This is a genomic window from Enterococcus sp. AZ170 (genome assembly GCF_050545135.1).
GTDB lineage: Bacteria > Bacillota > Bacilli > Lactobacillales > Enterococcaceae > Enterococcus_L > Enterococcus_L ureilyticus.
Map to the genome: position 1 here is coordinate 2,245,256 of NZ_CP172947.1, position 57,671 is coordinate 2,302,926.

Sequence of the window (57,671 nt, forward strand, 5' to 3'; positions counted from 1 at the left end):
AACTTCCCAGACGTCAACAAGACCACTAAAATCGTCACTGGATGGATATCTAGCTGACTCCCTAAGACAAGAGGTGAAATCACTCGCCCTTCAATTGTCTGCTCAATCACAAAAACCACTAAGACTTTTACAAGTAAGATCGGACCTCCAACGATTCCTAGAAAGATAGCGGGTACCATCGCTAAGAATGAACCTAGATAAGGAATCAAATTCAGAAAACCTGCAGTGATTCCTAAAGTGATCGCATAATCCAACCCAATAAATGAAAATCCTATGATAAACATGACTGCTACAGCAAAAGCAACGGTCAGCTGACCTCGAATATAAGAAGAAACTTGAGAATTAACTTCTCCTAATACTTTCAATGTAGGTTGACGCATTTTATTAGGTAAAAACTTCATTAAATAGGGCGCTAATTGTTTTCCATCTTTTAAAAGATAAAATAGAATGAATGGCATTGTAATAATCGCCACAACAATTGTGGCAACTGCTCCAACAAAGCTACCCAAACCTTGAACAGTAAATGTAGAAATATTGCGGATAATATCTCCTAAAGAACTGATCAGCTTATCTCCCATATCTTCTAACTGCGTACGAAATTGTGCAAAGAAAGGATCACCTAAAATCTCTTGCATCTTTTGATCGATCGTATCGATATATTGAGGAAAATGATTGCCAAAGCTAATCGTCTGTTCCTGAATTTTAGGAACGATTACGACAAGCCCCCAAATGATCAACGCCACAACAATAATAAATAAACCAATAATACTCCAAATACGTGGAATTTTTTTCTTTTCCAAATAATCAACAACAGGATTCATTAAATAATATAATATTCCAGCCATGATCAGTGGCAGGCCAACAACACCAATAAACTGCCAGACTGGTTTAAATAAATACGAAACCTTTGTAAAAACTAATAAAATCAATAATATCAACAATACGATCAACAGTGCAGTGACGACCTGGTTATTTAAAAACCAGCGCCAAAACCATGAAAATCGCTTGTCTTTTTCTCTCTCTTGTCCCACTCAATCACACTCCAAGCGTTCTATACTCTATTATTGTTCCAACATTAATGGTTGGAAGCTTGCTTGGCGCAAGATATAAACCGTTAACAATTGCATCTTCTTTTGGCACCTCAGAAAAAACCAATGTTACATGGGCAATACTGTTTAAGTTTTTATTTGCAAAAGGTCCAACATATTGGATTGTATATTCTTGTTCATCGATCTTTAATAGATCGCCTGTTTTCATTTCTAAAGATTGTGACTCTTCAAATTTTTGAATCACCGAATACTCTTTTAAACTATCTGTGGCATTTTCACCAAAAAGTATGATGATCGGTTCTTTTTCATCCAGCGCTCGAACACCAATTTCAGTAACTACAGCTTTCATAATAACTATCGCTCCTCTTCCAATTAATCAATCTTTATTATAACATATAACCTTTTTTCTTATTCAATAAATTAAGCTCGATTGAACACAAAAAGGACAAACAAGGATTTAAATACCTCATTTGTCGTTTTCATGATCAATTTGTCGTTTAAACGCATTAAACAATTATGATATAATCGTTACTTCTACTTGTCTTCTGCCCCAATCAATGCATTGTGAAACATCAGAGAAATGAAGATCGATAATATTGCCTTTGATTGCCCCACCTGTATCACTAGCAATAGCCTCTCCGTAACCTTCAACATATAATTTTGTACCTAAGGGAATTACACTTGGATCAACAGCAATTGCCATTGGATCTATTCTTAAGTCTTGACCCATCGCTGTTAGATTCCCTCCACCAATAAAACCTTCGTTACAAGAGTATGCTGTAGCTTCCATCATCATTTTTGCTCCTGATGGTTCTTTATTTTCAGTTTTTTGCTTTTCTAATGCTACTTGGCTGTCCACCGCTTCTAATTTTTGTTTTTCAGCTATTTTCTTCTTTTCAGCTTCAATCCTAGCTTTTTTAACGCTCTCTTGTTCCATTTTTTCTTTATTCAAAATATCACTTTTCACAAGTTGAAATGCCTGTCCTTCTGTCAAAGAATGAATCATCGAACGAGATAGATTTTTTGCTGATTGTTCTGATACAACTGGGTAACTAGTTAAACTTTTTATTTCACTCTCTTTATTTTCAGTTGCATAGACAGGAATTACTGATCCTGTAATAAAACAACTCATAATAATTAAAATAGGTAACCATCTTTGCTTAATCAAAAAATTTCCTCCTCAAATACATACGAAAGCTATCATAGCATGTCCGGCAAAGGTGATGGTTACTATTTAATTAAGGCTAAGTTACAGGATAGTAAATAACGCTTTCAATGCGTTATATTAGAAATATTTTATTTATAGAAGCCCTCTATCCCAGGCTTTATTTCTTTATTATTAGAATGTTTAAAAAAATAAATCTTTTTAATTTGTTATTTTAAGGCAATTAAATACTATTATAAACGCTGAAATCTATGTATATTACGGAAACTTTACAAAAAATGATTGCTTTAATAAGAAACGGTTGTTATTTAACGATAAAAAAACAACTCTAACTATTTTCAGTTAGAGTTATCTATTAACTTCTATTTAAAAAAGTCTAGGATATGAGTCCAAATTTCTTCTTTGAACACATCTTTTGGATTTCCTCCACCAATCACTCCGTAACCGATCATCGTGCCGGCAACAAATAAAATGATCACTAAGGCTATCACTACTAAAACTTTCAACAAAGTCACTATAATATAGCGTGTCGAACTCATATCTATTTCCCCTTTTAATTAACAGTAGACATTTTCTTTTCTACAATTTTTTCGTCATTTACTCGTTCCACTTTGGCTCCTAATTTTTGAAGCTTTTCATGGAATTTATAGTAACCACGATCCAAATATTCTAAATGCGATACACGAGTGATGCCATTTGCTTTTAGACCTACTAAGATCAATGCAGCAGCAGCACGTAGATCTGTTGCTTCTACAGCAGCCCCTTGTAGTGATTGGCCGCCATTGATGATTGCAACATTTCCATCGATTTTCACGTCAGCATTCATCCGTTGCATTTCTTCTAAATGTTGGAAACGATTTTCAAAAACAGTCTCAGTTACGACGCTTGATCCATCTGCTACCATTTGCATCGCAGTCATTTGCGCTTGCATATCCGTTGGGAAGCCAGGATGAGGCAACGTCTTGATATCTGTTGGTTTGATCACTTTAGGACCAATAACGCGTAAACCGCCTCTTTCTTCACGAATAACCGCACCCATCTCAGTTAATTTGGAGATAAGCGGACGATTATGCTCTGGAATTGCTTCTTCAATTAAAACATCGCCTTCAGTCATTGCAGCTGCAACCATGAAGGTGCCTGCTTCGATACGGTCTTGGACAATTGAATGTTCGACAGCATGTAGTTGATCCACACCTTCGATACGCATCATTTCAGTTCCTGCACCAACGATTTTAGCACCCATCTTGTTCAATACATTCGCTAAGTCAACGATTTCAGGTTCTCTGGCTACATTCTCAATGATTGTCATGCCTTTGGCTTTAACAGCTGCCATCATGATATTTTGAGTTGCACCTACGCTTGGGAAATCCAAATAAATCGTATTACCGATCAACTCGTCGGCAATGGCTTCGATATAGCCATTTTTTTGGATGATCTTAGCACCTAACGCTTGAAATCCTTTTAAGTGTAAATCAATCGGTCGTTTACCAATTGCACACCCACCAGGCATCGCAACTTTCGCATGACCGTTACGCGCTAATAATGGCCCCATTACAACAATTGACGCTCTCATTTGACTCACATATTCGTAATTGGCTTCGATGCCTAGAGGTTTAGTAGCATCTATTATAACTTGATTTTCTTGTTCATTAAATTCAATATCTACATTTAAGTGTCTGATAACTTGGTTCATTGTAAACACATCCGAAAGAATTGGTACATTATTTAATGTTGTTGTTCCTTCTTCCGCTAATAAGGTCGCTGCTAAAATTGGCAATACTGCATTTTTAGCTCCTTCGATTTTCACAGTTCCTTTTAATTGGTTACCACCATGAACAATAATCTGTTCCATTTTGTTCCCCCCAAAAAAGTTAGAATTGGATGCTTTGATCCAAAATCTTTTCTATTATACCATTATTTACCAACAATTAGTATCTTTTCTTTTTATTTGTCCATTTTTATGGAAAAAACACAATAAATAAATTACGGCATAACGCGAGAAACTCTAAGAAAAATGAGCTGACAGTATAGCCGATAACGATTGAAAATAACACGATCAGTAAACGTACTTGAGAGGTTTGGTGCGCTCTAAAAAACTGTTCAATTCTGATAGACTGCATCGCCCAAAAACTCACATAAATAAACATCATATGGCAGATGATTCGAATCACTGCATCAAGACCAAAAAATTGCATAACTTTCTCCTTAATTTAAAAGCTGAATGAGCTCGTTTAATCTCAACTGAAAAAAGAAAATCAGTCGGTGATGCTTTTTATCTTACAGATTTTTTCTTTTTCGAGAGATTATCCCGTAAAGCTTCGGTACATGATATAGATTAGTTTAGCACAAATAAATTAAAAGCCAAAATAAAGATTCTTAATTCTTAACAAAAGAATAGATATATGTATTTTATTAGTAAAAAAACGAACTGAGACAACTAACTTGTCTCAGCCGCTCTTACTATGTTACGTATGTTTTGACACATTGATTCGATTGATCGCACGATGAAGGGCAACTGTTGCACGGCGTAATTCATCTGTATTTGCATGTTCTTTGGCTTTTTCGATCATCCGTTCAGCACGTTGTTTTGCACGTTCTGCGCGACTGACATCAATATCTCTTTCACGTTCAGCACTATCAGCAATAATTGAAACAACATTGTCTCGGACTTCCATAATACCACCATTGACAGCGATCCAATCCACGTGTGTATCTGAATCTGTTCTTTTTACGCGAACCTCATCGATCGCTAATGGAACGATAATCGGTGCATGTTTCGGTAAAATACCGATTTCGCCATCCGTTGTTTTTGCAACGACGATCATTGCGCGATGGTCATAAACCAAACCATTTGGAGTCACCACATTGACAGTTAAACAATCCATTTCTGTGTCGCCTCCTTTTAGTAGTTCAACGTTTTAGCTTTTTCAATAACGTCTTCGATTCTACCAACACTACGGAACGCTTCTTCCGGTAAGTCATCATATTTTCCGTCAAGAATTTCTCTAAAGCCTTTAACTGTATCGGCAACTGGAACGTACGAACCTGGTTGTCCTGTAAATTGTTCTGCTACATTAAAGTTTTGAGATAAGAAGAACTGAATACGACGGGCACGACCAACCAAGATTTTTTCTTGATCAGATAACTCATCCATTCCTAAAATTGCAATGATATCTTGTAACTCACGGTAACGTTGCAATACGTGTTGTACTTCTGTTGCTACAGCATAATGTTCATCTCCGACAACTTCAGGCGCTAAAGCACTAGAAGAGGAAGCTAATGGATCAACAGCTGGATAAATACCCATTTCAGTTAAACGACGTTCTAAGTTGGTCGTTGCATCTAAATGGGCGAATGCTGTTGCAGGCGCTGGGTCAGTATAGTCATCGGCCGGTACATAGATTGCTTGAATTGATGTAATCGAGCCTTTTTTAGTAGAAGTGATACGTTCTTGTAATTGACCCATTTCAGTGGCAAGAGTTGGTTGATAACCAACCGCTGAAGGCATCCGACCTAATAAGGCAGAAACTTCTGATCCAGCTTGTGTGAAGCGGAAAATATTATCAATAAATAATAACACATCTTGACCTTCAACATCACGAAAATACTCCGCAATTGTCAAACCAGTCAATGCTACACGCATTCGCGCACCTGGGGGTTCATTCATTTGGCCGAAAACCATAGCTGTTTTTTCGATAACGCCAGAGTCTTTCATTTCAAAATAAAGATCGTTCCCTTCACGCGTTCGTTCACCAACACCAGTAAATACAGAAATGCCGCCATGTTCTTGGGCAATATTATGAATCAATTCTTGGATTAAAACGGTTTTACCGACACCGGCACCACCGAATAGTCCAACTTTACCCCCTTTTAAATAAGGGGCTAATAAGTCAATCACTTTGATCCCTGTTTCTAAAATTTCATTACTTGTACTTAAATCGGCAAAATCAGGGGCTTTTTTATGAATACCGCTACGTATTGCATCTTCTGGGAAAGGTTCTTCCAAGTCGATGGTATCGCCCAAAACATTGAATACACGACCCAATGTTTCTTTCCCAACAGGAACAGAAATTGGTTTTCCAGTATCAATAACTTCCATTCCGCGTTGCAGGCCATCTGTAGATTCCATCGCGATCGAACGGATAACACCGTCTCCTAATTCTAATGCTACTTCTAAAACGACTTTTTGTTTTTTTTCGCCATTTTTATAAACGACTAATGCATTATTTATATCTGGTAAGGATTGATCTAGTGAAAATTCCACGTCAACAACGGGACCGATTACTTCAACAATCTTTCCTGAACTCATATTTCTTTCCTCCGTTTCGTTTGAAGAGGTCATAAAACTATCGAAGGCTCGATAGTTTTATACCCTAACGAGGTCGTGATAAAACCTGTCTTCTTTAGTACTTAGTAAAAATCTTGAGCATTCTCAGCCCGCTTCTTTGATGATTACTCTAGTGCAGCTGCACCAGCCACAATTTCAGTAATTTCTTGGGTAATGGCTCCCTGACGAGCGCGATTATATGAAATCGTCAAATCACTAATAATGTTTTGCGCATTGTCAGTGGCTGTTTTCATTGCTGTCATTCCTGCTGCATGTTCAGCCGTCTTGGCATCGATGATTGCCCCGTAAATCAAACTTTCAGCATATTGAGGTAATAAATTATCTAAGATTGCTTCTTCTGACGGTTCTAAGATATATTCTTGCTCATAAGTTGTTGCTTCATCAGGATCTAAATCCGAGATTGGCAACATTTTTTCGACACGAAATTGACTTGTTAACGAATTGATATGATGATTATAACAAACATATAACTCGTCAAAGACTTCGTTTTCATACATTGTCGTTGCAGTAGAAACAATTTTTCTTACTTCATCAAAGCTAGGTTGATCAGTCAGGCCACGCAACTCATACGCAACATTGATACCACGCGCTTTAAAGAAGTCAGCTCCAGTTCCGCCAATTGCGATCAACACATATTCCTCTTGAGATTCGTGATCATCTAACATCATTTTCATAGTTTGTTTTAAAATTGAACTGTTGTATCCGCCAACTAACCCTTTATCAGAGGTTATTACGATATACCCTGTTTTTTTTACTGGTCGTGATGTCAGCATCATATGATAATTACCAGTTTCTGATGCTTCTTGACTATCATAAGAATCTAGTTCTGCTAGATCGCTTAATTGAGCTGCAACAAGATGCGTAACGATAGAACGGATTTTTGATGCATATTCTTGAAAGCTTCTAGAAGCAGTTTCTGATTTTGTCAGTTTAGCACCCGAAACCATCTGCATAGCATTGGTGATTTGACTGGTTTTTTTCGTTGAAGCAATGCGTTGTTTGATTTCATTTAATGAAGCACCCAATTCTTGTCACCTCTCTTACGCATTTTGAATTGATTCAAATGTGTCTTTAGCTGTCAATCCTTCTGAATTAGCAGCATCAAAAATTTCTTTAAATTCTTTGATTGCAGCATCTAGATCTTCTGATTTTGGCAAGTCTTTCGTTGTCCGGATCGTTTCAAATAATTCTGGATGTTTGCCATCTAAAAAATCGAATAATTCTGATTCGAAATCTAGGATTTTTGCTACACTGATACTATCTAAAAATCCATGCGTCAATGCATATAAAATAACAACTTGTTTTTCAACAGCTAGTGGTGCATGTAATTTTTGTTTTAGAATTTCAACGGTACGACGGCCACGATTTAATTTTGCTTGTGTTGCCGCATCTAAATCAGAACCAAACTGAGTGAAGGCTTCTAATTCACGGTAACTTGCTAAATCTAAACGAAGGGTACCCGCAACTTTTTTCATTGCTTTGATTTGTGCTGAGCCACCAACACGTGATACAGAAAGACCGGCATCAACGGCTGGACGAGTGCCCGCATAGAACAAATCACTTTCTAAGAAGATTTGGCCATCTGTGATTGAAATAACGTTTGTTGGGATATAGGCAGAAATGTCTCCTGCTTGCGTTTCAACAAATGGTAAGGCAGTCATTGAACCGCCGCCTAATTCATCACTTAATTTTGCCGCACGTTCTAATAAGCGTGAGTGTAGATAGAACACATCACCTGGGTATGCTTCCCGACCTGGAGGACGGCGCAATAATAATGAAAGTTCACGATAAGCAACGGCTTGTTTTGATAAGTCATCAAAGATGATCAAAACGTGCTTGCCGTTATACATGAATTCTTCTCCCATCGCAGCTCCTGCATAAGGCGCAATATAAAGTAATGGCGCTGGTTGAGAGGCTCCTGCATTCACAATAATCGTATAATCAAGTGCACCATAGGCTCTCAATGTTTCAACTTGGTTACGAACAGTTGATTCTTTTTGACCGATCGCAACATAGATACAAATGACATCTTGCCCTTTTTGGTTGATGATCGTATCAATAGCAATTGATGTTTTACCTGTTTTACGGTCACCAATGACTAGTTCACGTTGGCCACGACCGATTGGTACAAGTGCATCAATTGCTTTAAGACCAGTCTGCATCGGTTGATCCACTGATTTTCTTTGCATAACACCTGGAGCTGCTGCTTCTACTGGACGTGTTTTATCTGTTTTGATTTCGCCTAAGCCATCAATTGGTTGACCTAATGGATTAACGACGCGTCCGATCAATGCTTCACCAACAGGAACTTCCATGATTTTACCAGTACGTTTTACTTTGTCGCCTTCTCGAATAGTTTCAAAATCCCCTAGAATGATAATACCGACATCATTGGTTTCTAAATTTTGCGCCATTCCATATGAGCCATTAGAAAATTCAAGTAATTCTCCGCTCATTGCGTTTTCTAATCCATGGGCACGAGCGATTCCATCCCCAACATATGTGACAGTCCCAATTTCTTCGACTGCTAATTCTTGTTGATAATTTTTGATTTGTTCCTTAATCAAGGCACTGATTTCTTCTGCTTTGATAGCCATTCAATTCACCTCTTTATTGTGCTGAACGTTATTTTAATAACAATTCCTGGATTCGTTCTAATTGCTTATGGATACTACCGTCGATCACTTTATAATTGGCCTCTATAATTACTCCACCAACAATATCCGGATCAATCAAATTGATCAAGTTTGCTTGTTCATAGCCTAAAAGTTTTGCTGCTTTTTCTTCCATTAATTGGTGTTGTTCTTTTGTCAAAGGAACGGCTGTTAATGCTGTTCCTAAAAGCAAGCTTTTGTGCTCATCATAACGTCTTTCGTATTCATCGATCATTAATAATAAATCAATCATACGTGAGTAGTTATAAACAACATATAAGAAGTTTTTTATCGTTCCATCAAAGCCAGTAACTAGTTGTTTCATGATTTCGTCTTTTTCGTAAGGTTCGAGACGTACATCACTTAAAATGTCTCCTAATTCTGGAACTTCGTGAAAAATCTCTCTAAGTTTTAACAAGTCTTGATAAACACTATCGGCTTCTTGCTTTTCAATCGCCAGCTCAAACAAAGCTTTACCGTAGCGTTTCCCTACCGTGTATTTATCTAACTTCATTTGACTTACCTAAACCTTCGATATAAGAATTGATTAATGAATCATGTGCATCTGGCGTCAATTCTTTGTTTAAAATTTTCTCTGCAATTTGTAAAGATAGACTTGCTACCTCATCTTTAACAGATGCCAACGCTTCTTCATGTTCTTGAGAAATATCTTGACGTGCTTTTTCTCGTAAACGTGAAACCTCATCATTGGTTTCTGATAAGATTTTTTGACGGTTTTGGTCTCCATTCTCTTTCGCATGTTTGATGATTTCTGCGGCTTCTGATTTAGAAGATAGTAACTTTTGTTGACGTTCTTCTTGTAGCTTAGCAGCTGCGATTCGAGATTGTTCTGCAGAATCTAAATCGTTGGCAATTTTATCTTCACGTTTTTTTAACATATCAGTGATTGCTTCCCAAGCAAATTTCTTGATTAGAAGCATTAAAATTAGAAAAGCGCCACTTACAACAATCATTGTGCCAATTGTTGTACTTGGTCCTGCTTCACCGATTACTAAATGATCTAGCATGAAGTTTCAACTTCCTTTCTCTGCAATTCTCTGTGGTGGTTGGTTACTATTTTTTGTATAGCATAGTTTAGTCCACCTTATTTTTAGTGAAAATTGGTATTTCTTTTAAAATAGGTTACTGTTCATCATCAGCTCTTCCTTTTGGTTAGAACTTTGAAGTAAGACTGATGTTTTTGGCGGTCTTCTTTGTTTCTGGAAAAACTTGGTGTTTCTTTTTTTATAGGTTACTTCTCTCACTTCGTTCGCCAAGTACTGCTCATCATCAGCTCTGCCGAAGTCAGTCGCTGTGATTCGCAGCAAAGAAAGCAGTAACGCGTGGCGTTTAAAAACTCAGCGTCCTGCCTTCTAAAGGGATTATTTAAGCACTAATAACAATGCAATAACTACACCTAGAATAGGAACCGCTTCAATCAAGGCAACCCCGATAAACATTGTTGTTCTTAGTTGTCCAGCCATTTCTGGTTGGCGTGTCATTGATTCGATTGTTTTTGAGATAACTTTTCCGTTACCGTATGCTGCCCCGATGGCTGCTCCGAAAACTGCGATTGCTGCTGCGATATAATTTAATCCGTCCATTATTGTTTTCCTCCTAAGAAATAATTGTTTTTATTTATTATTTATTCTTCGACTTCAACTTTATGAGCCATGTAAACCATTGATAATGTTACAAAAATAAATGCTTGGATTGCGCCGATAAATAATGAAAAGGCTAACCAGATCATTTCTAGCGGTATTGCGAGTGGAATCGTCCAAAGTCCGACACTTGATACCAGTCCTGCAATCAGTCCAAGTAATACTTCACCAGCAAAGATATTTCCGTATAAACGTAGTGCTAAAGTAAGCAAATTCGTAAATTCTTCCATCAACTTGATCGGCATTAGGAAAGATACTGGACTTAAAAAGCTATTTTTGAAATATCCTTTCAAGCCAAAACGACTAACACTAAAGAAATGTGTTAAAGCAATCATGATCAAGGCTAATGTCAAGGTAACCATTGGATCAGCTGTAGGGCTCTTCCAATACGTATAATCTCCGATCGCCACCTTGGTTACTAAACCAATAATGTTAGCAACTAAAACGAACATGAACATCGTGAATGCTAGCAGGTGAAAATTTGTTACTTCTTTACTCGGCATATTGTCGGTAATGATACTTCGAACAAAATCAATAAGATACTCAATAACATTTTGTTTGCCTTTAGGTTTCATTTGAATATTCCTTGTGCAGTAATATACTATCCCAAAGACAATGACACACGTTAACAGAACCATTAAGCAAATCGTTCCATCAAACCAAATTGGCCCAATCTTGAAGAGTAGTGTCTTCTCTTCCAAATTTTTTCACCTCTTTTCTAACAAACTTACGAGAAGCTTAAAAAGGCTTCTATATTCTTAACCACACGTATCATACCACCAACGATGAATAATTTCAAAAGAATTTCATGAAAATAAGACACTTCTTTTAATATGACAAAAATTTATCAGAACAAGGTCTTACTAGTATTCGGCAGTACAATAGTTGGTTACTGAAAAAATGATGAAAATCCATCAGTTTCTTTACACTCTACCAAATTTTTCACATAAGATAAAGCAAAGAAAACAAATATGCGAAAAAGAATAAAATAACCATTAAAAAACATTATTTTCATTAAAAAACACCTAACTTTTGACAAACTAGCGCAAATTATTTTTAAGTGTCCGGCTGATTTCACGATTGATTTCTTTTCGTTTCAAATCTTCTCGTTTATCATATTGTTTTTTTCCTTTAGCAAGTCCAATCAACACTTTTGCATAGCCATTTCGAATATAGACTTTTAATGGAATAATCGTGATCCCTGTATTTTTTGTTTCAGCGATCAATTTAGCGATTTGCTTTTTGTGTAGAAGTAATTTTCTCGTCCGTAAAGGATCGTGATTAAAAATATTCCCCTGCTCATAAGGACTAATATGCACATTGAGCAGGTAAGCTTCCCCATTTCTGATTCTAGCAAAGCCGTCCTTTAAGTTGATTCGACCATTACGGATCGATTTGATTTCTGTTCCTTGTAACACGATACCCGCTTCCATCGTATCAACAACGGTATAGTCATGCCTCGCTTTACGATTTTGGGCAATCAGTTTTCCTTCCCCTTTTGGCATACCCATTCCTCCATTTTCTATTTTTTCTTTTGTTTCTTTATTTTTTTCTTTTTAGCCACTTCTTTATAAAATGGCTTTTTGCCTTTTTTCTTGTTTTTCTTTTGTGTAAAAGGTCTCTTATCTGTCTCTTTACGATCTGAGACGTTTCTGCGACGGTTATCTTGACGTTTTTTTGGTTTTGGTGCTTCGATTCTTTCTACTTCTTCCGCTTCTAGAAATTCGAAATCGATTTCTCTCGTTTCAGGATCGGCTTTGTCTACTTTGACTTTGACTTTTTGGCCGATTTTTAGGGTCATTCCTGTTCTTTCCCCAACAAGTGCCATATGATTTTCAATAAAATGGAAATAGTCTTGTTTCAAATTATTGACATGGATCAGACCTTCGATTGTATTTGGTAATTCAACAAAGAGACCAAATCGCGTTACAGAACTAATGATACCGTCGTACTCTTCCCCAATTTTATCTGCCATAAATTCAGCTTTCTTCATTGAATCAACTTCACGTTCTGTTTCAACAGCTCTTCGTTCCATTCTTGAACTATGATCTGCAATATCAGGTAAATTCTGTTCCCATTTCTCTTTTAGTTTTTCAGAAATCTTCCCTTCATAGCTACGGATCAGTCGATGAACGATCAAATCTGGGTAACGACGGATGGGGGAGGTGAAATGGGTATAATATTCTGCTGCCAAACCATAATGTCCATAGTTATCTTCTGAGTATCTGGCTTGTTGCATGCTACGCAATAGCATCGTATTGATGACTGCTTCTTCCGGTTTATCAGCTACTTGCTCCAAAACCTTTTGTAAGTCTTTTGGCGTAATATCTGCCTTTGTGCCTTTAACTAAAATACCTAATACAGCAGCAAAATCAAAGAAACGCTGCATTTTTTCTTCTTTTGGTTGTTCATGTATACGATAAATAAAGGGTAATTTCAACTCATTAAAGTGTTTAGCTACGGTTTCATTTGCTGCTAGCATAAACGATTCGATCAAACGTTCACCCACGCCACGTGTCCGCAATAAGATATCGTGTGGATGTCCTTCAGCATCAACTAATACTTTTGCTTCGCGGTCTTCAAAAGAAATCGCACCGCGGTTCTCCCGCATTTGTTCAAGAATACGATGAAGCTCGCCCATTTCTTTGAACATAGTCACTAATTTTTTATAACGTTTCATTGTTTCCGGCTTTTGCTCTTCTAAAATTTCATTGACAGCCGTATAAGTCATTCGTTCCGTTGTTTGGATGACACTTTGGAAAATATCATGTTTGACTACATAACCTTCTGGTGTTATCTCCATTTCACAACTCATCGTCAATCTAGGAACATTGGGGTTTAATGAACAAATCCCATTAGATAGGCGTTGTGGAATCATCGGCACAACACGATCAGTCAAATAGACACTTGTTCCTCGTTCATACGCTTCTTGATCCAACTCACTGCCTTCTGTTACATAATAAGAAACATCAGCAATATGCACGCCTAAAAAGTAGTTGCCATTTGCTAATTTATGGACAGTTACAGCATCGTCTAAATCTTTGGCATCTTCTCCATCGATTGTTACGATTATTTGATCACGCAAATCCCTGCGACCCTTGATATCTGTTTCTGAAATTGCATCTAGCACTTTGTCAGCTGCTGCAATAACTTCATCTGGAAAGCTTGTTGGAATACCATGAGCTACGACGATCGATAAAATGTCCATCCCTGGATCATTTTTATGACCAACTACTTTTTTAACTAACCCTTCTAAGCTTCTTGGGTATTCTTTATCTGGATAATGGGTGATTTCCACGATTACGATACTACCATCGACTGGCTTGATTCCTTGTGCAGCAATGTTAAACGTCAATCCTGTCATTTTTTTATCTTTGGGAATAGCATAACCGTATAAATCAGTTTCGTTCACTTCATTATCCTCATAAGCGATAAATTCACCAACCACTTGAGTGATTGCACGTTTTTTTATCTCCACGATTTTCCCTTCAGCACCACGATCTGAAAAAGCATCTGCTGGCTGTACGATATCAATTGCGACAAGATCCCCATCCATCGCAAAATTCACGGCTTCTTTCGGAATATAGACATCTGCTTCTTCCGGATCAATCGTTACAAAGCCAAAACCTCGTTCGTTTGCTCGAAAAGTGCCTTCAATATCTCCATTTTTCTGTGGTAAACGGATTTTCCCTTTTTTGGTGAATTCTATTAATTTTTCGCGTTCCATCGTTGCAACTGTTTGAACGAGCAACTTAAAATCTGAGCTCTTTTGTAATTGCAATCCCTCTGCGATTTCTTCCATAGAAAAACTTTTTTTCGTATGATTTTCCATGAAGGTTAGGATTTTCTCCTTGATTGTTTGTTTTGTCATTCTTTCTCCTCATTCCAAGACAATGTATTTAAAAATGCTAATACGTCTTGTTCTAATTGTTTATGATCTGGTCCTACGGTCAACACATGATCGCTATTTGGGTACCAGTTTAATGTAGATCGTGTCTGGGTTAGTGCTTGTGCCGTCTGATAAACGCCCATTGGATCGATCATTTCATCTTTTCCAGCTTGAGCCATAAACACTGGCACCTCGATTTGGGCTAGTTTATTTGCTGTTTGTTTGGAAAATGCTTCGATATCACTTAGTTGCTCATAAGAAGCTGTTTTGATATTCACCATTCGCTCAGCTCGTTCTTGTGTTGAAACTCCGGCCATTTTTAACACTTTATCCGCATAAAGGGCAAAGTTTTCTGGTACTTTATTTTTTACTGGAACAATTGGTGAACAAAAAAAACCACCACCAATGACTCCTTCCAGTTGATCTGTCAGGGCACTCATTGTAAAAATACCGCCCATCGAAAGGCCAAAAATCGCAAGTTCTTTATAGCCATGCTCTTTTAAAAACTGAATTGCTTCTATCGTATCCTGCCACCAATCACTTGTTGACTTTGCTAAAATATCTTCTGGTGCAACAGTTGCATGACCAGAGAAATTTGGTGAATAAACGGTATAATTCTCTTTTTCTAAATAACGACTCATCATTCGAACATCATTACTACTGCCTGAATAAGCGTGCAAAAGTAAAACCGCACGGGAACCATTTTGGGTAAATAATGGTTTAGGTAGACTTATTTTTTTCACTTTTCAATTCACCTCGTCTCCATTTTAGCACATTATCTAGTGAAAACCTTGTGAAAAGAAAGATGTTTCAAGAACTTTTCGATTACCAATAATCATTTTTTCTAAAGAAAAAAGTCCCTCAGTAAATGAAGGACTTCAAAGGTCTTACTTTGATGATAACAATACTAAAATAAATAATAGTAACATCCAAACAGCACCAATAATTGCTGTTGCGCGTTGCATTACAGCTTCAAATCCACGTGCTTTTTGTTTGCCGAACAATTTATCTGCACCGCCCGTAAATGCACTTGCTGCACTGTTTTGTTTACTAGGCTGCATCATAACGGCAATAACCATCACTACTGAAAGGATGATCACAAGTGTTAAAATAAAATTATACATAGTCTAATTCTCCCTTATTCACAAAATACATCTATTATACTTTAGCATATTTCTTGAATAAATACCAGTTGTATTTAACAGCAGAAGAACAAAATACGATACATTGGGTCTATTTTTCTTATAATATTTTTATCAAGTTCTTAAAACATCGCCATATTCTGGCTTTCTATCGAACTCTTTTTTAGCAAATGGACAGAGTGGAATGATTTTTTTTCCTTCGCGACGGGCTTTTTCCACACCGCTATACACTAGTTTTTCGGCCAGCTTTTGTCCTCGGTAGGTTGGTTCCACAAAGGTATGATCAATGATCATCATTTTTTCTCCTGCATTTGACCAAGTCATTTCACCAATTTCTTGATTTTCATCATTTAATAATACAAAACGATCTTGTTCTTCTTTTATTTCCATAATTATTTTCCATCCTTTCGAATGTATTTTAAGGCTCCACTTGGACATGTGTTGATGACACGGATATCCTCTTCAACACTGCCATTATCAGTGATGATCCATGGACGGCGACCTACTTCAAAAACATCAGGATTACCGCGAACACAATTTCCAATATGAGCGCAAATGTCTTTACTATAATAAATATCTAGCTTTTCACCGGAATATTTACGATAGCCTTCTTCCAAAAGTAATTCTTCTGTTACATTTTTATCATTGATTTTACTTCCATCCATCTTATTGAATTCCTCCTCGGATCATAAAAAAACAATTATCTTCCTGTTCTTCAATAACTTGATTCTAACAATTTAAACATATCGTTGCAACTATCTGTTCTCTTAAAAAAACTTCAATCATTTTTAGCGCGTAAAGAAGATAAAATTGAAACAGTATCCACTACCTCTTGTAAAACGGCACCTAATAACGCTGGGATGATTCCTGTACTTGCGATTAACATCAAGACCGTACAAATCATAATACCAATCAACACAGATTGCTTGGCGATCTTCATCGTATCTTTAGAAATTTCCACAGCTTTACTGACTTTTTCCAAATCATCTTTTAAGATTACCACATCCGCCGTTTCACTGGCCGCTGTCGCACCATGTGCGCCCATGGCGATTCCTACATCAGCAATCGCCAAAGATGGTGCATCATTGACGCCGTCGCCTACCATGATCACTGGATGTTGAGAGTGAGGTAATTGTTTCAATACAGCAATTTTATCTTGCGGTAAACATTCCGCATGAACTTCGCTAATGCCAATTTTTTTTGCGATAGCAACAGCAATTGATTTCTGATCGCCTGTTATCATCAGCAAATGATCAATATGAAGTTTTTTCAACTGAATCATGGTTGCTTTGGCTTCTGGACGAATCCGGTCGGTAAAGGTGATGTAGCCTAGATATTGGTCATTTTCTGAGACATAAATAGCTGTTTGGTCAGTTTCTTTTTCAATTTTTTGCGCTGTAACATAGGTTGCTTTGCCAACACGAATTACATTTCCTGCAATCACCGCTTTAATTCCCATGCCTGTTATCTCATCTAAAGCAGAAACTCGTTTCAATTTTGTTTTAGAGGATATGGCCGATAGCAAAGAACGTGCTAATATGTGACTTGATTCTTGTTCTGCACTTGCTGCTAACAACAAGAGTTCCTCCGCCGTAATTCCACTTTCAGAAACGATTTTATCGACTGATACTGTCCCTTTCGTGATCGTTCCAGTCTTATCAAAGGCAACAGATTTTGTTTCGGACATCTGCTCAATAGTAGTCCCTGTTTTCACAATGATTCCATTTCTACTTGAACGATTCATGCCAGCAACTAACGCAATCGGAGCTGCTAAAATCAATGGACATGGTGAAGCTACAACTAAAACTTCTGCGAATCTGGTTGGATCCTTTGAAATAAACCAAGCAACTCCAGCAATTACATAAGCTGTAATTGTGAATGGCACTGCATAACGGTCAGCCATCCGCACAAAACGAGCGGGATTATCCTCTGATTCTTTGACAAGTTTCACAATGGTTTGATACTGACTATCTGCTGCAGTCTTTTTGGCTTTCATGGTCAATGAGCTATCACCATTGATTGAACCAGATAGTACAGAATCGCCTACTTTTTTATTTACAGGACGAGATTCTCCTGTCAAAGAAGATTCATCAACCGTCGAGATGCCATTCATGACATAACCGTCAACAGGAACTATTTCTCCTGGTTTTACAATTAGCTCATCGTCAACTTGAACTTTTTCAGCCAAAATATCTACTAGCGAACCATTAACCAACTGATGTGCCTTTTGTGGTGAGTGATCGAGTAAAGATTTTAATTCTTTGTTAGCACGTTTAGCGGCATAATCTTCTAGCGAATCGCCTCCAGTTAACATCACCAATATCATCAAACTCGCCCAATATTCTCTAACAGCTAATGTGGCGATGATTGCTGTGATCGCTAAAATATCTACACCATATCTGCCGGATTTCAACGTTTTTACCATTTCAATCAGCATTGACAGTGCCATTATAGATCCAGTCACGGCAATCAGGGCAAATGCCCATGTCGATTGTTCTAACACAAATTCAAATAGCAATGCGAAAACGCCAGTCATTATAGTAATGATCAGTTTTGTCAAATGTTTCATTTTTATCTACCCCTTTAAGGCTTTCCTTTTCTAACTTAAGACTACGCTTTGCGAAAGAAATAACAAAGTCAAAGGGCTTAAATGAAAATGATTGTCATTCTTTATTAGAAATATTTGTTAAAAAAGCCAGGACATTAATTCGTCCTGGCTTTTATCGTATTAAATCACTCGTTTAGTTTTTTTGTTTTTTCTATGCTCTTTTCTTTTTTCAACTTCATAGATCGCTCTTGTCATAAACAAAGAGATATAGTTAAAGATCGAGCGACTTCCCAGAATCAATGGCAAGTAGAAGAAAACATTTCTTGTAAATAAAGGTGTCAGCATAAAGAAGTCTCCGAAGAATAAGAAACAAGCAATAAAAGCGATTAAAAGCATACCGATCATTAATTGCTTTTTCAAATCTAATGGTCTAGCAGCTCTCAGTAATACTTGGAATCCTACACAACCTGTAAGCAGCACGCACATTGTCGACACCTCTTGATGTGATAGTTCAAACAAAATACCTGCCAATTGTAACACGAAAATATTGAAGACCACCGTCAAAGCTCCTGGCACTGAAATACGCAAGATATTTGTTAAAAAATGACCTTTTATTCGTTGATAATTAGGCTCTAATGCCAAAATAAAGGAAGGAATACCAACTGTTAGTGTATTGATCGGCGTTAATTGTAGTGGCGCAAATGGATAAGGCAAAAATAAAAAGATGAATGTGACCGCCAATATAGCTGAGTAAATTGTTTTTACCATGTACATCGACGCCACCCGTTCAATATTATTGATCACTCTTCGACCTTCATTCAAAACTTGGATCATCGAACTAAAGTCAGAATTAAGCAGCACAACATCGGATACCGCTCGAGCCGCATCGCTTCCGCTAGCCATTGCGACACTTACATCCGCTTCTCGTAGTGAAAGAATATCATTAACTCCGTCTCCTGTCATACAAGTTGTATGGCCATTTTGTTTTAAAGCTTGAATCAATTCTCTTTTTTGATAAGGAGTCACTCGACCAAAGACGGTTGTTTTTTCAACTAATTCTTTGAAATCAGCGTCTTCTGAAATTTTGCTCATATCGACAAAATTTTCTGCCCCAGCGATTCCCGCTTGTTTAGCTATTTGTGATACCGTAATAGGGTTATCACCCGAAATAACTTTTAAAGTGACATCTTGCTTTGCAAAATACGAAAATGTGTCCACAGCATTTTCACGAATCGTATCGGCAATAATGAAGATCGCAACCGTCTCTTTTTTTGTTGGCAACACAGGACTCGTTAATTCGTCAGAAAAATGAACTAAAATTAAGACGCGGTCTCCTTGTTCGTTATAAGGAGCCAACTTCTCTTTTAAGTCTTGCGGAACATCAGAATAGATGAATTCTGGTGCGCCCATTACAAATGAACCTTTTTCCTCAAACGTGACACCACTCCATTTCCGATCAGAAGAAAATGGAATCACTTCTTTGACTTTCCAATTAGATTGCGTTAATGGAAATCGAGTTCTTAAAACTTTAGCTGTTGCATTTTGATCAGATAGGCCTGCCATCATTTCACTCATCGCCCGCTCGATTTCACTAGCTGGAAAACCTGCTTGAGGAATCAATTCTTTAAACGTTAAACTACCATCTGTAATAGTTCCAGTCTTATCTAAACAAATTGTGTCGACACGAGCAAGTGTTTCAATACAAGATAAACGCTGAATCAACGTTTGTTTTCTGGCTAAATTCGCAGCACCTACAGCAAAGGCTACACTGGTCAACAGCATCAAGCCTTCTGGAATCATACTGATCAAGGCCCCTGAAACACCTAAAACAGTTTTCGGAAAGGACTGCGTTGATTGATATTGGGACCAAAATAATAGCAAACCAATTGGGACAATTGCAAAAGTCAGTCCTTTAATCAACAAATTAAGAGAATTCATCAATTCAGAAGTTGATGGCTTTTCAGTTTTTGCTTCTTTCGATAACTTAGAGACAAAGTTATCTTCCCCAACAGCTGTGATTTGAACAAAACCTAAACCTGAGGTAATAAAACTACCACTCATGATTTTGTCACCATTTTGCTTTGTGATTTTATCAGACTCACCCGTTAAAAGAGATTCATCAACCTCCATCCCTTCCGCTTGGAGCACAATACCATCAGAAGGAACTTGATTTCCTAAAGTTAGAACTAAAACATCGCCTAAAACAATTTCATCTTGAAAAATTTTTGTCACTTGATTTTCTCTGACTGCCATTACTTCATTTTTATTGACGATCGATAATTTATCGATTGTTTTCTTTGCATGAATTTCTTGAATCACACCAATTGCTGTATTGATGATAATGATCCAGAAGAATAAAGCATTTTTAGGATAACCTACAGCAAAAACAGCTGCCGCTAAAAACAAGTTGATGAAATTAAACAGTGTTAAAGAATTATCTAAAATAATCTGTTTTGTAGTTCTAGAAAGATCTTCCCCTTCCTTATTGTATTTTCCTTCAGCATACAGCTGTTGCACTTCTTGATTAGATAGTCCTTTTATAGTTGGTGGAATCCGAATATCATTATTATTTAGTGATTGTGGCTTTATTTCAGATGAAAGAAACTCCTCGCTATCAATATCTCTTTTTCGTTTTAACAATTTTCTCATACTTTCGTTCACCTTTTTCTTGCTAATATTACTTCAATTGTAGAGTATTTTAGCGTATTTTTCTGGCACCTGATTTAAGTTTACACTTTTTTTAACCATTTGAACAAAATGAAGGTGCTTTGATTAGTAATGGAATATAAAAAAAGAAAGGCTAAAATTCTAGTCTTTCCTTTTTATCATTTTTTGCTTGTCTGTGTTCGAGCAATGTCCATGCTACAGATTACAGTATAGTGAAAAATAGTTCGATCCACTCACTCCTTATTGGAGTGAGACATCGTGCGGTCAAGTATAAATGTCTGACTGCATGCATTTCAATGAAAAATTTGCTAATCATCCCTTTTTTCTCTATTATTTTGGTGCGGATCTCCCAATGTTTTCATGGTCACTTAGGGTCCGCACCTAGAATTATCTATTCATTCGCCTGCTAGCTTAAGAGCTTACTTCCAAAAAGTATCAAAAATCGAAATCGGCATATGACGCTTATGCTGAGTTTTTTTATACCAACCTTCTATCGTTTCTCGCGCTTTATCCGACACCGTTTTTCCTTCAACATAGTCATCAATATCATCATACGTCACACCAAGGGCTACTTCATCAGCCACTAAAGGTTTGTCATCTTCTAAGTCAGCAGTCGGTATCTTAGTATACAGTTCAGCTGGTGAACCTAATTCTTTCAGCAACGCTTTCCCTTGACGTTTATTTAAGCGGAATAGTGGTAAAATATCCGCTCCGCCGTCCCCATATTTTGTGTAAAAACCAGTAATATTTTCTGCTGCATGATCCGTTCCGATTACAGCACCGGATTTTTCTCCAGCAATTGCATATTGAACGATCATTCTTTGGCGAGCTTTCATATTCCCTTTATTAAAATCTGTGATTGAAACCTCTGATTCTTCCAAGGAGCTAACACAAGCATCAATCGCTGGTTTGATATTTACTCGCAAAGAATTATCTGGTTGAATAAACTCTAACGCTTTTTTAGCATCCGCTTCATCTGCCTGCTCACCATAAGGTAAACGAACAGCTACAAATTGATAGGCTTCATCTTGTGTTTCTCTTCGCATTTCTTCCATTGTTAATTGAGCTAATCGTCCAGCTAAGGTAGAATCTTGCCCTCCACTGATTCCTAGTACAAAGGTCTTTAAAAAAGGGTATTTATATAAATAACTTTTCATGAATTCAATGCTTTTTCGAATCTCTTCTTGCGGATCTATTTGTGGCTTTACACCTAATTCTTCAATAATTGCCTTTTGCAATGACGCCATAAAAATCCCTCCTATTATTTACCTTGACTTAACGCTTTTACATCTACTCGAACTTTTTCCAGTAAACGCATTTTATGGTTCCAGCACTCAGTTGATAAATCTACTGGATATTTTTGAGGATTTAGGTCCCGTTTGTATTCTTCCCAAAGTGAATCAAGATTTTCTTTTGCGTAACTTTTGATTTCTTCCAGAGTAGGCATTTCGTAGACACGTTTACCAGCAACAAAAATATCTTGTAAAACTGCTCTTGCTTCGAAATCTCTAACGGTTTTATTGATGAAGGTATGCACTGGATGGAACATATAGATTTCCTCTTGCTCACGAGGATCTTCATCCCATAAAGTTACATAATCCCCTTCAGATTTTTTATCTGATTTACGTGTGATGCGCCACACCTGTTTTTTGCCAGGTGTTGTGACTTTTTCAGCATTGCTAGAAAGTTTGATCGTATCTTCCATTTGTCCATTTTCGTCTTCGATCGAAACAAGTTTAAATACCGCACCCAATGCTGGTTGATCATAGGCTGTAATCAATTTTGTACCAACGCCCCAAACATCAATTTTAGCTTTTTGCATTTTTAAACTTAATATCGTATTTTCGTCTAGATCATTTGAGGCGTAGATTTTTGCCTCTGTATATCCTGCTTCATCTAGTTGTTCACGAACTCTTTTTGAAATATAGGCCATATCACCACTATCAAGACGAACACCAAGAAAGTTGATCTTATCTCCCATTTCATTCGCGACACGAATAGCACTCGGTACCCCTGATTTCAAGGTATCATAGGTATCCACTAAAAAGACGCATTCTTTATGCGTTTTAGCATAAGCTGTAAAGGCATCGTAATCATTGCCATATGACTGCACTAATGAATGAGCATGTGTGCCGCTCACTGGGATACCAAAAACCTTTCCTGCACGTACATTACTGGTAGCATCCGCTCCACCAATATAAGCCGCACGAGTCCCCCAAACAGCTGCATCTAATTCTTGTGCACGACGCGTACCAAATTCCATCAACGGATCTTCTCCGATTACTGATTTGATACGAGCGGCTTTTGTTGCAATCAGCGTTTGAAAATTGACCATATTCAGTAAAGCAGTTTCAATCAACTGACATTGTGCTAAAGGACCCTCTACTTGAATCAATGGTTCATTATTAAAGACTAAATCCCCTTCTAATGCAGAGCGAACCGTGCATTTAAATTCAAATTCTTTGAGATAAGTTAAAAAGTCCTCAGGATACGCTTCAACCTCTCTAAGATAAGCAATATCTGTCTCCGTAAAAGTTAGATTCTCTAAATAGTCCACTAGTCGTTCTAAACCAGCAAAAATGGCATAGCCATGATTAAACGGCATCTCACGAAAATAACATTCAAAGACTGAATGCAAATCAGCTCTACCTAATTGCCAGTAGGTTTGCATCATGTTAATTTGATATAAATCCGTATGTAATGTTAATCCGTCATCATCGTAAACTTTTGTCATCTCAGTGTACCACCTTTTATTTTTCTAGAATTTTAATTTCTATTATACCAAAAAACTATTTTTTTAACTAAAAACTACTTTTAATATGTTTTCTTATTAAAAATAAAAAACTTGCTGAAAAAGTAATTCAACACGACTACTGCCACTTGAGTCGCCATTTTTGACCAAAAATCCGAAATGTTTAAAACTTCTATCATTAAAATCATCAATGCCATATCGATAACAAAAGACAAAATACGATACCAGTAAAAAAGCAGTATTTCCCTAACAAAAGAACCTAGATCATCATGCTTACTGCCAAAGACAAAATACTTGTTTGTAAAAAAGGCGAATAATACAGATAAAAACCAACTGATTGCATTACTGATTTTATAATCGATTCCTAACATGTCTTTACAAATAAAAAACACCACAAAGTTGACAATTGTCGTTGCCACGCCAAACACTATATAAGAAATCACTTCCTTATATTTATAAATCAATTCTTTCAACACATACGCTCCCTTTCATTGCTCTTTTTATTTTATCAAAGATAGAAGAGAAATCCTACTGCTTTTCAATTTCCGTATCATCAACTATAGCGATTAAGTTTATTTCACATAGATATTTTTATAGTAGAAAACAGCTAGCTGGGTTCGATCTCTTAATGCTAACTTTTCTAATAAACTACTGATATAATTTCTGATAGTTCCCTCACTTAAATATATTTTTTCAGCGATTTCTTTATTGTTCAACCCTTCTGCAATTAACGAGAGGATCGATAAATCTTTTTCATTCAAATTAAGTTCTTCTAAACAACCATTTTTTTCAGTTTTTAATAATTGTGGCAATCGATCCATGATTGTATGCCCAAAAACGGATTGTCCATTTTTAACTGCTTTGATTGATGGCACAATAGCTTCTAAGTCCTGTTTTAACAAATATCCTTTCACACCGATTCTAAGAGCTTCGACGATATATTCATCGTCTGAAAACGTCGTTAACAGTAAAATAGAAGCTTGTTCTTCTTTTGCTAATATCTCTGTAGCAGCCTCGATTCCAGTTGACTCACCCATCCGAATATCCATCAATAAAATATCTGGATGCAGTGTTTCATACAATTCAACCGCTTGTGTCGCATTGTTTCCTATCCCTATTACACTAATTTCATCACTCGCTTCAACAATTGTTTTGAGTGAAGTGGTCACTAATAAATCATCATCTACAATCAATAATCGAATCATTTCTTAAACCCCTTATTTTGGCAAGACCGCTAGTACTGAAAAGCCAATTTCTTTTCGACGATAGCTTAATCTTCCTCCTAATTTTTTAATTCTTTCTTGCATACCAATCAAACCGATCCCTATTTCATTTGGATTTTTACTTTGATTCTGAGTGCCATTATCCTCTATTGTTAATTTATAAAAACCTGGATGATCTTGAAATTCAATGACTACTTTGTCCGCATTACTATGTTTCATTACATTAGCCAGTGATTCTTTGATTAGCATTAAACAGGCCAATTTATATTCTTTGCTGATACGTTCAGAGAAGGCCCCAATTAATTGTACCTCGCAAAAAGTAAAGTTTTGCACTATATTTTGACATGCTAATGCCAAGCTCAGTGACTCATCATGTAAATCATGAACACTTTCTCGAATACTATTCATTCCTTCAGTGATTGTTTTTTGAAGCTGATCTAATGGTTGTTTTAGCTTGTCTTCTTGGTTGATTGCTTTAAGCGCTCCTGTCTGCAATAATGCGCTTGAAAGTAAGTGCCCTACATTATCATGGATATCTCGAGCAATTCTATTTCGTTCATTTGAAAGCTCCAAATCAATCTTTATTTCTTGTTGTTTGATCAAGTCAGAATTTTGTGCTTCAAATGAAAAATTATTTTCGTAGTTCTCTTCTTCTAATAAAATATAATTATTTCGTAGCGTATACTCTTTCGTAGTAAGAACAGCCAAATATCCAGCTAGCCCGCATAAAAGTAAAAGATACATCTTTAAACTACTTGAGTACTCATTGCTATATAGCAGAAAAGCTACAATCAAGCCACTATTTAAAAGAGATACTTTTTTTCCCTCTTCCAACATTCCATCATAAAAAAGAATCGGAATAAAATACGCATATTCTAACCACCAAGCTGCACTAATCATCAAGGTCAAAAGACCGAAAAAAGAAAATTTTGGTTTTTTAATGACCCAAAGAAAAATATCTAGCATCATCGTGACTAAAATAAAAAGGACCATTTCAGTTTGATACGTTTGATTGATCAGGATGATTGTACATAAACCTAACAAAAAAACTTTATCCACTATATTGCGCATTTTAAATTTATCCATCATTCTCTCCAAATTCGTTTATTGTATGACAAATGTCACATCGATATAGGAAAATATTCACTTATATCTTTATATAGTATAGGTTATAGTTCTATTATAAAGAAAAAAAGGAGAATTTCATATGATAATCGAAATAAATGATCTTGTAAAAAGGTATGGAAAATTAACCGCCCTAAATCACTTTAACCTAAAAGTAAAGCAAGGAGATATATTAGGCCTGCTTGGTCCTAATGGTTGCGGGAAATCAACCGCAATCAACTGTATACTTTCATTGCTATCTTACGACAAAGGTGACATCAAACTCTTTGGAGAAAAGATGTCTCCAACTCGATACGATATCAAAAAAAGAATCGGCATCGTCCCACAAGAAGTGGCTGTTTTTGACGAGTTGACTGTAATTGAGAATATCGATTATTATTGTGGACTATATATTACCGATAAAAAAACTAGAAAACAGTATATTACAGAAGTTATTGCACTAGTTGGTCTGGAAGATTTTATCACCTTTCTCCCTTCAAAATTAAGTGGTGGCTTAAAACGCAGGCTGAATATTGCCTGTGGCATCGTGCATAAACCTGAACTTATTTTTTTGGATGAACCCACAGTAGCAGTCGATCCTCAAAGCCGAAATAAAATTTTAGACAGTATCAAAGAACTGAACCGTCAGGGTGCCACAATCGTCTATACAACCCACTATATGGAAGAAGTCGAACAATTATGCAATAACATCGTAATCGTCGAAAAAGGACAAGTGATAGCAGAAGGCACTAAAGAACAGTTAAAAAGTATGATCAAGGTCAACGAAAAAATTGTGATCGAAATCCCTGATTTTCCTACAGCGGTAAAAGAAAAATTATTACAGCTTCCAGGTATTATCGAGATTACGTATGACAACGTTTTTGCAACCTTGAATACAGAAGAAAATAAAGCAGTGTTTGCTCAAGTACTGCACTTACTAGAAGAAAATCAAATTTCATTTGGTAACTTTTATACCCAACAACCAACCCTTAATGACGTCTTTTTAGAAATAACTGGCAGAGAATTAAGAGATTAGAAAGGAGCCCTCCTATGTTTTGGCATTTATATCATTATCGTTTAAAGATTCAAGCAAAAAATAAAGTGCTACTATTTTGGTCACTCATCTTCCCGCTACTCTTAGGCCTTTTTTTTACTGCGGCATTTAGTAACTTAGATACATTGAATACAGTGAAAAAAATCCCTGTTGGAATTGTCATTAGTGATAATAACGATTCTCAAAATACGGAATTTTTTATCAAAACAGTCGAAGAAATCAAATCGAATGATCAAAAAATGTTTGCGTCAGTCGTATTATCAAAAGAAACAGCTGCTCAGCACTTACTTGATGAAAAAATAGCTGGTTACTATACTTTGTCAGCTGAAAATCTCTCGCTGACAATCAATAAACAATCAATTCAACAAAATGTTTTGAACTCATTTATGAATCAATTTATTCAAAGTAAATCAATATTGAGAACCTTAGAAAAAGAAAACCCTGCGCTCTTAGCTTCATCAATTACAGAAAAAATAGGTCAAACCAATAATTATATTTCAGTAAAAAATGCAACAGCTTCAAAAGGAAGCCAAAAAAGCTTCTTCTTCTTTACCTTGATTGGCATGAGTTGTATGTTCGGTATGTTCTGGGGGATCGTTACCGCCAATGATGAGCAAGCTAACCAATCTGCTAATGGCATTCGCATTAGTATGACTCCAAAAAACAAACTGTTTATTGTCCTAACTAACTTAGCTTCTTCCTTTACCATATTTGTCACTGAATTGTTTTTTATCCTAGGATTCAGTCATTTCGTTTACGGAGTAGATTTTGGTGACCGCTGGCTTTTGATTTTACTGACTTGTTCGCTAACAGCTGTTACCGCCATCTCATTAGGTGTTTTGTTAGGTAATCTTTTAAAAGTGCCACTCAATCAAAAAATTTCACTTGCAGTAACTTTTCAAATGACCTGTAGCTTTTTAGCTGGTATGATGTCTCCAGATATCAAACTTTTAGTCAATCAACATCTTCCTTGGTTAAATGCTATTAACCCAGTAAACCTTGTTAGTGAGGCGTTATATAAGCTTTATTATTATCAAAATATCGACAGCTTCTACAATAATATTCTCAACCTAAGCATACTGACAGCAGTCTTTATCACACTTAGTGTTATTTATGAAAGGAGAGTGCAATATGTCAGTCTTTAAAGCTACGTTTAGTATTATGAAAAAGAACTTAGGTACTCTGGTTCTTGCATTGGCGATCAGTTTAGGGATATCATTTGCTTATTCAAGTTCTTTTTCAACAGATTCTAAGGAAACTGAACTTGCTAAAATGAATGTTGTCATTTTCAATAAAGATCAAGGTAGTATAGCGAAACAATTAGAAAACTACCTAAATGAAACGATGAATGTCGTCTCATTAAAAGATACGCAAGAAACGATCGATGACGCTTTATTTTTTGGAAAAGTTGATTATGTCCTGACAATTCCAAAAACATTCTCTCACTCGCTCAACCAAGGCCAATTATCAGATTTGATGATTCAAGTTAAACCAGATAACTTCAGTCAGGTTTATGTAGATTCAGTCATTAATAATTACCTATCAACATATCAATTTTATCAAGAAACCTTTCCTGAAAAATCTGAGACAGACCTTATAAAATTGACTACAAAAAACGTTAAAACTGCTGGAAAAATCAACTTTGACTCTTCTTTTAATCAATTGAAAAAGAATCGGGCTTCAAGTAAAGTGTTTGGTGTACTAGCCTATACGATGTTTATGACTATTTTTAGTGCGATTACGCTAGTAAGTTTAGCCTTCAACCGAAAAGAGATCAAGCAGCGAAACAACTGCTCTCCTTTTTCAAAACGAAAGTTTTCACGGCAACAGTTTCTTGTACAATTTGGATTTTGTTTGATCATCTGGGTACTATTTGTCAGTCTCGTACTGTTTGTTACAAAGAGTAGTTTTGATTATTACACCTTTTACTTTATTTTGAATACGCTCCTATTATTTATCTTAGCGGTCTCTTTCAGTAACCTCATTGGCGGAATCATTGGCAATCCAGATATGGTTTCTGGGATCAATAACGTATTTATTTTAGGGAGTGCTTTTGTCAGTGGCATATTTGTGCCTGCTGAGATTTTACCGGATATCGTAACGAAAATAGCTTCTTTTACCCCAAGTTATTGGTATATGAGGAACTGTACTTTGATTGGAAATACTAGCCAATTCAATAATGATTTTCGTACAAGCTTTCTATTCAATTCGCTTATTCTGATTATTTTTGCCTTCATCTTTTTCCTACTAGCAATGATAACAAGAAAAGAGCAACTTAATTTGAAGCTTGCTTTGAAAAAAACAACTACTGAAAATTAAAAATGACTCCTTGTAGAGCGCTGTGTGTTAAGCTTTCTACAGGGAGTCTTTTTTATGATGGATCAACCGTCTTCTGGATGACAATGATATCTTTTCTAGGAGCACTAAAAGTATAGCCTTTTTTCTGCATTTCATTTTTAATACCAATATGAACAGTCACCGCTTCTCTATTCGTATTCAGCAGTTTTTTGATGACATAATCCACTTCATTTTTAGTAATTTTCTTTTTGGTATTGATCATGATGATATCGATTTTATCAAATGCATCGGCATAGACAATCTGAGTTCGATCTAATGCATACAATTTAAAAAATTTAATCGCTTTGGACCCAAAAACAAATTTTGTGATGTTAGGATAAAAATACTCCAAATCTAAATTCTTCTTGATTGGTGTTTCAATTAGTTTCATTTGCTCACTTCCTTTTTTATCTTGATCACTTTACATAAAATTTTACTCTTTCATGCGTACTTTGTAAATCTAAAATTATGTATCGTTTAAAAAAACTTGACCTTCACGTTAAGTAAAGGTTTATGCTAGATTCATACAGGAGGGAAACAGATGGAATACACAATAAAAAAAATAGCTGAACTATCTGGAATCAGCACTCGCACGTTGCGTTATTATGATGAGATCGATCTACTAAAACCAGCTCGTATCAATTCTTCTGGTTATCGTATCTACGGCAAAAAAGAAGTCGATAAGCTGCAGCAGATTCTTTTTTACCGATCGTTAGAGATGAAACTAGAAGAGATTCAAAAAATACTGGCCGCACCCGACTATGATCCTAAACACGCACTACAGGTTCATCATCAGCAATTATTGGATAAGCGTCGACAACTCGATCATCTGATCCTGACTGTAGAAAAAACACTACGTTATCAAAAAGGAGAAATAAGCATGACTGACAACGAAAAATTTGTAGGTTTCAAGCAAGAAAAACTACAAGAAAATGAACAAACCCATGGGAAGGAAATCCGAGAGAAGTATGGTGAAAATACAGTGACAGCGTCTAATCAAAAATGGTTAAATTTAAGCGAAGATGATTTCATTGGTATGGAAATAGCTGAAAAAGAACTTATTATTGCTTTAAAAATCGTGATGGAAACGAAAAATTATGGCTCTCAAGAAGCGGAGGCTGTTTTCTTGAAACATAAAGAATGGCTGAATTATACATCACCAAGCTATTCGCCTGAAATGCATCGAGGTCTAGGTCAGATGTATGTGGAAGACGAACGGTTCGCGACTTATTATAATGAACGAGCAGGCGCACAAGCTGCAGAAACCTTAAATAAAATCATTCAGCACTTTGTGAAATAGCCCCTTGGGTTTGTCTTGTAAAAGCAAAAAAAGTGTTTGGGACTCCCAAGCACTTTTTTTGCTTTATCTTGATCAATCAAACTCACTATTCCATCTACCTATAAGCTACTCAATTAGGATATCGCTATCAAGGTGTTCCAGAAAAATAAACGAGAATTCCTATTATCGCTAAAACAATAAACATTGTGATTGCAGATTTGATTCTTCTTTTATTTCGTTTCATTATGAAATTAGTATTCTTTAGCATTTCCTTCTTATAGTTATCTGAGTGCTTGATTTGTGTAATATCATAATAAAAAAAATGTAATGGCTGTTCCAACATTTTTTCATCGAATTCCAATTCATCAGTAAACCCAACTAATAATGTATATTGTCTAATTTTCGATGGAAAATTTCTGGCATTTTTCTTTTTTAGTTTAACAAACGACTCTTGACCGTTCAGAAAGTAATATGCCTGATCATCTTCCTGAATTTCGATTGCTTCTATTTTGTGAAATTCTGTTGGTAATTGTGCTTTGATCTGTTGAAAATATGTTTCAAAAGTGTCCGTACGTAAAAAACGCAGTAAATAAAAGGCTAAGCCCGCCTCGATAAAAAATAATACAACCAACAACCATCGAACAATCGATTCAGATAAAACAAGACCCGTTGATGTCACTAGCATCACCGCAAGCAGAATGAAAAAATACTTTTGATAATTTTTCATATATAGCTGTTTAATCCCTGATTGATAATACTCTAAATCATGTTCAATATTCTCTTTTGTTTCTTTCATTACTACTCCCCCAAGTATAAATCTATTTACTAATTAGTTTGCACCCTTTTATTTTATTACAAAAAAGTTGACTCGTCATTATTTAATAGAACAGACTGTTTTACTTAATGATTTCATTAAAAATAAATTGCCCAACACCACCGTCTAAACAGTCTCCAACAACATGCTGACATTGTTGTTTAACGATTTCTTTAGCATTTCCAACAGCCACTGGGACGTCAACAACGTCTAACATGGCTAGATCATTTTCACCATCGCCTATGCCGTAACTTCGCGCATTCGGGTAATTTGTCATAAATTCTTTGATTGCATTCCCTTTGCTACTTTTTGTATCCACAACTTCCAAACATTGAGTAAATGAAGAAAAAACATCGACTGATTCACCACGTAACAACTCACGTAATTTTTCATGTTCTTGATCACTAGCTTCCATCAATTCAATTTTCATCACTTTCAGTTCTGGGTGTTCCATTAAATGATGAAGCGGATCTTCTACATGTTGACATTGTTCTTTAAAAAAGGCTTCTTTAAAATCCATGATCTGTTTTCCAGTTTCTCCCATAGATTCAAGCTTTTCTCTTAGCGCTAAGATATTCGTTGTGTAGTTTTCAACATCTTTTAAAATAATTCCTTCATTTGTATGAATATGATAAAAAATGTTTCGTGCTTCTAAAATAGTTAGTACCTGCTCACATACACTTAATGGTAAACAGTGATTATATTCAACAGGCTCACCGACCAACTTGCGACCACCACCGTTACTAAAGATAACATCACATTCGCTGTCTAATTCAACCATCAATTCTGACAACTGTGCATACCCTCTTCCACTGATAAAAACAAAATGATCTCCCTGTCTTTGTAGGGCATAAATTGCATCATAATTGATTTGTGGTACTTCACCACCGAGATCCTGAAATGTTCCGTCTATATCACAAAAAACAACATTCATCTGTTAAACTCCTTTTTCTTATCGGCCTATTTCTTTTGATTATTCTGTAATAGGAGGCCTTTTTATTTCAACTATATGAGTATATCATAATTTATCTTTCATTTTTTTAAATTTATGGATCCTCACCTTCAAAAATGCATTGGTAAATTGTTTGCTGCCTAAAGTGCGCCTGTACAAGTAACGAATCAAAATCAGTTACTTGTACAGGCGCACTTCGTTACGTATTCATAAAATTCTTTGTTTTATAATGGTTTAAGCACTGCTTATTATAATTTCCCTAGCAAACATACTACCATTTTGTTAACGTGAGGTTGGTACAGAAAGAGTTGTTTTGATTCGTTTATTCTGTATAGTCAACGATTGTTGCATAAATTTCCTTTAATTCCTTATTGCTGTCAAACCCACCTAATAATTCTTGTGACACTTTTTTCTTCTCCACAGCTTCTTTATCATTACTGTAAATAACAGCTTTTGCCGCAATTGGACGCTTATCGATTTCCTGATAATCTGTTTTAAAATTTTTAATGGCACGTTTGGTTTTTTCTTCTGAAAGATCAATCATTGCGGCACTTTTAGCTAATAACTCATCAAAATTATCTTTAGGATAAGTCACTTTTTCGCCATAAGTCGTCATAGAAAAGCTTTGAGCATTTAAACGAACTTCTTGTTGCTCTTTATTATAGGTATATTTTAAGTCAACTAATGCAAAAACTCTTAGTTCTTCCCCTTCATTCAAGGGAAAGTAGGCGCGTATTTTCAGCTCATCGCCAGTAGCATACATTGTATATTCTGGTTCGCCAGTTTGCATCCCTTCAGTGGCAACCTCTTCTTTCAGTAACACTTTCACTTGCGACATAAGTTTTGGACTGTTCACTTTGAATTTATTTTCTAATAAATCTGTCGCTTCTTTTTCCGTTATTTTAGGATAATCAAAAGTTCCAAAAGGCTTTTCTCTTTTATTGTGCCATAATAATTGTTGATGTTCGACCTCGGTTTCGGTTGTCTGTTTTTTTGCGAAGCAACCGCTGATACTTAGAAAACAAACAATTGTTACAAACAGAAGAACGGTTTTCTTCATTATTCTTCCCCCGCTTTCTCGCTGGCACTGAGTACCGCAATAGGGACATCATCGGCCGTTTTAAACGTCTCTTTATTCGGTATCAATAAAACATCACTGTCATCTTTCAACTCGTATAAAGAAACACCTTCAAGTGAATTACCAGCAGGAATTTCTTTCGTTTTTTGCTCGATCAATTTGGGAATATCTAAAATCGAATTATCATTTGCTAGTTTTCCTTCCACTAACTGTTTTCCGTTTTGTGTTGCTTGAATCAGTGAATCCCATTTATCTGCTTTTATTGCTTGATCTTTTGTTTTATTCACGACTGTATATCTAAGTGCTAAGAGTTTCTGCCCAGTCTCCCCAGTCACATTCATCACACCTGTCAGGGTTAAAGAAAAATCATCATTTTGAAAAACAATTTCATCTTCTGTTTCAGACTCAGCACCATTATCTTTTTTTTCTTTAACAGAACGAGCTGAGTCATCGATGATTTCTGCTCGTTTTTCATAATTGCCATCTTTTGCTGAATAATAATTCAATTGCACCATTCCGTGCGCCGTTTCAATATAATACAAATGCAACCAAGATTCACGTTTATCGAATGTTGTATCTAAGGTATACTTATAGCCTTTATATTTGCCAACGTTAAATTCTTTCATAAAAATATCTGCTTCATCTTTGTAATTATATTGCTTTTTCAACTCTTTTCTAATTCGATTGCCAAAATCTGTTAAATCCATCGATTCTTTTCTTTCAGCCATCACAACTAAGGTTGAATTACTTTTTGTATCTTTTGCACCAAAAATTGCTTCATTACTGTATGTTACTTTGTAGTCTAACGATTTTTCCCACGTACTTGGTAATTGAAAGGTATACTCGATTCCTTTGCCCTCGAATGATTCCTTTTTTTTCGATAATTTTGCAGAACAACCACTAATAAAAATCAGTAGCACTAGAATTAAATACAGCTTTTTTTTATGCATCATATGCTCCTTTTCTTTTTAAAAGATACTCTTTGCACTGTTACGTTTTCCTATCCTCTTTCGTTAACCACCAGTTGAAAAATATAAAAAGAATGAGACAACTAATCAATAAACTAAACCCTATTTTAAAACCCTGAGGCAAAAAAACAAATTTGATCGTATGTGCTCCTTTAGGTACAGGTAAAGCTAAAAACGCATCTTTAAATGTTGGGATCTCAACTTTTTTGCCATCAATATACGCACTCCAGCCTTTATCATAAGGAATCGTTGTCAACACGACTTGCTCTTTAGCTAAATTTACATTGGCTTCCGCCGTTCTACCCTTCGTTTCAAAAGAGACCCCTTGCTTTTGAATCGTTCGAATCGAGTCTTCAAATACCTCAACATTCATAAACATAGCGGTCGGTTTAACTAAATGAACGACACCTTCACCAGTAAAACTAACTTCTACTTCGATTTTTTCGGCCTTTTCATAATACCCTAAATTATAATACTGCCCATTTTCTTCAAGACCTGAGCGCTGTTCAATTCCGTTTACCTTCGTGATTGCTTCAACCTCCATTCCTCTGCCATACAAACTTAGATAGGCTTGTGAATGTGCGGGAACATCAATTGAGTAGGTCAGTTTTCGTAATTTATTTGGAACTGTTTTTGAGTAGAAGAGGACGGAGCCTTGATCTTCGATTTGAACATTTTCCTCTTTGATCATTTCAGCTTCTGAGAAATAAAATAATGGTTCTTTTTGATTAGACAAATAGGCAATCAGCTCTGATTGATTTTTCACGGCATCTTTCTTGTAAATTCCTTGATCTGTTAAAATTCCTAAAGGAAGCGCCAAACGATTTTCATATAATTTATGTTTACCTGCAGTCTCTTTGAGCTCATATCCATATTTTTTTGGATCATTTTCAGAAATATTATATTTTATCCCCAACAAAGCATCCATTACTAACGTATTATTTGCGTATTGTATCGTTAAATTCGTACCATTAGATCGAAAACCTAATTCATTTAAATACATAGAAGAATGACGATTTCGAATAGATGAAAACATTGATACCCCGCTATAACCATAAAGAAAACTTTCATTTCTAGAAATACTGTTCAAATTTGCCAAACGATATAAGGTACTATTTTCTTCCTTGGTCGTTGCCACTAATTGTTGGACATCTTGATAGTCACGATCAAATGCAACTCGATCAGGATAATGCCATTCAGCGTTAATTCCTGTTACCATTCGCTGTGTGTTAAACGTTATTTCACCCAGAAAAACGAGAAATAATAACACCCACCAGATGGTCATTTTTTGCTGCCATTTATGACTGACTAACCAAATTGAAAGATAAACTAATAGTAAAATCACCGTAGTAGCAATCGTTGTTTTATCTAAAAAATCATATCTTTTACGATTAGCCAAAAAAATAATCGCAAGATATAACAAAATCAGCCCAAGAACAATATTGACCAGTCGATTGGTATCTTCCCTCGTTACTTTTTCCAAACCAAAGCCTGCTAATAATAAGCCTAAAAAGGAAAAAAGAAAGCTAAAGCGAAATAAAAACATATTTGGCGAATGAAAACCATGCCAAAATAAATTCAGCGGTTCAATATAGACACTTGCAATCAATAATAGAAACAAACTGCCATAAATAAGTTTATTCTTCAAGGGAAATTTAGGGCTCACAAAGTAAAAGAGACAAAAAATCAAGCCTAATAGACCAAAATAAAGAAATGGCGAGCTGCCAAATTTGCTTGTATCATAAACTCCCACCATTGTTTTCGCCGGAAGATCCCAAATATCAGTTCCTTTTGTAAAAAAATCCTGTATCTTAGTTAGACTTTCTCCGTTATTTTTTAAATCCAATAGCGTAGGTAAAATAGTCACCATTGAGGCACCACCTGCTAACAGTGAAGTGGTTAAATAGGGCAGCAGACTTTTTTTATACTTGGCTGGATCAATTAAAAAGCGACAAATAACGTAGAGAAATGAAAATACTCCGATCATAAAAGCCATATAAAAATTAGATAAAAATAATAACAAATAGCTAATAAATAAAACAGCAGGTCTTTTTTTGTCCATCAAACGATGAATACCTAAAATCACTAATGGCAGATAGATCAACCCATCTAGCCACATTTGTTGAGGTGAATACGCAACAGCAAATCCGCTTAATGCATAACTAATACTTAGCATCAGTTTGACCCATTGAGGCACTTTGAACGTTTGATCACTCATGATCCAAAAGGTCCCGCCGATCGCACCGAATTTTAGTAAGATAATTAGATAAAGTGCATCTGGCACTTGACTATTATCAAAAAAATAAATCAACGGACTAAAAATACCATTTAAGTAGTAAGCCATAAATGACCAATAATTTAATCCTAAAGAACCATGCCATGAATAAAAGAAGCTTTGTTTTCCATGAAGCGTATTATTTAAACTCGCAAAAAAATTAGACGTTTGCGACAAAGCATCACTGGCTAAAATAGTTTTTTCACTTCCCGGATAAATACCTAGAAGTGCATAGACAAAACACATGATTCCTATAGGCAAAAAAATGCTCAATAAAAAAGCCCAGCCTTTTTGTTTCATCCAATTCATTCTTCTCATATAGTCGTTCCTCCTATAAATTCAAAATTCACTTCACTTCTCCTATCTTATTCAACGGAAAATAGCGATACGTCACAACACCTTCCACTTGTTTTTCAGTGATCAAGCCCATTGTGCGGCTATCCTTTGAAGCACTCCGATTATCCCCTAAGACAAAATAACTGCCTTCAGGAATTTTGTGAATATCTCTTAATGCTTGGAAAATTTCTTCACTGACAATAACTTTTAATGTGCTATCTGGTAGCTCTTCTGCCGGCATTGGACTAGCCGTATTTAACACTCCTTTACCAGCTTTTTGAGGTCTAAGATAAATCGCGTTTGCCTCTGCCCATAATTGATCTCCAGGAAGACCAATCACTCGTTTTACGTAACTAGTTTCATCGGGGATTTCTGGATCAAAAGTAATCAGTTCATACCGTTCAGGTAGGCGACCTTTTCGAACAATAATACGATCATTATTTTCCAATGTAGGTAACATCGAAGAACCAGACACTTGATGAGTGCTATTTTGCCATAAAAAGACCAAACAGCAGCCAAAAAACAGTAAAAAGATCATATCTCTACTTTTGAGTGTCTTTCTCATTCTTTGGCTTTGTTCATTCAGTTTCTGGCTTCTTTTTTCTTTTGAATAATAGCGGTGTTTCTTTTTCGTTGAATGGCCTTTTTTGGCTGTCGAGACTTGTTTCTGATATGTAGACACCGATTGCCCTCCTACTATGTAGTGATTCCCTACTGTTTTTTAAAATTGAGTCATATGATGAAATGGTGTTATTCTTGCTTTTACCACACCTAAGATGTCTTTTTTTTCGATCCAGCCAAATTGACGACTATCTGCCGCATAATGGCGATTATCACCTAAAACGAAATAACTCTCTTTTGGCAATAGTGTTGAACCTGTTAATCCAGCTAAAGTAAAATCCTCGGTTAAACGTCGTTTTTCTTGTGCGGCTTCACTGATTTCTTTTTTTAAAAACCGTTCTACAACTGGTGCTTTATTGATCATCAATTCATCGTTTACATACGCTATCTCTTCGCCTGGTAAACCAATCACTCGCCTAATCATTACTTGTTTTGTTTCAGGATTTTTAAAATAGACGAGATCAAAGCGCTTGATTGCGCTACGTTTGCTGACAAATAAGCGATCTCCATCATCTAATGTCGTAGTCATACCATAACCGTCGACTTTTGGCATACTGAAAAATACCCATTGTAGAGCAAAAAAAAGAAGGATGAGGAGAAAAAAGCTGACACCGATTTCTTTATAAAATTGGTGTCTTTGTTTTCTCTTTTTTTTTAGAGTCCTTTTTATTTTTTTCGATTTAAGTGATTTTGATTGAACCTTTCTATTTTTTTTAGCTGATTCTTTTTTTCCTTGATTTAAGTGTGCCGCCTTCTGCTTACTTTGATTTTTATGCAGCTTTTGACGACTGATACCTTTGCTCTTTTGCTTGTTGCTTACTACAGCCTTTTTAGAAGTTTTATTTGTCTGTTTCATCTTGATCTTGAGTCTCCTAATTTTTCTGTTTTAGTGCCGACTCGTTGACTTTAAAGTACTTGAAAACTGCTTTTTGCCGTTCATTTATTCGTTCGATATCTTTTAAATAGCCATCGATCGTCTCTTGTTTTTCTAATTGCTCTTGGCTTAAAGTAGACAGATTTAACCCAACATTTTTCATAGATACATAATAACGAGTTAATAATTTTGCCCCTTCTGTTGACAAACCACCTGATACTGGACGATTCCCGTACGAGACTAATAGAGCACTTACTTCTTGGAATTGCGGATAAACTTTTTCAGCACTGCCGCCTGCTTTGACTGTTTCCATCTGTTTTTTTAGATCTTCTGTTAACAGATACCCCTGAACAACAACTTTTGCATCTTCCGACGTTAGATTGGTCAACTGATAATATCGTGCATAAAAGGCGCTGCCTGCCGTAATGAGCATCACAACGAATAAAAGAAAAACATTCGTAAGATAACGTTTTCGTCTTTTTTCCAATGATTTTCTTACATGTAACCATTTTTTTCGTTTTTCTTTATTTTTAGGACGTTTACGCCACTGCTTCTTTTTTAATTCTTTCGTGATCGAAAAGAAGTAAAATAGACAAAAAATCAGAAGTAGTAAACAAAGTATTGCAAAAGAAAGTAAACCAATAAAAAACCAATCTAATACCATCACTTTTTTGATCTCCTTTCTTACTTACGCTTATTCTTCCCTCTCTTTTTGGGTTTCTTTTTCTTATTAAGGGTACGAACAATAAAGAAAATAGCTAAGAAAGCAATGAAGACGCCACCTACGATCATGGCGATCAATTTCCAATCGATCCCTCTTTCTTGGATCAAGGTAACATCTTGCGCATTATATTTATCTGCCTCTTCATTTGTGATCTTGAATTCTTTATCCCAAGTCCAGTTTTGTTCACCACTCGTGACAACGATGTGCGCTTTGTAATCTCCTGCTTCCATCTGATCGCCATTCATCGCTAGCGGAAAATCAATCATCGAATTGGGTGCCATCCGCATATCTGCTCGTTTGATATCATATAAAACAGCTTCTGACCCCTTTTTTGTAACTTCCATTTCAACGGTCATATTATTGACAAAATCAGCACTTATATTGGAAAAATTAGCAAAAATACTATTACGATAATTTGATAAACCAGCATAAACCGTATTCAGCTTCAGCTCTGGTTTTATCGCAGTATCTGATTCACTTAACACCATACCGATAACAAAAGCATACTCATTGATAACGCCTGTTGCTTTTTTATTTTCTTCTTCTTCTTTTTTGGTAGGCTTAGATTTCAAGTGAATGCCACCAACAATTTTCCCCTCATAACTCGCTTCTGGCATCGTTATTTCCATTTTTAGCGGTTGTGTTTCTTTTGGCGCTAAGGTTATTTCTTTGGGGCCTTTTACCAAATCTTTAAAATCGTATTTCAAAGATTTGTCATTTTTTATTGCACTGGGTCCAAATTCCAAAACACCATTAGAGTTTGTTTTAGCACCATTCAACCCAACTTCGATCGTTTGTTCTTCATCTGCACGATTTGTCAATAGAACTTCTACCGTCTGTTTTTGACCCGGTTGCATAAGTAAATTAAAATACTCGAAAGCACCTTGCTGATTTTCTGGTTTTACCGTTTCATATGTAAACTGTAGATTCGCATATACGGGTGTAGAAAATCCAATAAGTGCTACTATGTATAGACTTAAAAGTAGTCCTAAGCTGATTCTTTTTTTCATCTGATTGATTTATCCTTTCTTATTCCATCAATAAATAGTTCACCAGTTTTACAACTGGCGAACCTATTTAAATTGTGTTTTATGGTTTTGGTGTTGCTTCAAGTGTCCAAGTGATTTTAGCCACATATTTACCATTCATGATTTCTTCTGCTTGGTTCGCTGGAAGATCTAATTTAACAGACTCTTCTGGTTTTTGAGTAGCATCTTCTGCGTCACCAAAGTAAACAGCGTAACGACCGCGCCCTTTATTTTCTTCTTGGTTTTTGAAGATTAATTCTGATCCAGTTTCGTTAACAGTAGTCGCTCTGTTAAGACCAGTAGATGAAGGTTTTAACGCTTCATTATCTTTATCCGCTACTAAGTTTGCATTACCATAAGTGATTTGAGCCCCTTTGATATTTCTGATTTTTCCTTTTGCAGTATCGTTAAATTGGAAGTTTTGAGAAATAACAGCTTTTAATTCATACCCATGGTCGTCTACTTGACGATCATCTTTAAATTGTACCCAGTTTGCACGACCATCGACTTTATCTGTCGCACCGCTTGTGTTCGCATTTGCTGTCGTTGGTTTCGCCCATGAAGTAACGGCTCCAGTTGTTGCTGATTGAGAGTTAAAGACTAGTTTAGACATTCCTTGTACTAAAAATGGTCCATCTAACAATGCTGTACTATCTGTATCAACTGTTGATTGACTAGTATAGTTTGGTGGCACAACCCCTGTAGTATCATACGTGCCGTATGTTTTACTTGTGAATTCAATTTCTCCTTCTCCAACTCCTGGTGCGGCTGGATCTGCTGCTTTTGTTACTCCTGGTGCTGTAGCTGCTACTGCGATTGCTGCTAGTAACGCTGTACCAGCTAGTTTGTGTGTTAATTTCATTTGTATTTCCTCCTAGTTTTTGTATAATATCTATGGTAACTCGGCTAATATCCAAGTTAGCACCGTTGAATAAGCACCAGTTTGTTTTTCTGTTTCTTTTGGAACAGAAAGCGTAATCGCCTGATTACTATAAACTGGTTTTTTAAAAATTGGATCTTCTATTGATTTGCCAGAAGAATCCAGTCTTGGTTCTAATGAATTTGGGCGCTCATTTTTATTTTCTTTTGATGCGCCAAAGATAATGCTCCATGTTCCGGAGCCTTTGTCAGGTTGTGCTTGCGCCAAATTATAGGTGTCGCCAATATTACTCATGTGAATAACTTCTTTGGAAACACTTGGTGAAAGGGCAGCATCTTTAGTTGAATTGGTCCATATTTGGTCTAAAGAAATCACTGCGCCTTTTAATTCGGCACCCGCTTTTGTCCTATGTTTAAATTGTTGTTCTTGTCTGACTTGTAATGTCCAGCCAGTTGAATCATCGCGATAATCTGATACTTGAACAAAATTTCCTCTAGCCTTGGTATCGCCATGAAACAATTGGGCATTGACTGGGAATACAGCAGTTTTATCAGAAATCATGACTGTGCTAAAATTTAATTTTGGTACAAAATCGATTCGTAAATCACCTTCTGTTTGTGGCGTTTCACCTGGATCAACTTGTACTTCTGGATTTTCAGGGTCACGAATAATAGAATCGGTCTCTTTAAATCGTTTAAGATCGATTTCAGCTCCACCTTCACGGGCGCTTTCGGCCTGTACTTGGTCAAACTGACCGTAAAGAAATAGTACGGTGCCAAATAATGCAACCAAAAATGTTCTTTTTTTCATTCGCTTTGCCCGTCCTTTCCATCTGCTGATTTTTTTCTCTTAAATAGATAAAAAATCAACGCAAACAAGACGATAGCTACTCCACTCACTGATAGACTTTTTGCTACTAATTCTCCAGTTGAAGGAAACTTACCTGCAGGCTTTTTTATCAGCTCATTACTAGACTCAGTCGACGACTCACTTGTTGCAGAAGTTGCTTGGGTACTTTCTTGCGTAAATACAATTTCCCCATCCGTTTGCACCGCTGCTTCTACTCCATAAGCCGGAATAGTTTTTACAGTAAACATACTGCCCACAAAAACAAGGAAAACAAGAACAACACTAGCTCGTAAATTTTTCATGATCAATTGATTGTCTCTCCTTTGCTTTTAAGGCGTTGCATTTACCGTAAACTCTATTTTTGCTTGGTACTTCCCTAATGTTTTAACAGCATCTCCTGGTACATCCAATTTAAAGCCTTTGCCCTTTGAGTTCCAAGTTTGGCTGACATCATACTCATTACTACTGGTATGTTCGTCAATCAGCAGATCACGATTTTCAGCAAGATTGAATTTTTTCTCTTCATCCGTACCGTCGTTATAGCGTAAGATGTCTGGAATAACTTTTTTAGCACCGTTTGTTTCAGTTAAAGTAAAGTCTTGTGTCAATTTTGCTGACAGTGTCCATTTTTGTTTGACTGCTCGCGTATCTTTGATGATCAACGCTTTATCAAGTTTTGCTTCATTTACACGAATCGCTTTATAACTTGACTCTTCAATCCCAAAATCAAGTAAACTTGGGCTAGATGATAAGAATAAGGTCCCCTCAAATTCATACTCAACCGTATTACCTGTAGCAGCAAGATTAAATTCTTCTGTTACCGTATTCGTCTGTTTATAACCCGCTTCTTTGATCGCTGCGACCGTATCAACAACTGACTTAATATTTTTCAAATTAATCGGCGCGCCAATCATTTGTGTTGAATCAACATAATCTGGGTATTTATCCGTCATATAGTTGCCATTGATTTTGTACTTGACCCTTAATTCGGCCGCAATCGGTACAACTGTTACTTTCACTTCAATATCTTTCGTGACATTTTTAGCTGTTGTTAATGTTAGCCATAACGATTTTTCTCCTAATACAGATGTATCAGGTAAAGGGTGATTTGTGCTATACGCAACTTTTATAGGCTTATCAATTTTATTATCTGTATCAACAGAAATGTTTTTCAAGAAATAGTTTTCAGTATCCGTTGGTAATGGATTCGTATTGAATGGATAATCTGTTTCAAAATCAGTATTCAGTGGAATCTTAATATCTGATTTTGCTTGTGCAGTTGGTATTCCCTCATATAACACTTTAGCTTGGGAATCACTACCATTCACATTTTTTGCCACTTCAGATTCTAATGGTTTATTATCAATGTTTAAAAAACTATTGATATAACTATAATACGCAACTGTTTTAGGTCCCGCTTGTTCAAAAATCATATAGCCGTTATCTTCATTTGTAGAATCTTTTGCATTAACATATCCGTATGGCGAAGTTGCTGTTGCATCAAACTGAAATTTAGCATTAGGAACAGCCACTACTTTGATATCAAATAAACTACCATTAAATGCATCAGAAGTAGGATCCTTTGCTGTCATTGTTACTTTTGATCGCTCTGTTCCTTCATAAGTAATAGTAAAAAGATCACTCTTATTGATCGTTGTTCCATATTCATAAATATCGATCGATTGGATATCATAAAAATCTGGTACTTGTGTTTCAAGTCTAAATTTAGTATTTCTATTTTCTTTCGAATTATCAGCAATTCCCTGAAGGATTGAATATTTCAATGATCTGTATTCTGGATCTGTGTGTACAGCTTTGTTTCGTTCACCAGAGACAATAGGTGTTGCTGGCGCAATTCGTGCTAAAGATTCGGTAGAGTATAAAACAGCCATTTGTCCTGGATAGGGATTAGGTTGATTGTAATCCCACCCTTGATATTCCATAGTCATTTCATATTTTTGTTTTTCAAATAAATTCGTTAATCTTCCGCTTGGTTGATCCACTTCTTCATCATCACTTGTCATTTCAAAAGTGTTATTTTCTATTTTGTAACCTATGTTTGAATCATCTCTAACGTACATATCACTAAAACTAGCGGTTGGAAACGGAAAAGCTACTTTTTTATTGATGTTAACATTACTGAAATTCCACGAACCTTTTAAATCAAAACTTTCTTTTGAGTCATTATAATAAAATTCGTAATGGTATCGAACTTTATCGCCTAACTGAAATTCTTCATAGTGATTATACAAACCTGATCCAATCATTAGATAGTAGCTTCCCCAAGATGTGGCAATTGGTGTATTTGTCATACTATCCCGCTCTGAAGCATCTACCGCAAAGAAACGGAAAGAAGGATATTTGCCATTACTTTTCTTTGCAAGGTCCATTTCATCAATGACAAATTTTAAATCTACACTGCGACCATTATAGAGTCCTGCATTTCGAACCCAAACACCTTTTTCGGCACTCGGATTCTCTGGATTAAACTGATACACTTTTGTTTTACTTCCAGAAAATCCTGAATCTATTATTGGTTCACCGATAGGCTCATATGAAACGTTATCTGTGAGTTTGAACATAAAACCAAAATCACCAGATATCTCCGTATTTGATCCACTTTTAGCGACTAAATTTATCCCATTAGCTGTCTTTATATCTTGATAACCAGGTAACGGTGCGGCAAAAATTTTATTCTCATTAGAAATATGAAACTGAACATAACCAGAAACTAGGGCAATTAGCCCTAGTCCTAGAAAGAGAAAAATCTTAATATGTTTCTTCATTATTTTCCTCCTCTCTTTTAAAATTCAAAACCAAATACTGTCTTTTTACAAAGCTTAGATGCTTCCTCCAGCTAAAGTAAGTTTTCCATAATTTTCAAGTTTGAATTCTTGATCACCTGTTAAACTACCAGTAACTGATAACGTTTTGCTGTTGCAAATTTTACCAAAGTTCACTGCAAATTCTTGACCGCCTCTAAATGTTTCTGTAGCAGGAGTTGTATAATCTCCACCTAATTGACCCCAAGTTGAGATACGACCAACATTTGTACCATTGATAGTTGTATTAGTGGCATAGAATAATTTTGAATTTGCACGTTTATTCGCTACTTCGAAGTTTCTTGGCGCATTTAAATTGATTACAGCACCTTTATATTCACTTTCGATAACTGATTTTGAGCTGTCACCAGTAACAACTAATTCAGCTGCACGATCTACGTTTACGACTGTTCCATAATACTGTAATTTCATTGTTGAGTAGTTTCCGCCTCCACGGCCATTGAATTTCACTTTACTTCTTGAAGCTAAATTCAACGTTGGTACTTTATTTACATAGTCAGCACGCGGAATAAATTGGAATGCAACACCTGCAGCATCAACATCAAAAGTTGCACCAGTACCTACATCCACTTTTTGAACTTTGTCGTAAAATACTGGGTAATAGTGATTCACATTACTTTGTGGTCCAATTTTTACATTTACATTAGCATTATCACCAATAATCGCTTCTCCAGTTGCTTTCCCTTTGATCAAGGCACCATTGAAGTAGAATGCTGAGAATTGACCGTGATCTTTATTTGCAGCAATTCCGTTGTAAGTAGAGCCTGCTTTAAATTCAAGATCATGAACCCACGCATTTTCAGCACGAGTTGTGATTGTATTTGTGCCATCAAATGTTAATTTACCTTCACTAAGGTGAACGAAACGAGCACCTGTATATGTCACATTTGTTGCTAAAACATCCCAGCCGTAGCTTGACGGTCCGTTACCAGCTCCACCAGTGAAGAAACGGCCGTCGCTGTCAGCACCAACGATGTTAGCATTTGTGATCGTAACAAGGTTTTTGCCTTTAGTATTTTGTTTACCATAAATTGAGTTGTGGGCTGAATTGATTACTACTCCTTTATCTGCATTACCATTGATTGTTAAGTCGCGATTTGGAATATTAGTAATGTTCTTTTTAAATTGGATACTTTGGTTTACGTTGATCACAGTGATTGTTGGATTTTTCAACGCTGCATCAAATTCGTCAATCGTTGATACTTCAGCTGTCCCTTCAGCTGCATAAGCCACAATTGATTCTCCTGAAAATGGAGCTGGTACTGCTAACACTACTGCACCTAATGCAACAGTTGCAGCTAATGTTAGTAGACTTCTTTTTAATACTTGTGTTTTTTTCAATTCTTTTTCCTCCTAAAGTGTGTGTTTGTCGAAACTTTTTTACTCCCCTCCTTTCCAGAAAAACGAGTCATGATTTACTTACTCATATTCCTAACCAGTTTCGCAAATGATTTTTTTGACTGAAATCAAATATACAAGCATGTCTTTTCCTCCCGTTTCGTTAAAAATCAAGTGGTTTCTATATTTTTACTGAGCCTGTGTTCCATCAGCCGATTCTCAGTCTTTTCTTTTTTCAGTGGCTAAATATTCAACATATAGCCTTTTGATCGGATCGTTTTGATATATTTCGGTTTATCAATATCAAGTTCAAGTTTTTGTCTTAAATGAAATACTAAATTGGATACCCGATACTTTCGATTTTGATACGTATCATTCCAAACATTTTGATAGATTTCTTCATATGTCTTTGTTTTACGAGCATGTTTATGTAAGTATTCGATTGTAAGAAACTCTAATTTCGTTAAATTGACTTCTTTTCCATTCTCAACACAGACACTTAAGTTTTGAGGTACCAATTTAAAATCAGCAACTCCATTGATTAATGATGGTTGAACAACGGCTTGTTTATTCTCCCTTTGTTTAAAACGTTTTAGTAAGTTTCTCATCATCAGCAACGATTCATCCATATCTTGACCATGATCAATAATGCCATCTGCCCCTAGTTGCAAATAAATAATCCGTTTCGTTCGATTAGCTTTTTCTGATGAGGCGATGATCCAAAGTGGTAGTGTCGTTTGTTTCCGTATAGACATGATCAATTCACAAACCCAATTGAGATTGTTTAAGTTATAATCTTCAATAATTAAAGTATCTAGTTGCTGTAATAGATTATTATTATTTGCAAATAGTTGAGTGGTTCTTTCTTTATCGATCATTTCAATATGGCATTGAAGTGATTTTAACTCTTTCTCATACTGCTCACCTAATTCGTTGTTAAGTGATATGTACCCAATTTTGTACATTATTGATGCCCTCCTCTATCATCATTTGTCATCATTTGTCTATACTTGCGGCTGAATTTTTCTTTTTGGTCATTACTTCTATTTATTTGAAGTCTTTAGAGTATGGAAATTTCTGATTTACGATTATAATAGTTGTAAGTCTATTCATTAATGTCTTGTAAATAGACATCGACGGTCTATCAAAAAATAGGATAGTTGACCCATCTGTTTTTCTTGAATGTAGCAGTTATAAGAAAACACACTAATTTTGCTTATTTACAAACATTAGTTACTTTTATTGACCATTTTATGACGGCTTAAAAATTCCTTTCAGCGCTATCTTTTCCAGTATATTTTTGCTTTAAAATAATAAAAAGTACCTGAGAAAACTAAAAATTAGTTTTTTCAAGTACTTTTTATTAGTCCACTACCACAGAACTACAGGCCCAATTTACTATCAATAACTGAAACAGCAGCTTTTCTATTTTCCCAAAGAGAATCTGTGTACGTATCTAAGGTCAGTTTTATAGAAGCATGTCCCATAAGTTTACTTAGGGTAGCAATATCAATGCCTTGCTCCACACATCGTGTAGCGAAAGTATGCCGTAAAACATGAAAATGAATGTTTCTAATACCAGCTTCTTCTATATTTTTTCTAAATCGATAACTAATAACTCGTGGTTCAGCATAACTATTTTTACAGAAAATTACATATTCAGAAGAATCATTGTTTTGTTTTTCTAATAGATAATTTTTCAAATTTTTTGCTAATGGGATTGATCGCTTCGAACTTTTTGTTTTAGGTTCTGCCATAATAACTTCTGTTTTTTTGCTATTCGTTGTATTCTGAATTCTATAGAGCGTTCTTCTTACATAGATAATATTTTTATCAAAGTCTATATCCGTCCATTTTAAGCCACTGATTTCTCCGATTCTTAGACCAGTATACAAAGCTAAAATTACAGCTGAACAGTTTTCTTCCTTTAAAGCGACTTTCTCTAAGCTATCTTGTTCTTTCATCGTTAGAACAGAGATCTCGTTTATTGCAGCTGTCGATAACGACAAGTTGTTACATGGATTAGAAATAATATAATTTTCAACTACTGCTTTATTCATAGCACTTTTCAATACGGTCACAATAGAATGGACGGTTGAAGCTGATAAATTTAAAAGAGTTAAATAATTAACGAATTCCTCAACCTCCCTACTATTTAAATGAGTCAATTGTTTTTTTCCTAGAAACGGAATAATATATTTATCCATACGCAAACGATAACTCGAATAAGTAGACAACTTAATTTTTTTACGCATCAGTACATTTAACCAATGATTTAGCCAATCTTGAACCGTACCTTCGTATATGTGAATGTTCTTGTGAGTAAAAGAGTATTGAACTTTCAATTCAGCTAATCTTTCTTTTACATATTTATAACGTTTCCCATAAATATAGCCGTAAACAATTTTTCCGTACTCATTTCTCGCTTTCATATATCGGCCTTCCCAACGGCCATCCTTTCTTTTATAGATGTTTTCACCTTTTCTACTCACTACATGACACCCTTTCCCAAAAAATTGACGGCTTATTTGACGGCTTAAAAATATAAATCTATTTTTTCTGTCTAGGTAACTACCATTCCCTGTTTAGAATAAAAGATGATACTAAATTAAAATTGGATATTTTCAATTAAAACAAACTACAGCTAAGCATTTCCATAAAATCCCCTTTAATTATTCTCAATTTTTTCTCGTTTTATTGAAAAATATGATAAAAAAAAGATATTTTAATTATAGACTGCTTCCTTACTTTGATATAGAATGGACTAGTAGTCTAAATTATATTACGGTTAACATTTATTAGATTTATATTTTCTTATAACTGCTACATTCAAGAAAAAATTTTACTACTCAGCAATAATCTCATTATAACAATATATCTTATTTTTTTCACCATTTAATATAAATTATATCTTTTTAAAAAAAGAAAAAAACTATTTTGGACAACTTCTTCTGAATTTCATCTCATTACCTAAAAATCTACTACTTCTATAATGATCCCTTTCCTAATTATAAATTCAAGCAAAAAAACTATTCCTTTTCATTTAAGTCTAATTCTAGAAATAATATGGTAAAATAATGTATCTATATAACTTACTAAAAGGAGTACGATTATTGGAATCAAGAGCTTTTTTTTCAGGTAGTCAATTAAAATGGCTTGCCGTTTTTGCCATGCTGCTTGACCACACAGCAAAAATTATTTCTTTTCAACCTTCGCTAACATTAGCTGTTCCATATGGAACGGAACCTAATAAGCTAGTAGAAATCAGTCAACGGCTAGTTCCTTTATTTATCTTATTTGGAAGATTAGCATTTCCACTATTCTGTTTTTTACTCGTAGAAGGCTTTATCCATACTTCAAATGTTAAAAAATATGCATTACGTTTGTTTTTATTTGCGTTAGTTTCCGAGATACCTTATGACTTAGCTTTTTCACATCGCTTTATTGATTTGGAGAATCAGAATGTATTTTTCACCTTATTAATTGGCTTGATTGTTATTATTGGATTAGAAAAATTACGAACCCTCACAAAAATCAAGTATTTTTGTGCTCCTCTATTGATTTTGGTGGGTATTTTTTTTGCTGAGTGGTTACGGACAGATTACGGTGGTTGGATTGGTGTTTTACTGATTGTGAGTCTCTATCTATTTCGAGACTCAACTTTATTCAACTGTATTCTAGGAGGGTTGATTCTTTTACAGAATAGCTGGTTTGGACCACTGGCTTTTGTACCGATCTATTTTTACAATGATCAACGTGGCAGACAGTGGAAATACTTTTTTTATTGGTTTTATCCAGTTCATTTGTTGGTTTTGCTTACTATTCAGCAGTTTTTGATTGCGCTTAAGATGAATTGATTTAAGCATACAAAAGAGCCCGAGAAGAAAAGTTTATTTCCAATACAGCTGCTTTTTTCTCGCCGTTTATTCAGATTTAGAGCGCGAAGCAAAACTGACCTTTGGTTTTGTCTCGCGCTCTTTCTTACGATTAGTCAAGTGGAAAATAAAGAAAAAAATATTCTAACGGCGATATCCTTTTAAAAAATGCTTAGGAAATTTTACTTAGCTAAGGGATTAATGTGAAATGTGCGATTCCTTTTTGTGAAATTAAGTTAATTCTACTGACTTTTGAGCTGAATTCTAAAAGTAAGGTTTGATCATATTAGTTGAAGTATGATAGCTACTTAATAGCTTCCGCCATATAAAAATTAGAGAAATGAATAGAATATTCAATGTCACATCATATTTATATTTGTAACTAATAAAATTATCGTTTTAGAAATATTAAACTAACCAGAAATTCAAGTTTCAAAAATTGATTTGAATAAGATACGGTATAAAAAACATATTTCTCAACAACATTGATTAATAGAGCGTTCAAAAACTTCTAATGCTCTAGAAAAACTAAAACATAAGTACCATTGTTACTTCAAACTCTGGTAATACACAATACTAATGAAATAGAATAAACTAAACATAGAGAAAAATGATTTTCATGTATCTTTACGCTCTATGTTACTAAAATAAAACTGTCTAATCTAATTAAAAAATATTTCTTTGGAACTTTCTAAAAATCCTATTTAATAAAAAAAGAACCTTGAAATATCAAGGTTCTTCATTCATTCTTACATCATGCCGCCCATACCCATTGATGGATCCATTGGAGGCATACTTGCTCCTGCTGGTTCAGGTTTATCAGCAACAACTGCTTCTGTCGTTAATAGTAAAGCTGAAACAGAAGCCGCATTTTGTAATGCTGAACGCGTTACTTTAGTTGGGTCAACGATTCCTGCTTCAACCATGTTTACCCATTCACCGTTCGCAGCATTGAAGCCAATTCCTAAATCAATATTTTTTAATTTATCGACAATTACTGAACCTTCGTAGCCAGCATTTTCTGCAATTTGACGGATTGGTTCTTCTAAGGCACGGATAACAATTTTCACACCTGTTGCTACATCACCTTCAGCTTCTAATGCAGCAACTTTGCCGATTACGTTGACTAGAGCAGTACCACCACCAGAAACCATTCCTTCTTCTACTGCGGCACGAGTTGCATTCAATGCATCTTCGATACGTAATTTTAATTCTTTTAATTCAGTTTCTGTCGCAGCACCGACTTTAACCACTGCCACACCGCCAGCTAATTTAGCTAAACGTTCTTGTAATTTTTCACGATCAAAATCAGATGTTGTTTCAGCGATTTGATTTTTAATTAATTGAATACGTGCATCGATTCCAGCTTTTTCACCTGAACCTTCTACAATTGTCGTATTGTCTTTATCAACAACCACTTTGCTTGCATTTCCAAGATTTTCAATCGTTGTATCTTTTAATTCTAAACCTAAATCATCTGTAATCACAGTTCCGCCTGTTAGAATTGCAATATCTTCAAGCATCGCTTTACGACGATCGCCAAAACCAGGAGCTTTCACTGCAACAACGTTAAATGTTCCACGAATTTTATTTAACACTAACGTAGGTAAAGCTTCACCGTCAACGTCATCAGCGATGATCAATAATGGACGACTTTGTTGTAAAATTTGTTCCAATAACGGTAAAATATCTTGTATATTAGAGATTTTTTTATCTGTGATCAAGATATATGGATTTTCTAGAACAGCTTCCATTTTATCGTTATCCGTTACCATGTATTGTGATAAGTAGCCACGGTCAAATTGCATACCTTCAACGACATCTAATTCTGTTTCGATTCCTTTAGATTCTTCGATCGTGATGACACCGTCGTTGCCTACTTTTTCCATTGCATCCGCAATTAATTGACCAACGCGCTCATCACCAGATGAAACAGCTGCAACTTGTGCGATTGCTTCTTTCGAATCTACGACTGTTGAGATATTGTGTAATTCTTCAACAGCTGTTTTTGTTGCCAATTCGATGCCTCGACGGATACCTAATGGATTAGCACCCGCAGTTACGTTCTTTAATCCTTCACGAACGATTGCTTGCGTTAATACCGTAGCTGTTGTTGTTCCATCTCCTGCGATATCATTTGTTTTAGATGCAACTTCTGAAACCAATTTAGCACCCATATTTTCAAAATGATCTTCTAATTCGATTTCTTTAGCAATTGTTACACCGTCATTTGTAATTAGTGGTGAACCAAAAGATTTTTCTAAAACAACGTTACGGCCTTTAGGACCTAATGTTACTTTTACTGTATCCGCTAAAATATCTACTCCACGAAGCATCGCTGCACGTGCATCTTCTGCAAATTTGATTTCTTTTGCCATAATTCCTTCACCTCAAAAGTTTTATTTTTTTATTTAAATGTTTTTTTATGCGTTAAACAGTTTATTCAACGATTGCAATGATGTCTTTACCTGAAACGATCAAATAGTCATTACCTTCATATTTTACTTCTGTACCAGAATATTTTTCAAACATCACTGTGTCGCCTACTTTTACATCGGCAGGAACTTTTGTACCGTTTTCTAGTACACGGCCTTCACCTACTGCGATAACGTTTCCTGTTTGGGGCTTTTCTTGAGCTGCTGATGCTAAGACGATACCACCTACTGTTTTTTCTTCTTCTTTCGCGACTTCAATAACGACGCGATCGCTTAATGGTTTTAACACAATAAATCCCTCCATAAAAAATATTTATCTTTTTTAGCACTCTTAGTTATCGAGTGCTAACTCACACTATTTATAATACTCATTTCACTTTCATTTTGCAAGTCTTTTGACTAACTTTTAAAAATAATTCTTTCTTTTCCACCAATCTCAAATCATTTCTACAAACTATTTTTTTACAAACTCATTATAATTCTTTGTTCTCATTCATTTCATGGTAAAATAAGAATAGAAAGCGAGGCGATTGAAATGAAACAACGAATCACAGGAGCTTTGATTGCTACTGGTCTTTATTTGATCATTGCCAATGTTGGTAACTTCTTTTTTGGTGTCACTAGGCGTTTTGATTGGACCACTACTTTATGGGAAGCAGCCTTCTTTTTCGTATTTATCTTCCTATTGCTAGGCTATCGCAACAATCATAAGAAATAAAAGTTCCATTATGGTATATTTTTTTAGGCTACAAATGATGAAAGGAGTTTTTAATTTTATGTCTACTAATTTATCGCTAAAAAAAATTAGTCTGATCACGATTCTTTTATACGGACTCGTATTCTTTTCCCCTTACTTATTTCAACCATTTTCAGCAGATATCGTGATTGCTGGCACAACCTTCACTTATATTCTCGGTGCAATTTTGATGATTTGGTTGTATTTTAAAAATAGAAAGACAGCTGTCACTATAGTGGAAGAGAAAGCCAAACTAACTTCACCTGTCTTCACTATGTTACTTGGTTTTAGTGGGATATTTATAGCGATGATCATTCAAGCAATTGTTTTTAGTATTGAAACAGCAATCACGGGAGCTCAGCCTAGTTCACAAAACACCCAAAATATTATTGCCGTAATTTTAGCTAATCCACTCTTTATATTGGCTACAACGATTGGTGGACCGATTATGGAAGAATTTGTTTTTCGCCGTTCACTGATTGGGTTAACAGAGTCTTACACCGGCTTTTGGTTTGCTGCGATCATTAGTTCTTCTTTATTTTCAATTATCCATCAAGATGGTCATTTTTTTGTCTATTTTTTCATGGGGTTCTTTTTTGCTCTATTGTATAAAATGACTGGTAAAATCTGGACTTCGATCATTGCCCACTGCGGCATGAACACGCTCGTAGTAATTGCTCAACTTGTGCTTCATTATGCAAATATTGAACTACCAAAATAAAAAACCCCCTATGCTTGCATCTTTTAAACAATGTGCAAACATAAGGGGTTTGTATTATTCTTTTTCGTCTTCGATTTCAGCATCCGCCAATTCATTGTCATGATGCAAGAAGTAAATCAACGTTTGTAATTCGTTTGTTAAGTCAACGTTTTGAATCAAAACATCTGTTGGAGCAACTAATCTAGCAGCCGTAAAGTTTAAAATACCTTTTACACCAGCATCTGCTAACTGACTTACAACTTCTTGGGCTTTTCTAGCTGGTAAAGTCAAAATAGCTACTTCGATTTGTTGTACACGAATCTGCTCCATCATATCCGTCATTGGATATACTGGAATTCCATCTACGATTCTGCCAACAATATCATCATTGACATCAAATGCGCAGCTCACACGAATACTATTACTTTGATGGAATTTATACTTTAATAAGGCACTTCCTAAGTTCCCTACACCAATCAAAGCTACATTGGTTAGCTCATCATCATTCAAAGTTTTTGCAAAGAAATTCATTAAATTCTCTACATCATAACCATAACCACGTTTGCCTAATTCTCCGAAATAAGAAAAATCTCGTCGAATCGTTGCACTATCTACTTGCACTGCATCACTGAGCTCTGTAGATGACACTTTATTTTTTCCTGCATCATGCAGGATTCTCAAATAACGATAATATAGGGGAAGGCGTCTAGCCGTTGCTTTTGGAATAATTTGGTCTTTCACAATCGTACCTCCAATACTCTAAATATAGACAAATATCCATCTCTCATAATAGCAGTTGTTCTAGTTAAAAAGCAATCTTACAGCTCAAGAAAAGAACAATTTTTCAAACTTTCTTTAATTGTCCAGATAAATTTCACTCCCCATCATTTGTATATGTGCTATTTTCGATCGATTTATGCTACACTAAAGGCATTGAAATAGAAATGAGGATGTCCCATGATTTTACTCCAAGCAAACCAAATCGCCCGCTATTTTGGCGCAGACACTTTGTTTGAAAACATACAAATGGAGATTAGCACCAATAGTCGGATCGCTTTAGTCGGCCGCAATGGCGCTGGTAAATCTACCCTACTAAAAATAATCGCTGGTATCGATGCACCAGATGCCGGTACGATTGCAAAAAATAAAACAGCTAGCTTAGGCTATCTTGCACAAGATACTGGACTTGATTCTGATAAAACGGTTTGGGATGAAATGCTTGAAGCTTTTGTTGATGTAATCACAATGGAAAAACGAATGCGTGAACTAGAATTGATCATTAGTGAACTGCTGCCTGATGCTGTAAATTATGAGGCCGTAATGAAAGAATATGATCGACTACAACATGACTTTTCAGAAAAAAATGGTTACGGCTATGAAAATGAAATTCGTTCTGTCCTACATGGTTTTGGCTTTAAGGAAGAGTTCTATTCAAAACAGATCAGTACCTTATCGGGTGGTCAAAAAACGCGTTTAGCTTTAGCTCGTATGCTATTACAAAAACCAGATATCTTGATTCTCGATGAACCGACCAACCATTTAGATATTGATACTCTTTCTTGGTTAGAAAATTACTTACCGAGTTATTCTGGTGCGCTTTTGATCGTCTCTCATGATCGATACTTTTTAGATAAAGTGGTTAGTGAAGTATATGAAATCAGCCGTCATAAAATGCGTTATTATAAAGGAAATTATTCAAAATATTTAGAATTAAAAGCCGAACAATTGACTAGCGAGTGGAAAGCTTATGAAAAGCAACAAACAGAAATCAACAAACTTGAAGATTTTGTTGCCCGCAATTTAGTCAGAGCATCAACAACTAAGCGAGCTCAAAGCCGAAGAAAAACTTTAGAAAAAATAGAACGTTTAGATCGGCCCCAAGGTGATGAAAAATCAGCTAATTTCCTATTCGCCATTGAAAAAGCGTCTGGAAATGTTGTTTTACAAGTGGAAGATGCGGCAATTGGATATGACGCTCATATTTTATCAGAACCTGTCTCTTTAGATATTCGTCGCCAAGAAGCGATTGCTTTAGTTGGTCCTAACGGAATTGGTAAATCAACGCTATTAAAATCGATTATCGGAACGATTCCTTTCATTAAAGGTGAAGCAAATATTGGAACAAATGTTCAGATCGGTTATTATGACCAAGAACAAGCAGATTTACATGGAACAAAAACCGTATTAGCTGAACTGTGGGATGAACATCCGACAACTCCTGAAAAAGATATACGAAATATTTTAGGCAGCTTTTTATTTAGTGGTAACGATGTAGAAAAAACAATTCCACTTTTAAGTGGTGGTGAAAAAGCGCGTGTCGCTTTAGCAAAATTATCCATGGATAAAGAAAACTTTTTAATTTTAGATGAACCGACCAACCATTTAGATATCGATAACAAAGAAGTCTTAGAAAATGCTCTGATTGATTATGAAGGGACACTTTTATTTGTTTCTCATGACCGTTACTTCATTAATCGCATCGCAACGAAAGTCATTGAACTTTCCGAAACTGGCAGTAAACTCTATTTAGGTGATTACGATTATTATCTAGAAAAGAAAAAAGAAGAAGAAGAATTAGCGACATTATTAGCTGAAGAGTCTACGACTAAATATACGGAAACCTCAAAACCTAAAAATGATTTTTACCAAAACAAAGAACAACAGAAAGTCCTACGTAATTTAAACCGTAAAATTACACAAATTGAAGAAAACCTTACAACGCTTGAGACAACGATCAACCAACTTGAACAATCAATGAGCGATCCAACATTGGTTGATGACCATATGCAGCTAATGGCTTTAAATGAAGAATTAGAAACGAAACGAATTGAACAGGAAGAATTGCTGACAGAATGGGAAAATCTTAGTTTAGAACTGGAAGAATTAGAAGAAAATAATCAATGAAAGGCGGTCAAACATGACTTCAAAACGTATGAATGTGACAAATCCTAAGTATCAGCAAATTGCTGTTGATGTAGCCGCTAAAATTGCTGACCAGACCTTTCCAGTTGGCGATAAAATTCATGCCCGCTCGACGCTTGCAAATAAGTACAGCGTTTCTCCTGAAACGGCGCGTAAAGCCATCAGCGTGTTAGTTGATTTAGAAATCGTCAAAGCAAAACATGGCAGTGGATTCTATGTTCATTCAATGGAAAAAGCTAAACTCTTCATCGAGCAATATCAGGATGTTCAATCCATCCATGATTTGAAAGATGATCTAATTGATAGTGTCAAAAAACAAAAAGAAGAATTAAGTCACTTCTCAGAAATTTTAGACAAACTTGTTGATCAGACCAAGCGCTTTGACTCATTCAACCCGTTGAATCCAGTAACCTTTACACTAACCAGTGATGCCTCGCATCTTGAAATGACGATCAGCGAGTTAAATTTATGGCAAAGTACTTCTGCTACTTTGATTGCGATCAAACATGGTGACGAGCTTCTTGTGTCCCCTGGTCCCTATGCAAAACTGA

General features: G+C 35.7%; 56 protein-coding genes (2 of these 56 running past the window's edge). 9 read left to right on the forward strand and 47 right to left on the reverse strand.

Going from position 1 to position 57,671, the window contains the following annotated elements:
* From IGJ55_RS10910 to IGJ55_RS11040, 27 genes are all read right to left on the reverse strand, one after another.
* A protein-coding gene (locus tag IGJ55_RS10910; protein ID WP_069639827.1) for an AI-2E family transporter crosses the window boundary here: on the reverse strand, positions 1–1,031 show its 5' portion. The gene continues 136 nt to the left of window position 1, outside the view; the window shows 1,031 of its 1,167 coding nt (coding positions 1–1,031); it begins with the start codon at positions 1,029–1,031; its stop codon lies off the left edge, out of view.
* A gap of 4 nt (positions 1,032–1,035) precedes the next feature.
* On the reverse strand, positions 1,036–1,398 hold the full coding sequence (locus IGJ55_RS10915; RefSeq protein WP_069639826.1) for a PTS glucitol/sorbitol transporter subunit IIA: 363 nt from the start codon (positions 1,396–1,398) through the stop codon (positions 1,036–1,038).
* Between the two features lie 165 nt (positions 1,399–1,563).
* Positions 1,564–2,217 (reverse strand): 3D domain-containing protein, encoded by a 654-nt coding sequence (locus tag IGJ55_RS10920; RefSeq protein WP_429949239.1) that lies wholly within the window; start codon positions 2,215–2,217, stop codon positions 1,564–1,566.
* A 359-nt stretch (positions 2,218–2,576) separates the two neighbouring features.
* Positions 2,577–2,753 carry a DNA-directed RNA polymerase subunit beta gene (locus IGJ55_RS10925; RefSeq protein WP_069639825.1) on the reverse strand — a complete coding sequence of 59 codons (177 nt, stop codon included), beginning with the start codon at positions 2,751–2,753 and terminating at the stop codon, positions 2,577–2,579.
* 14 nt (positions 2,754–2,767) lie between these two features.
* Positions 2,768–4,066 (reverse strand): UDP-N-acetylglucosamine 1-carboxyvinyltransferase, encoded by a 1,299-nt coding sequence (gene murA, locus IGJ55_RS10930; protein WP_429949237.1) that lies wholly within the window; start codon positions 4,064–4,066, stop codon positions 2,768–2,770.
* Positions 4,067–4,172: 106 nt separating this feature from the next.
* Positions 4,173–4,409 (reverse strand): DUF1146 family protein, encoded by a 237-nt coding sequence (locus IGJ55_RS10935; protein ID WP_069639823.1) that lies wholly within the window; start codon positions 4,407–4,409, stop codon positions 4,173–4,175.
* Positions 4,410–4,679: 270 nt separating this feature from the next.
* Positions 4,680–5,099: a F0F1 ATP synthase subunit epsilon gene (locus IGJ55_RS10940; protein ID WP_069639822.1), complete on the reverse strand. Its 420-nt coding sequence runs from the start codon at positions 5,097–5,099 to the stop codon at positions 4,680–4,682.
* A gap of 17 nt (positions 5,100–5,116) precedes the next feature.
* Positions 5,117–6,523 carry a F0F1 ATP synthase subunit beta gene (gene atpD, locus IGJ55_RS10945; protein ID WP_069639821.1) on the reverse strand — a complete coding sequence of 469 codons (1,407 nt, stop codon included), beginning with the start codon at positions 6,521–6,523 and terminating at the stop codon, positions 5,117–5,119.
* Between the two features lie 143 nt (positions 6,524–6,666).
* Positions 6,667–7,587: a F0F1 ATP synthase subunit gamma gene (locus IGJ55_RS10950; RefSeq protein WP_429949235.1), complete on the reverse strand. Its 921-nt coding sequence runs from the start codon at positions 7,585–7,587 to the stop codon at positions 6,667–6,669.
* 15 nt (positions 7,588–7,602) lie between these two features.
* Positions 7,603–9,159 (reverse strand): F0F1 ATP synthase subunit alpha, encoded by a 1,557-nt coding sequence (gene atpA / locus IGJ55_RS10955; protein ID WP_429949233.1) that lies wholly within the window; start codon positions 9,157–9,159, stop codon positions 7,603–7,605.
* A 28-nt stretch (positions 9,160–9,187) separates the two neighbouring features.
* On the reverse strand, positions 9,188–9,730 hold the full coding sequence (gene atpH / locus IGJ55_RS10960) for an ATP synthase F1 subunit delta (protein ID WP_069639818.1): 543 nt from the start codon (positions 9,728–9,730) through the stop codon (positions 9,188–9,190).
* Positions 9,717–10,244, reverse strand: a complete 528-nt coding sequence (gene atpF, locus IGJ55_RS10965) for a F0F1 ATP synthase subunit B (protein WP_069639817.1) — start codon at positions 10,242–10,244, stop codon at positions 9,717–9,719. Before atpF ends, atpH begins: the two co-directional genes overlap by 14 nt.
* Positions 10,245–10,598: 354 nt before the next feature.
* A complete protein-coding gene (gene atpE, locus IGJ55_RS10970; RefSeq protein WP_069639816.1) occupies positions 10,599–10,820 on the reverse strand; it encodes a F0F1 ATP synthase subunit C in 222 nt (73 codons plus the stop codon).
* 41 nt (positions 10,821–10,861) lie between these two features.
* On the reverse strand, positions 10,862–11,578 hold the full coding sequence (gene atpB / locus IGJ55_RS10975) for a F0F1 ATP synthase subunit A (protein ID WP_069639815.1): 717 nt from the start codon (positions 11,576–11,578) through the stop codon (positions 10,862–10,864).
* Positions 11,579–11,917: 339 nt separating this feature from the next.
* Positions 11,918–12,382, reverse strand: a complete 465-nt coding sequence (gene smpB, locus IGJ55_RS10980) for an SsrA-binding protein SmpB (RefSeq protein ID WP_069639814.1) — start codon at positions 12,380–12,382, stop codon at positions 11,918–11,920.
* 17 nt (positions 12,383–12,399) lie between these two features.
* The gene (rnr, locus tag IGJ55_RS10985) at positions 12,400–14,748 is read right to left on the reverse strand and encodes a ribonuclease R (RefSeq protein WP_430606483.1); all 2,349 of its coding nucleotides are present in this window, start codon (positions 14,746–14,748) and stop codon (positions 12,400–12,402) included.
* Positions 14,745–15,509 carry an alpha/beta hydrolase gene (locus tag IGJ55_RS10990; protein ID WP_430606484.1) on the reverse strand — a complete coding sequence of 255 codons (765 nt, stop codon included), beginning with the start codon at positions 15,507–15,509 and terminating at the stop codon, positions 14,745–14,747. Before IGJ55_RS10990 ends, rnr begins: the two co-directional genes overlap by 4 nt.
* 144 nt (positions 15,510–15,653) lie before the next feature.
* A complete protein-coding gene (gene secG / locus IGJ55_RS10995) occupies positions 15,654–15,890 on the reverse strand; it encodes a preprotein translocase subunit SecG (RefSeq protein WP_010765524.1) in 237 nt (78 codons plus the stop codon).
* A gap of 132 nt (positions 15,891–16,022) precedes the next feature.
* A complete protein-coding gene (locus tag IGJ55_RS11000; protein WP_069639811.1) occupies positions 16,023–16,298 on the reverse strand; it encodes a GNAT family N-acetyltransferase in 276 nt (91 codons plus the stop codon).
* A gap of 2 nt (positions 16,299–16,300) precedes the next feature.
* Positions 16,301–16,573, reverse strand: coding sequence for a (4Fe-4S)-binding protein (locus IGJ55_RS11005; protein ID WP_069639810.1), 273 nt, complete (start codon positions 16,571–16,573; stop codon positions 16,301–16,303).
* Positions 16,574–16,686: 113 nt separating this feature from the next.
* Entirely contained in the window at positions 16,687–18,477 is a 1,791-nt protein-coding gene (locus tag IGJ55_RS11010; protein WP_430606485.1) for a heavy metal translocating P-type ATPase, read from the reverse strand.
* A 159-nt stretch (positions 18,478–18,636) separates the two neighbouring features.
* Positions 18,637–21,105 carry an HAD-IC family P-type ATPase gene (locus tag IGJ55_RS11015; protein WP_430606486.1) on the reverse strand — a complete coding sequence of 823 codons (2,469 nt, stop codon included), beginning with the start codon at positions 21,103–21,105 and terminating at the stop codon, positions 18,637–18,639.
* Between the two features lie 437 nt (positions 21,106–21,542).
* Complete coding sequence (nadE, locus tag IGJ55_RS11020) at positions 21,543–22,370, reverse strand: ammonia-dependent NAD(+) synthetase (RefSeq protein WP_069639807.1); 828 nt, start codon at positions 22,368–22,370, stop codon at positions 21,543–21,545.
* Between the two features lie 14 nt (positions 22,371–22,384).
* Positions 22,385–23,857 (reverse strand): nicotinate phosphoribosyltransferase, encoded by a 1,473-nt coding sequence (locus tag IGJ55_RS11025; RefSeq protein WP_069639806.1) that lies wholly within the window; start codon positions 23,855–23,857, stop codon positions 22,385–22,387.
* 80 nt (positions 23,858–23,937) lie between these two features.
* Complete coding sequence (locus tag IGJ55_RS11030) at positions 23,938–24,348, reverse strand: GtrA family protein (protein WP_207121230.1); 411 nt, start codon at positions 24,346–24,348, stop codon at positions 23,938–23,940.
* A 99-nt stretch (positions 24,349–24,447) separates the two neighbouring features.
* Positions 24,448–25,080 (reverse strand): response regulator, encoded by a 633-nt coding sequence (locus tag IGJ55_RS11035; RefSeq protein WP_430606487.1) that lies wholly within the window; start codon positions 25,078–25,080, stop codon positions 24,448–24,450.
* Positions 25,081–25,092: 12 nt separating this feature from the next.
* A complete protein-coding gene (locus IGJ55_RS11040) occupies positions 25,093–26,184 on the reverse strand; it encodes a sensor histidine kinase (protein WP_207121231.1) in 1,092 nt (363 codons plus the stop codon).
* A 121-nt stretch (positions 26,185–26,305) separates the two neighbouring features.
* Between IGJ55_RS11040 and IGJ55_RS11045 the strand changes: the two genes are divergently transcribed.
* The 3 genes from IGJ55_RS11045 to IGJ55_RS11055 are packed head-to-tail and all read left to right on the forward strand — an operon-like array spanning position 26,306 to position 29,575.
* The gene (locus IGJ55_RS11045) at positions 26,306–27,238 is read left to right on the forward strand and encodes an ABC transporter ATP-binding protein (RefSeq protein ID WP_069639803.1); all 933 of its coding nucleotides are present in this window, start codon (positions 26,306–26,308) and stop codon (positions 27,236–27,238) included.
* Positions 27,239–27,252: 14 nt separating this feature from the next.
* A complete protein-coding gene (locus IGJ55_RS11050) occupies positions 27,253–28,401 on the forward strand; it encodes an ABC transporter permease (RefSeq protein ID WP_429949223.1) in 1,149 nt (382 codons plus the stop codon).
* On the forward strand, positions 28,388–29,575 hold the full coding sequence (locus IGJ55_RS11055; RefSeq protein WP_430606489.1) for an ABC transporter permease: 1,188 nt from the start codon (positions 28,388–28,390) through the stop codon (positions 29,573–29,575). The genes IGJ55_RS11050 and IGJ55_RS11055 overlap by 14 nt, the downstream gene beginning before the upstream one ends.
* 52 nt (positions 29,576–29,627) lie before the next feature.
* On the opposite strand, the gene IGJ55_RS11060 is transcribed toward IGJ55_RS11055, so the two are convergent.
* Positions 29,628–29,984 carry a DUF1827 family protein gene (locus tag IGJ55_RS11060; RefSeq protein WP_429949220.1) on the reverse strand — a complete coding sequence of 119 codons (357 nt, stop codon included), beginning with the start codon at positions 29,982–29,984 and terminating at the stop codon, positions 29,628–29,630.
* Positions 29,985–30,134: 150 nt separating this feature from the next.
* Between IGJ55_RS11060 and IGJ55_RS11065 the strand changes: the two genes are divergently transcribed.
* Complete coding sequence (locus tag IGJ55_RS11065) at positions 30,135–30,893, forward strand: MerR family transcriptional regulator (RefSeq protein ID WP_429949218.1); 759 nt, start codon at positions 30,135–30,137, stop codon at positions 30,891–30,893.
* A gap of 127 nt (positions 30,894–31,020) precedes the next feature.
* On the opposite strand, the gene IGJ55_RS11070 is transcribed toward IGJ55_RS11065, so the two are convergent.
* The 16 genes from IGJ55_RS11070 to IGJ55_RS11145 all read right to left on the reverse strand — a co-directional run bounded on the left by IGJ55_RS11070 (position 31,021) and on the right by IGJ55_RS11145 (position 48,884).
* Positions 31,021–31,668 (reverse strand): hypothetical protein, encoded by a 648-nt coding sequence (locus tag IGJ55_RS11070; RefSeq protein ID WP_207121235.1) that lies wholly within the window; start codon positions 31,666–31,668, stop codon positions 31,021–31,023.
* A gap of 100 nt (positions 31,669–31,768) precedes the next feature.
* Positions 31,769–32,620, reverse strand: coding sequence for an HAD family hydrolase (locus IGJ55_RS11075; RefSeq protein WP_207121236.1), 852 nt, complete (start codon positions 32,618–32,620; stop codon positions 31,769–31,771).
* A gap of 340 nt (positions 32,621–32,960) precedes the next feature.
* Entirely contained in the window at positions 32,961–33,698 is a 738-nt protein-coding gene (locus IGJ55_RS11080) for a hypothetical protein (protein WP_069639797.1), read from the reverse strand.
* On the reverse strand, positions 33,698–34,666 hold the full coding sequence (locus tag IGJ55_RS11085) for a DUF5067 domain-containing protein (RefSeq protein WP_207121237.1): 969 nt from the start codon (positions 34,664–34,666) through the stop codon (positions 33,698–33,700). The genes IGJ55_RS11080 and IGJ55_RS11085 overlap by 1 nt, the downstream gene beginning before the upstream one ends.
* A gap of 40 nt (positions 34,667–34,706) precedes the next feature.
* A complete protein-coding gene (locus tag IGJ55_RS11090) occupies positions 34,707–37,277 on the reverse strand; it encodes a YfhO family protein (protein ID WP_069639795.1) in 2,571 nt (856 codons plus the stop codon).
* Positions 37,278–37,305: 28 nt separating this feature from the next.
* Positions 37,306–37,977 (reverse strand): signal peptidase I, encoded by a 672-nt coding sequence (gene lepB / locus IGJ55_RS11095; RefSeq protein ID WP_430606491.1) that lies wholly within the window; start codon positions 37,975–37,977, stop codon positions 37,306–37,308.
* Positions 37,978–38,016: 39 nt separating this feature from the next.
* On the reverse strand, positions 38,017–38,772 hold the full coding sequence (gene lepB / locus IGJ55_RS11100; RefSeq protein WP_083244338.1) for a signal peptidase I: 756 nt from the start codon (positions 38,770–38,772) through the stop codon (positions 38,017–38,019).
* Between the two features lie 16 nt (positions 38,773–38,788).
* Complete coding sequence (locus tag IGJ55_RS11105; protein WP_239574064.1) at positions 38,789–39,454, reverse strand: hypothetical protein; 666 nt, start codon at positions 39,452–39,454, stop codon at positions 38,789–38,791.
* Positions 39,455–39,474: 20 nt separating this feature from the next.
* Positions 39,475–40,524: a DUF916 and DUF3324 domain-containing protein gene (locus IGJ55_RS11110; RefSeq protein ID WP_430606492.1), complete on the reverse strand. Its 1,050-nt coding sequence runs from the start codon at positions 40,522–40,524 to the stop codon at positions 39,475–39,477.
* A gap of 79 nt (positions 40,525–40,603) precedes the next feature.
* The gene (locus IGJ55_RS11115) at positions 40,604–41,404 is read right to left on the reverse strand and encodes a WxL domain-containing protein (protein WP_069639791.1); all 801 of its coding nucleotides are present in this window, start codon (positions 41,402–41,404) and stop codon (positions 40,604–40,606) included.
* Positions 41,405–41,434: 30 nt separating this feature from the next.
* The gene (locus tag IGJ55_RS11120; RefSeq protein ID WP_429949209.1) at positions 41,435–42,232 is read right to left on the reverse strand and encodes a WxL domain-containing protein; all 798 of its coding nucleotides are present in this window, start codon (positions 42,230–42,232) and stop codon (positions 41,435–41,437) included.
* Positions 42,229–42,573 carry an LPXTG cell wall anchor domain-containing protein gene (locus tag IGJ55_RS11125; protein ID WP_430606493.1) on the reverse strand — a complete coding sequence of 115 codons (345 nt, stop codon included), beginning with the start codon at positions 42,571–42,573 and terminating at the stop codon, positions 42,229–42,231. The genes IGJ55_RS11120 and IGJ55_RS11125 overlap by 4 nt, the downstream gene beginning before the upstream one ends.
* Positions 42,574–42,600: 27 nt before the next feature.
* A complete protein-coding gene (locus tag IGJ55_RS11130; protein ID WP_430606495.1) occupies positions 42,601–45,057 on the reverse strand; it encodes a hypothetical protein in 2,457 nt (818 codons plus the stop codon).
* A 54-nt stretch (positions 45,058–45,111) separates the two neighbouring features.
* On the reverse strand, positions 45,112–46,455 hold the full coding sequence (locus IGJ55_RS11135; protein WP_069639788.1) for a pectate lyase-like adhesive domain-containing protein: 1,344 nt from the start codon (positions 46,453–46,455) through the stop codon (positions 45,112–45,114).
* A gap of 239 nt (positions 46,456–46,694) precedes the next feature.
* Positions 46,695–47,417, reverse strand: coding sequence for a winged helix-turn-helix domain-containing protein (locus IGJ55_RS11140; protein ID WP_430606496.1), 723 nt, complete (start codon positions 47,415–47,417; stop codon positions 46,695–46,697).
* Positions 47,418–47,834: 417 nt separating this feature from the next.
* Entirely contained in the window at positions 47,835–48,884 is a 1,050-nt protein-coding gene (locus tag IGJ55_RS11145) for a tyrosine-type recombinase/integrase (RefSeq protein WP_242551038.1), read from the reverse strand.
* A 681-nt stretch (positions 48,885–49,565) separates the two neighbouring features.
* Between IGJ55_RS11145 and IGJ55_RS11150 the strand changes: the two genes are divergently transcribed.
* Entirely contained in the window at positions 49,566–50,309 is a 744-nt protein-coding gene (locus tag IGJ55_RS11150; RefSeq protein ID WP_207121244.1) for a TraX family protein, read from the forward strand.
* Positions 50,310–51,076: 767 nt separating this feature from the next.
* Here IGJ55_RS11150 and groL read toward each other — a convergent pair.
* Both groL and groES read right to left on the reverse strand, forming a co-directional pair.
* Positions 51,077–52,705 (reverse strand): chaperonin GroEL, encoded by a 1,629-nt coding sequence (groL, locus tag IGJ55_RS11155; protein ID WP_069639784.1) that lies wholly within the window; start codon positions 52,703–52,705, stop codon positions 51,077–51,079.
* A 61-nt stretch (positions 52,706–52,766) separates the two neighbouring features.
* On the reverse strand, positions 52,767–53,051 hold the full coding sequence (groES, locus tag IGJ55_RS11160; protein ID WP_069639783.1) for a co-chaperone GroES: 285 nt from the start codon (positions 53,049–53,051) through the stop codon (positions 52,767–52,769).
* Positions 53,052–53,297: 246 nt separating this feature from the next.
* Here groES and IGJ55_RS11165 point away from each other — a divergent pair, with 246 nt between their 5' ends.
* Together IGJ55_RS11165 and IGJ55_RS11170 are read left to right on the forward strand one after the other, a co-directional pair.
* Positions 53,298–53,480: a hypothetical protein gene (locus IGJ55_RS11165; protein WP_069639782.1), complete on the forward strand. Its 183-nt coding sequence runs from the start codon at positions 53,298–53,300 to the stop codon at positions 53,478–53,480.
* Positions 53,481–53,538: 58 nt separating this feature from the next.
* Positions 53,539–54,219 carry a CPBP family intramembrane glutamic endopeptidase gene (locus IGJ55_RS11170; protein ID WP_069639781.1) on the forward strand — a complete coding sequence of 227 codons (681 nt, stop codon included), beginning with the start codon at positions 53,539–53,541 and terminating at the stop codon, positions 54,217–54,219.
* A gap of 54 nt (positions 54,220–54,273) precedes the next feature.
* Here IGJ55_RS11170 and IGJ55_RS11175 read toward each other — a convergent pair whose 3' ends face one another.
* Positions 54,274–54,939 (reverse strand): redox-sensing transcriptional repressor Rex, encoded by a 666-nt coding sequence (locus IGJ55_RS11175; protein ID WP_069639780.1) that lies wholly within the window; start codon positions 54,937–54,939, stop codon positions 54,274–54,276.
* Positions 54,940–55,155: 216 nt separating this feature from the next.
* Between IGJ55_RS11175 and IGJ55_RS11180 the strand changes: the two genes are divergently transcribed.
* Together IGJ55_RS11180 and IGJ55_RS11185 are read left to right on the forward strand one after the other, a co-directional pair.
* Positions 55,156–57,102, forward strand: coding sequence for an ABC-F family ATP-binding cassette domain-containing protein (locus IGJ55_RS11180; protein ID WP_430606498.1), 1,947 nt, complete (start codon positions 55,156–55,158; stop codon positions 57,100–57,102).
* Between the two features lie 13 nt (positions 57,103–57,115).
* Positions 57,116–57,671 carry the 5' portion of a TrkA C-terminal domain-containing protein gene (locus IGJ55_RS11185; protein WP_430606499.1) on the forward strand. 80 nt of this gene lie beyond the right edge of the window, so only the first 556 of its 636 coding nucleotides appear in the window; it begins with the start codon at positions 57,116–57,118; its stop codon lies off the right edge, out of view.

What these genes read in the sequence shown, in the direction of transcription:
- IGJ55_RS11090 (WP_069639795.1), bottom strand. Translation starts at nt 37,277, where the DNA reads ATGAGAAGAATGAATTGGATGAAACAAAAAGGCTGGGCTTTTTTATTG.
- IGJ55_RS11075 (WP_207121236.1), bottom strand. Translation starts at nt 32,620, where the DNA reads ATGAATGTTGTTTTTTGTGATATAGACGGAACATTTCAGGATCTCGGT.
- IGJ55_RS11120 (WP_429949209.1), bottom strand. Translation starts at nt 42,232, where the DNA reads ATGAAAAAAAGAACATTTTTGGTTGCATTATTTGGCACCGTACTATTT.
- IGJ55_RS11015 (WP_430606486.1), bottom strand. Translation starts at nt 21,105, where the DNA reads ATGAGAAAATTGTTAAAACGAAAAAGAGATATTGATAGCGAGGAGTTT.
- IGJ55_RS10935 (WP_069639823.1), bottom strand. Translation starts at nt 4,409, where the DNA reads ATGCAATTTTTTGGTCTTGATGCAGTGATTCGAATCATCTGCCATATG.
- IGJ55_RS11170 (WP_069639781.1), top strand. Translation starts at nt 53,539, where the DNA reads ATGTCTACTAATTTATCGCTAAAAAAAATTAGTCTGATCACGATTCTT.
- atpD (WP_069639821.1), bottom strand. Translation starts at nt 6,523, where the DNA reads ATGAGTTCAGGAAAGATTGTTGAAGTAATCGGTCCCGTTGTTGACGTG.
- IGJ55_RS11165 (WP_069639782.1), top strand. Translation starts at nt 53,298, where the DNA reads ATGAAACAACGAATCACAGGAGCTTTGATTGCTACTGGTCTTTATTTG.
- atpH (WP_069639818.1), bottom strand. Translation starts at nt 9,730, where the DNA reads ATGAAGTTAGATAAATACACGGTAGGGAAACGCTACGGTAAAGCTTTG.
- IGJ55_RS11115 (WP_069639791.1), bottom strand. Translation starts at nt 41,404, where the DNA reads ATGAAATTAACACACAAACTAGCTGGTACAGCGTTACTAGCAGCAATC.
- IGJ55_RS11050 (WP_429949223.1), top strand. Translation starts at nt 27,253, where the DNA reads ATGTTTTGGCATTTATATCATTATCGTTTAAAGATTCAAGCAAAAAAT.
- atpA (WP_429949233.1), bottom strand. Translation starts at nt 9,159, where the DNA reads ATGGCTATCAAAGCAGAAGAAATCAGTGCCTTGATTAAGGAACAAATC.
- IGJ55_RS11040 (WP_207121231.1), bottom strand. Translation starts at nt 26,184, where the DNA reads ATGGATAAATTTAAAATGCGCAATATAGTGGATAAAGTTTTTTTGTTA.
- murA (WP_429949237.1), bottom strand. Translation starts at nt 4,066, where the DNA reads ATGGAACAGATTATTGTTCATGGTGGTAACCAATTAAAAGGAACTGTG.
- IGJ55_RS11055 (WP_430606489.1), top strand. Translation starts at nt 28,388, where the DNA reads ATGTCAGTCTTTAAAGCTACGTTTAGTATTATGAAAAAGAACTTAGGT.
- IGJ55_RS11140 (WP_430606496.1), bottom strand. Translation starts at nt 47,417, where the DNA reads ATGTACAAAATTGGGTACATATCACTTAACAACGAATTAGGTGAGCAG.
- IGJ55_RS11005 (WP_069639810.1), bottom strand. Translation starts at nt 16,573, where the DNA reads ATGGATGGAAGTAAAATCAATGATAAAAATGTAACAGAAGAATTACTT.
- IGJ55_RS11000 (WP_069639811.1), bottom strand. Translation starts at nt 16,298, where the DNA reads ATGGAAATAAAAGAAGAACAAGATCGTTTTGTATTATTAAATGATGAA.
- groL (WP_069639784.1), bottom strand. Translation starts at nt 52,705, where the DNA reads ATGGCAAAAGAAATCAAATTTGCAGAAGATGCACGTGCAGCGATGCTT.
- IGJ55_RS11070 (WP_207121235.1), bottom strand. Translation starts at nt 31,668, where the DNA reads ATGAAAGAAACAAAAGAGAATATTGAACATGATTTAGAGTATTATCAA.
- IGJ55_RS11010 (WP_430606485.1), bottom strand. Translation starts at nt 18,477, where the DNA reads ATGAAACATTTGACAAAACTGATCATTACTATAATGACTGGCGTTTTC.
- IGJ55_RS11125 (WP_430606493.1), bottom strand. Translation starts at nt 42,573, where the DNA reads ATGAAAAATTTACGAGCTAGTGTTGTTCTTGTTTTCCTTGTTTTTGTG.
- IGJ55_RS11145 (WP_242551038.1), bottom strand. Translation starts at nt 48,884, where the DNA reads ATGAAAGCGAGAAATGAGTACGGAAAAATTGTTTACGGCTATATTTAT.
- IGJ55_RS11060 (WP_429949220.1), bottom strand. Translation starts at nt 29,984, where the DNA reads ATGAAACTAATTGAAACACCAATCAAGAAGAATTTAGATTTGGAGTAT.
- lepB (WP_083244338.1), bottom strand. Translation starts at nt 38,772, where the DNA reads ATGAAACAGACAAATAAAACTTCTAAAAAGGCTGTAGTAAGCAACAAG.
- IGJ55_RS11025 (WP_069639806.1), bottom strand. Translation starts at nt 23,857, where the DNA reads ATGACAAAAGTTTACGATGATGACGGATTAACATTACATACGGATTTA.
- IGJ55_RS10940 (WP_069639822.1), bottom strand. Translation starts at nt 5,099, where the DNA reads ATGGATTGTTTAACTGTCAATGTGGTGACTCCAAATGGTTTGGTTTAT.
- IGJ55_RS11110 (WP_430606492.1), bottom strand. Translation starts at nt 40,524, where the DNA reads ATGAAAAAAAGAATCAGCTTAGGACTACTTTTAAGTCTATACATAGTA.
- IGJ55_RS11080 (WP_069639797.1), bottom strand. Translation starts at nt 33,698, where the DNA reads ATGAAGAAAACCGTTCTTCTGTTTGTAACAATTGTTTGTTTTCTAAGT.
- IGJ55_RS11130 (WP_430606495.1), bottom strand. Translation starts at nt 45,057, where the DNA reads ATGAAGAAACATATTAAGATTTTTCTCTTTCTAGGACTAGGGCTAATT.
- IGJ55_RS11035 (WP_430606487.1), bottom strand. Translation starts at nt 25,080, where the DNA reads ATGATTCGATTATTGATTGTAGATGATGATTTATTAGTGACCACTTCA.
- IGJ55_RS11065 (WP_429949218.1), top strand. Translation starts at nt 30,135, where the DNA reads ATGGAATACACAATAAAAAAAATAGCTGAACTATCTGGAATCAGCACT.
- nadE (WP_069639807.1), bottom strand. Translation starts at nt 22,370, where the DNA reads ATGGCGTCATTGCAAAAGGCAATTATTGAAGAATTAGGTGTAAAGCCA.
- rnr (WP_430606483.1), bottom strand. Translation starts at nt 14,748, where the DNA reads ATGACAAAACAAACAATCAAGGAGAAAATCCTAACCTTCATGGAAAAT.
- IGJ55_RS10915 (WP_069639826.1), bottom strand. Translation starts at nt 1,398, where the DNA reads ATGAAAGCTGTAGTTACTGAAATTGGTGTTCGAGCGCTGGATGAAAAA.
- IGJ55_RS11085 (WP_207121237.1), bottom strand. Translation starts at nt 34,666, where the DNA reads ATGCATAAAAAAAAGCTGTATTTAATTCTAGTGCTACTGATTTTTATT.
- IGJ55_RS10925 (WP_069639825.1), bottom strand. Translation starts at nt 2,753, where the DNA reads ATGAGTTCGACACGCTATATTATAGTGACTTTGTTGAAAGTTTTAGTA.
- smpB (WP_069639814.1), bottom strand. Translation starts at nt 12,382, where the DNA reads ATGCCAAAAGGGGAAGGAAAACTGATTGCCCAAAATCGTAAAGCGAGG.
- atpF (WP_069639817.1), bottom strand. Translation starts at nt 10,244, where the DNA reads ATGCTAGATCATTTAGTAATCGGTGAAGCAGGACCAAGTACAACAATT.
- atpE (WP_069639816.1), bottom strand. Translation starts at nt 10,820, where the DNA reads ATGGACGGATTAAATTATATCGCAGCAGCAATCGCAGTTTTCGGAGCA.
- IGJ55_RS11105 (WP_239574064.1), bottom strand. Translation starts at nt 39,454, where the DNA reads ATGGTATTAGATTGGTTTTTTATTGGTTTACTTTCTTTTGCAATACTT.
- secG (WP_010765524.1), bottom strand. Translation starts at nt 15,890, where the DNA reads ATGTATAATTTTATTTTAACACTTGTGATCATCCTTTCAGTAGTGATG.
- IGJ55_RS11045 (WP_069639803.1), top strand. Translation starts at nt 26,306, where the DNA reads ATGATAATCGAAATAAATGATCTTGTAAAAAGGTATGGAAAATTAACC.
- IGJ55_RS11180 (WP_430606498.1), top strand. Translation starts at nt 55,156, where the DNA reads ATGATTTTACTCCAAGCAAACCAAATCGCCCGCTATTTTGGCGCAGAC.